Raw genomic sequence first — 50495 nt, 5'->3', positions numbered from 1 at the left:
ATAGTAATATCGGCTTTTTATTGAAAAATCACAGCTACATGATTTTTAGTTACAAAAAAACCGCGTATAAAACGCGGCTTTTAAATGCTTTTTAATTACAGACCAGCACGGTCTTTAATTACAGCAATAAGTGGTGAACCAGCATGGTTACCTTCAGCCCAAGCGATATCTGCGCCATCAGCTAATGAACTTTTTGAAAGGTTTTTAACAATGTATTCACCAGTACCTACTGCGTTGCTTGCAACTGCATGGCGTAATAAGTTATTACCATTACATTGTATTGCATCGTAGATATTACGAATTTTTACACGAGAACTTTTAAGTTTACTACGTAAACGGTTTTTATCGTCCGCTGCTATATACTCGCAAATAGATACAGCTAATTGATCTTCAGCGTTTGCAGGCGCTACATACGAAAATGAACCTACTGCAATAGCAGTAACAATAACTAGCTTTGGTAATTTAAACATGAAAAACCCTTTATGGTACTTTTTACCTATGTTGATTGGTTAATATTGTACCAACACACGTAGATTTTCGCAATAATGTTATTGAATTTTATATAAAGTTACGAATTTATAACTAGATTTATTTTTATTATCAGGCTGCATACTTAACTCTTCTTTAAGCTCCCATTTAGCTATTTTTTGATAATCTGGGAATTGTGTATCGCCTTCTACATCTAAATCTATAAACGTTAAATATAAGCGATCTGCACGCTCTAAAAACTGCTGATAAATATTTCCACCACCAATGATCATTACTTCTTCAGCGTCAGAAACTAAATTCAATGCAGCCTCTGGTGTTGCTACCGTTTCAATTCCATCAGCTTGATACCCAAGATTACGAGTAATAATAATATTACGTCGCCCAGGCAGAGGACGTCCGATAGATTCAAAAGTTTTACGACCCATAATTACAGGCTTACCTGTAGTCACTTTTTTAAAATGCTGAAGATCTGCAGGTAAATGCCATGGCATTTTATTATCTAGGCCAATTACACGGTTATTTGCCATTGCTGCAATCATTGAAATTATCATATTAAATACCTAGTACTTTATTTTTAAACAAAGAAAAAGGAGCATAAGCTCCTTTTTATAAATTCTATTTAATTAGCGCTCGTAGACAACTTCTACGTCGTAATCATCTTCATCCCAGTCGTCCCAATCATCATCATTGCCCTTACCTTTAGTGGCTTTTTCATGATAGGTATCCCACTTGAATTCAATCTCTTCATCTTCAACCTGTACAAACTTCTCTTTAGGCATGCTATCGAGCAGTGTCATTATGTTGTGAATTAAAGGTTGAGTATTGAGTTTATTAATCGCTGAAATGTGATAAATATTTTCAGTTTCGCCCAGTTCTTCTGCAATAGCTTCACATAACGCTTTTGCTTCGTCCTCTGGTAATAAATCTATTTTATTAAAAACTAACCAACGTGGCTTTTCAGCTAATTTAGGGCTGTATTGATGTAACTCGTTAATAATCGAGAATGCATTATCAACAGGGTTTGAACCATCTACCGGCATTACATCGATAATGTGTAATAACACACGACAACGCTCTAAATGCTTCAAGAAGCGGATGCCTAAGCCTGCACCATCAGATGCACCTTCAATTAAGCCTGGTATGTCAGCTATTACAAATGATTTATTCGCTTCTGGACGCACTACGCCCAAATTAGGAATAAGCGTTGTAAACGGGTAATCAGCTACTTTAGGCCTTGCTGCTGATACACTACGGATAAACGTAGATTTACCTGCGTTAGGAAGCCCTAGTAAGCCTACATCCGCTAATAGTAGCAACTCTAATTTTAAATTACGTACTTCGCCTTCAGTACCCAAGGTTTTTTGACGAGGTGCTCGGTTAGTACTTGATTTAAAACGTGCATTCCCCAAGCCGTGGAAACCACCTTTTGCAACCAAAATACGTTGACCATGTTGCGTTAAATCACCAAGTCCCTCTTGGGTATCAACATCCATGATACGTGTGCCTACAGGCACCATAACAAATAAGTCATCGGCTTTTCGGCCTGTACAGTTACGGCTACGACCGTTAGTACCACGTTCAGCTCTATGGAAACGCTCAAACTGATAATCAATGAGGGTATTTAAGTTTTCATCAGCTTGTAGATAAACACTACCACCGTCTCCACCGTCACCGCCGTCTGGTCCACCATCTGGAACATATTTTTCACGACGGAAAGACACGATGCCGCTGCCACCGTCTCCAGCTTCTGCGCGAATTTCTACTTCATCTACAAACTTCATGATTACTCACTTTAGGGATTGGCTTGTTAATTTAACTATTATATACCGAAGCCAAGCTGATTGCAGGCTTGGCTTGGGTATATATTTTTTTCTTAAAACAAAAAACCCCGCAAAGGCGGGGTTTTTTAACTACCTTACTGATTACTCAGTTACGATAGTTACGTATTTACGGTTTAAAGGACCTTTCTGTTCAAACTGAACTTTACCATCTGCTTTTGCGAAGATAGTGTGGTCTTTACCGATACCTACGTTTGTACCAGGGTGGAAACGAGTTCCACGCTGACGAACAATGATGCTACCCGCTAGAACTGATTCGCCACCAAAACGCTTAACACCTAAGCGTTTGCTTTCTGAATCGCGACCGTTACGAGTACTACCAGCTGCTTTTTTATGTGCCATTTCTAAGTACCTCTAATTAAGCGCTAATGCTAGTGATTTTAACTTCAGTGAACCATTGACGATGGCCCATTTGCTTACGAGAATGCTTACGGCGTCTAAATTTAACAACCTTAATCTTCTCACCGCGACCATGTGAAACAACCTCAGCTGTTATCTTGCCACCGTTTACGAACGGTACACCGATCTCGATTTTCTCACCATCAGCAACTAAAAGTACTGAATCAAATTCTACTGCCGCACCAGTTTCAACGTCTAATTTTTCAAGACGAATCGTTTGACCTTCAGTCACACGATGCTGTTTACCACCACTTTGGAAAACCGCGTACATAATTAACTCCGTCTGTGCACCCTCAAATCGGCGCAACTAAAATATTCTTCGATAGGGCGCGAAGTTTACGCTAACGCGAAATAACTAGCAAGCCTATTTTGTAATTAAAATGAATAAAAAGTAGCTGCTTTGAGAGCAATTCAATATTTACCCCATTTTATATTAATTAGCCCTTTTGCCAAGCGCTTTTTAACTCTTAGCCGAAATAAGTTAATGCGCTTAAATAGAGCTCTCGCTGTATAATATCTAAGCGCGACTCAGACTGCATATTGGTTATCTATTAATCAGTTATCTCAACCAATTAAGCTCTTATTCAGTACTTTAATAGTGTTTTTTCAATCAATCGTCACAAAATATCGAGCTAGTGCATTTTTTGTTGTACAATCTGCGCCGTTCACACATAAAAATTGGCTCGGAGATCAATGGATATAAAAGCTATCCAGGCGTTAATCGAAAGCGATATGAATGACGTCAATCAACTTATACATGCGCAAATGCGCTCAGATGTGGCGTTAGTTAATCAGCTTGGTTTATATATAGTTAGCAGTGGCGGCAAACGTGTTCGTCCAATGCTCGCAATTTTAGCAGCCAAGGCGCTCGGTTATCAGGGTAAAGATCACATAACACTTGCAACAATTGTTGAGTTTATCCATACAGCAACGCTATTGCATGATGATGTTGTAGATGAATCAAACTTACGACGTGGCACGCCTACAGCAAATGCTGAATTTGGTAATGCTGCTAGCGTATTAGTTGGTGACTTTATTTACACTCGCTCATTTCAGCTTATGGTTGGCCTTGGAAAAATGCAGATTATGCAAGTACTTGCCGATGCAACAAACATTATTGCTGAAGGTGAAGTATTGCAGCTGATGAACTGCAATGACCCAGATACGACTGAAGCCAGCTATATGCAGGTTATTTACTCTAAAACGGCTAAATTATTTGAAGCAGCGACAGGCCTTGCTGCCATTATTACTGAGCAAGACCAAGCGACACTTGATGCACTAAACCTATACGGTATGCATTTAGGCACCGCGTTTCAGTTAGTGGATGATGTACTCGATTACAATGCGGATGCTGAGCAGCTAGGTAAAAACATTGGCGATGATTTAGCTGAAGGCAAACCAACCCTTCCGCTTATTTATGCTATGCAACATGGTAGCGAGCAGCAAACGCAACTTATTCGTGATGCAATAGAGCACAGTAATGGTATGGAGCATTTAGAAGAAATTTTATCTGCACTAAAACAAACTAATGCGCTTGAGTTTACAATGCAAAAAGCAGAGCTTGAGGCCGAAAAAGCCATTGCCTGTTTAGATTTTTTAGCTGAGTCTGACTATAAGCAAGCACTTATAAGCCTTGCCCGTATTGCGGTTGACCGCGACCACTAGTTTTAACTAGTTACACAGTGTGACATTAATTCTGAGCAATAAAAAAGCCTGCAAATGCAGGCTTTTTTGTTGCTTAAACCGGCTATTACGCCATGAAATCAACACCTTCTTTGATGTCTTTTTTCAATGTTTCAAGCATGTCATTTTTTGCTTTTGTTTCAAATGCGCTTAGTTCGCCGTAAGAAAGAATTTCTTCTACGCCGTTTTTACCTAAACGTACTGGATGTGCAAAGTACTCTGCATCGCCATTTTCAACAGCAACGTAAGCGTAATCTACAACTTCTTCACCTTGTAGGCCTTTAACTAAAGACATACAAAAACGAGCTGCAGCAGCACCCATAGATAGCGTAGCTGAACCACCGCCTGCTTTAGCATTTACAACTTCAGTACCCGCATTTTGGATACGTGGAGTAAGTGCAGCAACTTCTTCATCAGTGAAAGAAACACCTTCAACTTGAGAAAGTAGAGGCAGAATCGTTGTGCCTGAGTGACCACCAATTACTGGTACTTTTACAGTTGCTACGTCTACGCCTTTAAGTTCAGCAACAAATGCTTCTGAACGAATAACGTCAAGCGTAGTAATACCGAATACGCGTTTAGCGTCGTAAGTACCTGCTTTTTTGAATACTTCAGCAACGATTGGAACTGTGCCATTTACTGGGTTAGTAATAATACCGACTAACGCTTTAGGACAGCTGGCAACAATGCCTTCTGCTAAAGTTTTGATAATACCAGCATTTACATTAAATAAATCAGCACGATCCATACCTGGTTTACGTGGCATACCCGCGGGGATAAGAACGATGTCAGAGCCTTCAAGCGCTTTGTTTAGTTCATCTGCGCCAAAGCCTGCTACTTTAACATCTGTTGGGATGTGAGAAAGGTCAACCGCAACACCTGGTACTACTGGTGCAACATCATAAAGTGATAATTCAGAGCCAGCTGGTAAGCCTGTTTTTAATAATAAAGACAACGCTTGGCCGATACCGCCTGCAGCACCTAATACAGCAACTTTCATTGGAATTCTCCGTCATTTGAGGTAGGAAATATTTGTGGCTCTTAAGATAATGAAATTAGCGACTAAAAACAAATTTATCCTGTCTATTTCAAGTATATTTTCGACCATAGTCGTAAACTTTTGTGATTTAACGCATCAAACTGGCAAGTTAACTAAACAACTGCTGCATAATTATTCATTATTGTGTAGAATTTGCAGCATAAATAACAAAAATGAATAAAGACTATGCAACCACAAGATAAACAAGAAGCACTGGTAAAAGCATTTAAATCGCTTTTAAAAGAAGAAAACTTTGGCTCTCAAGGCGAAATAGTTGATGCGTTAAAAGAGCAAGGCTTTGACAATATAAGCCAAAGTAAAGTATCACGCATGTTAAGTAAGTTTGGCGCTGTACGCACACGTAATGCCAAGCAAGAAATGGTTTACTGCTTACCTGCTGAAATGGGTGTACCTACGGCTAAAAGCCCATTACGCCAATTAGTAATCGACATTATGCACAACGAAATGATGATCATCATTCGTACCAGCCCAGGTGCAGCTCAGCTTATTGCACGTTTATTAGATTCATTAGGTAAAGCAGATGGCGTACTAGGAACTATTGCCGGCGATGACACTATTTTTATCGCCCCGGCTAAAATATCTGAAATAGACGTGACGCTTGAACGCGTTCGCATTTTATTTGATACGGTTTGATTATTAATCGTAATTAAATCTGTTTTAAAAATCCGACCGAAGGTGCAAAAAAAGCAGAACCCATATCGGCTTGAGTAAAATCAAGCCAGTGGTCGTAACAATCACCTTCGCCTAAACGGCTTTTAAGTATTTTTTCGAACGCGGTTCCTGTACATGCACATGTAATTGATAACATTCCCTGCTCATACACATCGCCATAAGGCATGCTTTGATTTAATAGTAGCGGTTGCCCGTCTTCATCTTTTAGCTCACTACGCGAAGCATGGCTGGTTTCGATCGCGGGGGTAATTAGTGTGTTATCAAGGCGCGTACGACCCATTATTTGCTCTTGCTCACTTAATGATAAATGCTGCCACACAGTTAAGTCATGCTTATAACGTTGTACATGAATATAACTTCCTTGATCTTCAAAGCTACCCGGTTTATTTATTAGTGCCGTCGCACGCTTTTTTCTACCATGAGCAGAATCGCCACCATAAATAAAGCCATTAAAGTCTCGTCCATCTAAAAAGCGAAAATTACGAACCTGCTCTACCAGCTCTACATCAGGAGCAAATAACTTTAATACTTGCAGGGCAAATAAATGGTTAACGTCTTCACGGTCAGAGCGAATTTGCACAAACAAATCACACGGTTGCACGCTCATTTGGTGATCGCTGTGATTTATATTAGGAAAGCTTTGTAATTCGCTTGGAATGTACTCAGGAAGGATATGTGGCCAATATTGCGCACCAATAGCGACCATACAAGAGAGCATTGATTCTGAAAACTGATCGCTAAATTCTTCTTCAATAGCGCTTACTTGCTTTAGTTTTACGCGTAACGATTCATCTTGACCATCAAACACATTAAAAAATAAGTGCAAACCGTGTAAGTTTGCTTCAGCACAAATCCCTGATTGCGCTTGCGCCATTGTTATTCCTTAGTTTTATAGATAAAAACACAGCGAATAACAAATTAATTATGATTCGAAAAAGTTCACCGTGTGAGGTTTTATTTTTATTATAACCTGCTCATTTTTTGCAAATGATTGGTCATATTGTGCAGCAACTTCAACTTCTTGCTCAGCAATAACGACAGTGTAAACATACGCTGAACCAATAAAGCGACTACTTAATATTGTAGCTCGTTCACAGTGTCTGTCACATAGATTATCACTTACCAATTCAATCTGGTGAGGACGAACATATATTTTCCCTACACTCGCTCTATGCTCATGTCCAATATATGATTTAACTAAGCCAAACGGTGTATTATATTCAGTTGTCGTTAATACTTCTGCCTCTAAGTATATGCCTTGACCCAGAAACTCTGCAACCTCCTTTGAGCTTGGGGCTGCAAAAAGCTGTTCTGGCGTGCCTTGTTGCGCAATTTTACCGCGATGCATAATGGCAAGTGTATCGGAAAAGGCAAATGCCTCTTCTTTTGAGTGCGTAACAAATACAGCAGAGACTTGTGTTGCCTTAATAATTCGACGTATATCGGCGATTAGCTCAAAGCGTACTTGTGTATCAATGTTTGAAAAAGGCTCATCAAGCAATAACAAACTAGGTTTATAAGCTAATGCGCGAGCAATCGCTACGCGTTGCTGCTGACCACCCGATAACTGATGAGGAAATCTATCGGCACAGCCAATTAAATGAACAAGCTTAAGCATTTCATCAACACGATGCTGCTTTTGGGCTTTACTCATTTTACTAAGCCCAAATGCGATATTATTTGCCACCGTCAAATGCGGAAACAATGCATAATCTTGAAACATCATGCCAATGTTGCGATGCTCAGGTGAGACAAATGATTGCTCATTACTCACTAATTTACCGTCTATAAAAATAGACCCTTGCTTGGCTTCAATTAATCCTGCAATGGCTTTTAATGTGGTTGTTTTACCGCAACCACTTGCACCGAGCAGACAAACAATTTCATCTTTGCCCACTGTTAAATCTAAATCATGAATAACCTTTGTACCGTTATAGTGATAGCTCACGCCTTGTAAAATTAAACTACTCATTTAACTACGTTGCTCCATAGAACGATTAATAAAATACAAAGGAATAAACCCGACAATAACAATAAATAATGCCGAAATTGAAGCAAGCTCTAACTGCTCGTCACTCACATACTGAAATACATGAGTTGCTAAGCTTTCAAAATTAAACGGTCTGAGCAATAACGCCGCAGGTAGCTCTTTCATGCACTCAATAAACACCAGTAATGCCGCCGTAAGTAGTCCACGGCGTAATAAAGGTAGATGTATTAAACGCAATGTTTGCCCTTGGCTTTTACCCATTGATTGACTTGCCATATCGAGTGATGGACTAATGCGTAAAAAACTCGATTCTATCGCTCCGTGTGCGATGGCATAAAACCTAACAATGTAAGCAATAATAATAGTAAGAATACTGCCTGTAAGCAGTAAACCTATATCTAAATTATATGGTTCGAGCGCTTCATTGATGGTGTTTTCTAATAATGTAAGTGGTAATAAAACAGCAATAGCGAGCACTGTACCAGGCAATGCATAGCCCGTACTGGCTAAACGCCCAGGAATAAGCGGATACGTTTGCTTTGCAACACGCTGATAAAAAACCACAAAAATACTCAACGTAATGGTTATTACACTCACTATCCCTGCTACTTTTAAACTTTGCCAAGCATAGCTAAAAAACTCAATGTTCCACGCTTTATCAAAGTAGGTAATTGCATAGTTTACGAGTACTGCAATGGGAATTAAAAAAGCGATAAGTAAAATAAAGCCACAAAATGCAGTTGCTAGCCAAGCCGACTTTCCTTTTAATACATAGAGAGATTCGCTATTTACACTTGATTGGCGCTCAAATACCGCTTGGTTACGGCGGCTAAAGCGTTCTGCCATTAATGCCAAAAATAAAAGTAAGAGCATTACACCCGATATTTTAGCGGCCGCTGTAAGCGAATAATAACCAAACCATGTGTCATATACGGCGGTCGTTAATGTGCTCACGGCAAAATAGCTGACGGTTGCAAAGTCAGCCATAGTTTCCATACTTATGAGTGCAAGAGCCGCAACAATTGCGCCGCGAGAGAGCACTAAACTTACTTTAAAAAAACTTTGTTTAGGAGATAGCCCCATTAATTGACTAGCTTGTACTAATTTGAATGACTGTTCGCGAAGGGCTGTTTTAAAAATTAAAAATAAATACGGGTAAAGTACCAAGGCAATCATAACGATAGCGCCAGGTAGTGTACGTATATCAAAAAACCAATAGTCACTAGGTGATTGCCAGCCAAACCAGTCTCTAAGTGCTATTTGCACAGGGCCCGCATAGTCTAATAAATCAGTGTATACATAGGCAATAATATAGGTAGGCATAGCAAGGGGCAGCATAAGTGCCCATTCAAACTGCTTTTTACCAGGAAAACTACAGTAAGCAGTAAGCCAACCGAGTGGCAGCGCAATAGCACAGCTAAGCACACAAACGCCTAAAACCAGCAACACAGTATTAGTAATGTAATCCCAAAGCACTGTATCCCAAAGATGAGAAAACACCTCAGAGTTACCTTGCAGAGATTCAAAAAGAAGAAAAAACAACGGGGCCGACAGAATCAAACCCGTCGACCACGCAAAGAGCTGCCATTTAGACAGCTTAAATTTATAAGTCATTAAAGATCGAACTTCACCTCATCAATCAGCTTAAGCGCTAACGGACGATATTTACTGATCTCATCGAGTGGCAAGCTGTCTTCCTTAAAGCTCCCCCAAGACGCAACCAAACTGGATAATTGCACACCTGGCTTAACTGGATACTCCATATTTAGTGAGGCATACATGTTTTGTGCTTTATTGTCGGTCATATACTCTATGAGTTTCAAGGCATTTTCAGGATTTTTAGCGAACTTAGTAATAACCGCACCCGATACATTTATGTGCGAGCCACGATTAATTTGGTTCGGGAAATTAATATTTACCGCTTCCGCCCAACCTTTTTGTTCTTTATCTTGCAACATTTTTCCAAGGTAATAACTATTACCTAACGCTAAATTGCACAAACCTTCTTTAACAGCTTTAACTTGAGCACGGTCGTTACCTTGGGGTTTGCGCGCTAAATTAGCTTTAACGCCTTCAAGCCATGTTTTAGTATCAGCCTTACCATGGTGAGCTATCATTGATGCAACAAGCCCCAAATTATAAGGATGCTTACCCGAACGAGTGCAAATTTGACCTTTATATTTAGGATCAGCCAACTCTTCATAAGTTAGGTTTGGTAACGCACCTACTCGCTCTTTTGATGAATAAACATTACGCACACGCTTTGTTAGCGCAACCCACTGGCCTTCGCCATCACGAAATGCTGCAGGCACATTATTATTTACGCTGTCACTTTTAATAGTTTGCGTTAACTTTAAATCTTCTAATTGAATAAGTGCACTAAAGTTAGAAGTTAGTACTAAGTCGGCTTTGCTATGTTTTCCCTCGCGCTTAACACGTTCAATTAATCCTTTTTTAGCAAAAACAACATTCGTTTGGATGCCGGTTTGTTTTGTAAAATCATCCAAAATTGGCTGTATTAAAAATGGTTGGCGAAAAGAGTAAATATTAACGACGTCGTTTGCAAAGGCTGGCGCCGATACTATTAATCCTAAAGTGATAGCGAGTGTCTTCATTATTCCACCTAAATAACAATTATTATCAAATAATTCTACCGTGAACAGTTAAAAAGTGCACACCTTAAATAGCCGTAAGTAGGTAAAAGGTGTCTAAAACAGAAATGTCATGTAAGACATCTCTCACGGATGTGACAGCTAATGAGTAAAAAGCAACATATAAAACAAGCATTAATTAAATAACCAATTGAAAATAAAGAATTAATAAACTTTAGCTATTGCATAAATACTAATTAAATATAGTTTCAGCCCTATTTAAGTTGCTCCATTCACCTATAATTTACTCATCAACCAAGCAGTGATGCTTATCGATTAAATACAAGCAAATTATTTATTCGACCAACCAATGATTAGGTTACCAAGGAAATACGGATTTTAGGACAGGCTCAGGATGAGTAACACAATGGAATGTTGTAAAAATGGATAGCATCAGGAAGGTGCGAAAGGGATAACAACAAGGGTTTAAGTTGTTCGACAGGATGTTTAAGGAATAGATGGACAGGCCTTTTAGGCAACACAATGGATTGATTAATACACGGATGCACTAGGAAGTGCAATGGAAGGATTTGGTAATAGTATTTACCTTACAGGATGTTCAGGAATTAAAGGAGACAGGCCCGGATAGCCTAGATTACATAGAACTAAAAAGTAATATTGTAATAACATGGATTAGTAAAAATTGGAGTTGATTAAGTTCAATTGCAGGATGCAGAAAATTAGAAGATTCCGCAAGCGCGCCTAGAGATAGAGCGCGCTTTTCTTTGCATAGGTCATTAAGTCAAACATATTAATAATAGAGGAAATAGCAATCTCATCAGCTTCAGAGCACAACTTATATGAAGGAACATAAATAGTTTATGGATATAAATTTTAAATCGAGTAAAAACGTCTCCACACTTAATAGCCCAGTAAATAGCACAGCAGAGTATATTTGTATTTTTACGGCACCTACCCCAAAAGAAAATCCTTATTCTGCTTTGTTTAATCCAGAAGGATTCGATTTTTCTAACATGTCTATGAGTGAGTTTAAAACGATACTCAACGTTATTATTCAATTAGAAAGTGATATCAGAACAACCCAAAGAGGTGAAACCGCCCGTGATGACGAATTTAGTTATCAATTAAATAAGCTAGCAAATGCAATAGGCCGCACAAATTTTAATGGTAAAGTTAATATTAATAAGTATTTTTTAAAAAGAGTAGAAGAAGCAAAAAAAATGGAAAGCAGTGACTTCCATTCATTTAGTCAAGTGCATACAAGTATGAATCAACTATATGAAACAGTTGTAAAGTTAACATCTGAAGAAAATTTTACAGCACTTCAAAATAAAGCGATAGCTTACTTAGAATACACGAGCAAACAATCGGCTTAAGTTAGCTCTGATCAGACTCAGGCCTGCCTTTATTACGTTTACCTAATAAATACGCATCGCGAAACTTTATAAAATGTTGCTCAAGCTTTGTTGATGCATCCATTTCGCCAGCAAGGGCTAACACCATAATAGCCACTTCAGCAGTGCCTAGTTGATGCGCATGAGGGGCTACACGTAATCGGTAATCAGATAGTTTATCAGCAGTAACAGAAAGCACTGGTAGGTTATCTAAATAGGGACTTTTACGAATCATTTTCTTTGCTTCTCGCCACGTACCATCTAAAAATATAAATAGCGGCTTTTTACCTAATTCAATACTCACTTCGGTAATAGCTCTGCCCTCTTCTACATCTTCAGCGGGAAACACGACCATTGGCTGATACTGCGAATCATTTATTAAAGCTAAAAGCGCTGGGTTAGGATCTGTTCTGTCCCATCTAAAAGCGTGGTTATCTGGCACTATTTCAGCAATTAAACGTCCGGTATTAGAAGGTTTAAAGCTTTCATTATGGTACATCAATAAACAGACCGCAGCCGTACAATCAGCCTGTTCAACACCTTTACAAATACAGTAGTGCTTAGCTATTAAGCATTGCTCACAGCGATCTAATTTACCGCCTCGAGCATTAAACTCTCGACGGGATTCACTTATTTGTTGAGCGCGTAATGCTAAAACTGAGTTTTTCACTGTATTTACCTTCAATTAATTAAGCGCGCATTGTAACGACTTCTTGTTATTTAATCTTATATTTATAGCCATACCAACCTGCATAAATCTTTGATCAATTTAACGAATTAAATTGCACTATAACTTCGTTAAATTTTTTTATTTAGAACAACTAGATATAAAAAATTTTGCCTAGTTCTAGCGTAATTTTCTTAACGTTAAATAGACCCCATATATAAGCAGATTGGTATCATTGAATTAATTTAACATCTCTCAAATTTAAAATCAGACATAAAAAAACCCAACCTAAGTTGGGTTTTTCAAACAAATGCTAAAGAGTTAAATTACTTCTTTTTAACTGCTTTTTTGTTTGGTAGATCAGTGATCGAACCTTCAAAAATTTCAGCTGCAAGGCCGATTGATTCGTTCAATGTTGGGTGAGCATGAATTGTAAGCGCTAAGTCTTCACCATCTGCACCCATTTCAATACCTAAACCGATTTCGCCAAGCATTTCGCCCGCGTTAATACCGATCATAGCACCACCGATTATACGGCCACTTTCTTTATCAAAGATAAGTTTAGTAGAACCTTCAGTACGAGCAGATGCAATTGCACGACCAGATGCTGCCCACGGGAATACCGCAGTTTCAACTTTTAAGCCTTGCTCTTTTGCTTCTTTCTCAGTAACACCTACCCAAGCGATTTCTGGGTCAGTATACGCTATTGAAGGAATACATTTAGGGTCGAAGAAATGCTTCTGACCAGAAATAACTTCTGCAGCAACATGACCTTCATGAACAGCTTTATGCGCAAGCATAGGCTGGCCAACTAAGTCACCAATTGCAAAAATATGGCTTACATTAGTACGTAATTGCTTATCAACATTAATAAAGCCACGCTCATCAACGTTTACGCCCGCTTTTTCAGCATCAAGTAAGTTACCGTTTGGAGTACGGCCAACTGCAACAAGTACTTTGTCGTAACGTACTGGTTCTGCTGGTGCGTTTTTACCTTCAAACGTTACGTATAAGCCGTCTTCTTTAGCTTCAACACCAACAACTTTAGTTGAAAGCATTACGTTGAATTTTTTGCTTACGTATTTTTGGTAAATTTTGATAATGTCTTTATCAGCTGCTGGTACTAATTGATCAGCAAATTCTACAACATCAATTGCAGAACCTAGCGCACGGTATACCGTACCCATTTCAAGACCGATAATACCACCACCAAGTACAAGTAGTTTTTCTGGTACATCTTTAAGCTCTAGCGCGCCAGTTGAATCAATTACACGGTCATCTTGTGGGATGAAAGGTAAGTTAACTGGTTTAGAACCTGCTGCAATAATCGCGTTATCAAACGTGATAGTTGTAGAGTCTTTCTCGCCTTCAACTACTAAAGTATTGCTGCCAGTGAATTTGCCGTAACCAGATACAACTTTCACTTTACGCATTTTAGCCATGCCCTCTAGTCCACCAGTTAACTGGCCAACTACAGAATCTTTCCAAGTACGAACTTGATCAAGATCGATCTTTGGTGCGCCAAAAGTAACACCATGAGATGACATTTCAGCTGCATCATCAATCACTTTAGCTACGTGTAAAAGTGCTTTTGAAGGAATACAACCAACATTAAGACATACGCCGCCTAATGTTTCACGAGATTCTACCAATGTAACTTCTAAGCCCAAGTCAGCAGCGCGGAATGCCGCAGAGTAACCACCAGGACCACCGCCTAGTACAACAACTTGAGTTTTTAATTCGTTGCTCATGCTATTACCTTAATTGTTTGAACGGGACACTGCCCTAAAGTTTAACTGCCATGTTTCTGCAAGGCAGAAAGTGAGAGCAGATCACAAATTTGTGCAAAGATTGTATCATTGCAAATGGTAAAAATCCCAGCTAAAAACAACTGGCTGGGATTTGATTCTATTCATTGTCCAGCGATTACATCACCAATTGGCGAATATCGCTCATGTAACTTGCAAGAGTCACAGTAAAGCGTGCAGCTAAGGCTCCGTCAATAACCCTATGGTCGTACGACATAGACAGCGGAACCATTAGTTTTGGTTCAAACTCTTTGCCATTCCATTTAGGTTTCATTTCAGATTTAGACACACCTAAAATAGCCACTTCTGGTGCATTAACAATCGGCGTAAATGCCGTACCGCCAATACCGCCAAGGCTAGAAATAGTAAAACAACCACCTTGCATATCAGACGATGTAAGCTTCCCGTCACGTGCTTTAACAGATACTTCCATTAATTCGCGTGATAGTTCAATAATGCCTTTTTTATCAACATCTTTAAACACTGGTACAACTAAACCGTTTGGCGTATCAACTGCAACACCAATGTTAATGTACTTTTTAAGAATTAAGCTTTCGCCGTCCTCAGAAAGCGATGAGTTGAATTTTGGAAATTCAGCAAGTGCTTTTGCAGCTGCTTTCATTACAAACACAAGCGGCGTAATTTTAACACCCAGCTTTTTCTTCTCGCTAAGCACATTTTGCTCTTTACGGAATACTTCAAGGCTTGTGATATCTGCTTCGTCAAACTGTGTAACATGTGGGATTTGCACCCAGTTACGGTGTAAATTTTTGCCTGATAGCTTTTGAATACGAGACAGCTTTTGCTCTTCAATTTCGCCAAACTTAGCAAAATCAACTTTAGGCCATGGAATAAGACCAAGCTCGTTACCACCAGCGCTACTACCTGCTGACAATTGACCAGACTCAACTTGCTTAACTAAGTTTTTAACGTAGTTTTGCACGTCTTCTTTAACTATACGAGCTTTGCGACCAGTGCCTTTAACATTAGCTAGGTTAATACCAAACTCACGCGCTAAACGGCGAACAACAGGTGATGCATGAGCATACGCGCTGTTTTCTGTGAAGCTTTCATTACTTGCTTTTGCAGGTGCTGCTTGAGCCGGTGCCGACTCAGTTTTAGCCGCAGCTGCAGGTGCTGATTTTTCAGCGGGTGCAGGTGCTGCTACTGGCGCGCTGCCTGCAACTTCAAATACAAAAATTAATGAGCCAGTCGATACTTTATCGCCAGCGGCTACTTTAATTTCTTTAACTGTACCTGCAAATGGAGCTGGTACTTCCATTGCAGCTTTGTCGCCTTCAACGTTTAAGATTGATTGATCTTCTTCAACCGTATCGCCAACTGCAACCATAATTTCAGTTACTTCAACTTCATCGCCACCAATATCAGGTACATTCACTTCTTTAGTACTTGGTGCTGCGTTTGCTGTTGAGCTAGCTGCTGGCGCTTCTACAGGAGCCGACTCTTTAGCCGGTGCTGCAGATTCACTTCCTGCTACTTCAAAAACAAACACTAATGAGCCTGTTTTAACTGTATCGCCAGCGGCGACTTTAATTTCTTTAACTATACCGGCAAATGGAGCTGGAACTTCCATTGCTGCCTTGTCGCCTTCAACGTTTAAGATAGATTGCTCTTCTTCAACGGTGTCGCCAACAGCAACCATGATTTCAGTTACTTCAACTTCGTCATCGCCAATATCTGGTACGGTTACTTCTTTAGTTGAAGAACCTGTAGAAGCAGCAGGTGCTGCCTCTTCAGATTTAGCTGGAGCAGCGGCTGATGCATTAGTCGAGCCAGTGCTTTCACTCTCGCCTTCAAACAAAAACACTAAAGAGCCCGTTGTAACGGTGTCGCCAACGTTTACTTTAATCTCTTTCACTGTACCCGCTTGCGAAGCAGGTATTTCCATTGATGCTTTGTCGCCTTCAACATTTAATAGTGATTGGTCCACATCTACTTTGTCGCCAACGCTTACTAATATTTCGGTTACTTCTACTTCGTCGTCACCAATATCAGGTACTTTAATTTCAATACTCATTGCAAACCTCTTATGCGTACAGTGGGTTAAGTTTGTTAGTGTCGATGTTGAACTTTTTAAGTGCTTCAACAACTACTGACTTCTCAACTTCACCGCGTTTAGCAAGTTCAGATAACGTAGCAACAACAACGTAGCTTGCGTTCACTTCAAAGTGACGACGTAGGTTTTCACGGCTATCAGAACGACCGTAACCATCTGTACCTAACACTTTGTAGTTGCTGCTTGGAATAAATGAACGCGCTTGTTCTGCGTAGTTTTTCATGTAATCCGTTGCTGCAACAGTCACAGAGTCGTTTAATACGCTTGTGATATATGCTGTTTTTTGCTCGCTTTCAGGGTTAAGCATGTTGAAACGTTCAACATCTTGACCTTCACGCGTTAATTCGTTGAAAGACGTTACAGAGAACACGTCAGACGCAATGCCATACTCTTCGCTTAGAATCGTAGCGGCTTTACGTACTTCAGTCATAATAGTACCTGAACTTAATAGCTGTACGTTGGCTTTTTTACCTGCGTAACTTTCAAGCTTATAAATACCTTTACGAATACCTTCTTCAGCGCCTTCTGGCATAGCTGGCTGATGGTAGTTTTCGTTCATAAGCGTTAGGTAGTAGTAAATATTTTCTTGATCATCACCGTACATACGACGAATACCGTCTTGTACAATAACTGCAACTTCAAACGCGTAAGTTGGGTCATAAGAAATACAGTTAGGAACCGTATTAGCAAGAATATGACTGTGACCATCTTCGTGTTGCAAGCCTTCACCATTTAGCGTTGTACGACCCGCTGTAGCACCTAATAAGAAACCACGTGCTTGTTGATCGCCCGCCATCCATGCCATGTCACCAACGCGTTGGAAACCAAACATAGAGTAGTAAATGTAGAATGGGATCATTGGCAAATCGTTAGTGCTGTATGAAGTTGCAGCAGCAACCCATGACGACATAGCACCTAACTCATTGATACCTTCTTGCAGTACTTGACCTGAAGTCGCTTCTTTATAGTAAGAAACAATATCGCGATCCTGCGGCGTATAGTTTTGGCCATGTGGGTTGTAAATACCAATTTGACGGAATAAACCTTCCATACCAAATGTACGCGCTTCATCGGCAATAATTGGTACGATGTTTTTACCAATACCCTTATCTTTTAATAAGATATTAAGTGCACGAACAAAGCCCATAGTGGTAGAGATATCACGTTTTTGCTCTTCAAGTAGCGGCTTGAATGCGTCTACTTCTGGCAATGCTAGTTTTTCACTAAAACGTGGAATACGCTTAGGTGTGTAACCTTTAAGCTCATCACGACGCGCATGTAGGTACTTGTACTCAGGTGAACCTTCTTCAAGCTCTAGGTATGGTAATTCTTTTAATTGATCTTCAGATACTAAGTCATCAAGGCCAAGGCGTGAACGTAAATGTGCAACATGCGACATGTCCATTTTTTTCACTTGGTGCGCAATGTTTTTACCTTCAGCTGCTTCACCCATACCGTAACCTTTTACAGTTTTAGCAAGAATTACAGTTGGACGACCTTTTGTTTCTTCTGCTTTTTTAAATGCAGCAAATAGTTTTGACGATTCATGACCACCACGCTTAAGCGCGAAAATTTCGTCATCTGTCATGTCCGCAACAAGTGCAGCTGTTTCTGGGTAACGACCAAAGAAGTTTTCACGTACGTACGCGCCATCTTTCGCTTTATATGTTTGGTAATCACCATCCACAGTTTCGTTCATTAACTGTAGTAATTTACCCGTTGTGTCTTTAGCTAGAAGAATATCCCAACCGCTGCCCCACACTAGTTTAATTACGTTCCAGCCAGCGCCTTTAAACAAGCCCTCTAGCTCTTGAATAATTTTACCGTTACCCATAACTGGGCCGTCTAAGCGCTGTAAGTTACAGTTAACTAAGTAACAAAGGTTATCTAGTTTTTCACGTGCAGCAAAAGAAATAGCACCGCGTGACTCTGGCTCATCCATTTCACCGTCACCTAAAAACGCGTATACACGCTGATTTTTAGTGTCTTTTAAGCCACGACCATCTAAGTATTTTAAGAAGCGTGCTTGGTAAATTGATGAAATAGGACCTAAGCCCATTGATACCGTAGGGAACTGCCAAAACTCAGGCATTAACTTAGGATGAGGGTACGATGGTAAACCTTCGCCATCAACTTCTTGACGGAAGTTATCTAGTTGTGCCGCCGATAAACGCCCTTCAACAAATGCACGTGCGTAAATACCTGGAGAAATATGACCTTGGTAATAAACTAAGTCACCACCGTCTACATCATTTGGTGCTTTAAAGAAGTGGTTAAAACACACTTCATAAAATGCAGCAGATGATTGGTAAGACGCCATATGGCCGCCTAAGTCGAGATCTTTTTTAGATGCACGTAGAACGATCATAATCGCGTTCCAACGGATAATTGAACGAATACGACGCTCAAGATTCACATCACCCGGGTAAGCAGGTTCTTGATCTACAGGAATAGTATTAACGTAGTTCGTGGTAATACCCGTTGGCATATCAACGCCGTCTAAACGGGCTTGCTCTAATACTTGCTCAAGTAAAAACTGAGCTCGTTCAACACCTTCTTCGCGCACAACTGATTCAAGAGCTTGTAACCACTCTTGTGTTTCTAGCGCGTCTACGTCAATTTTATTGACTTCAGACATATGGAGGTTTCCTTATGTTTAAAATACGAATATTGTTAATTTAATATCACAGCTACTTAATGTGTGTTCAAAGTAATTATGTACTAACTTAATTTTGTTTAGTGCGTCTTAAACTACGTTCAATTCGCGAATGTTCTTTGCCTGCTTCAAGCAATGCTTCTTCTATAAATGCTAAGTGCGCATTACTTGCTAAACGGGCTTGTTCTGGATTACCGTCAATTACGGCATCCATTAATAAACGCCTGTGTTGGGCTAATTGACTGCTAATATCTGACTTTTTTAATAGAACAGTTAAATTTTGCAGTACATTTTGCTCAAGCAGCGCTTTCATACCTCTAACTAAATGCAATAACACGACATTATGCGAAGCTTCAGCCACACTAAAGTGAAATGCATTAATTGCTTTTGCTTTTTGCTGTAAATCATCATTAACTAAGGCAATTTCATCAAAGCTTTGCTTTACTTTGCTAAAATCGTTGCTGGTCCCGCGCAGTGCTGCGTAATAAGCAGCAATCCCTTCTAATGCATGACGAAATTCAAGTAAATCAAACTGCGACTCAGGGTGTTTACTAATCAAATCAAAAAGTGGATCAGTAAGCCCTTCTTCGAGCTGATTTTTTACAAACGTGCCGCCACCTTGGCGACGCGTAACTAAACCTTTCGCTTCTAACTTTTGAATTGCCTCTCGTAGTGACGGGCGAGACACTTCAAATTGCTTTGCTAGTTCACGCTCTGGTGGCAACTTTTCACCTGGTGCTAACGAGCCTTCAAGAATCATGTTCTCAAGTTGCTGTAAAATAACATCAGATAATTTTGCTGCTTTAATCTTTAAAGACATGAATCAACGTCCGCGTTGTATAAATACCAATAGCCCACAAAACGGGGCTTTAAGTCGTATGATTTACCCAAAAGGTAAATTGGTCATACCAAAAATTTTCAATACGGTATCAAAAAGCCTAATAGCTGTCAATTTACAGTGTATTTATACGTTGGCAGTAGCGTAACGCATTTTGAACGAAGATTAAACAATGCGCAATTTACAAAAATTGTTATAACGTTAATAGGATGAAAACAATTGGTCTGACCAGATGGAATTAGAATATTAGCTCTATTTTATTGTGTTTAAAAATTGCAGGAAGAGATTAAAGCACCTTACATTGCATAAGGTGCTTTATTAAAAAGGTATTAACTTAAGACAGCCCACCAAATAATGTAAGTAGTGCTATAAGTACTAAGTAAAATAATACATTGCGCTTAACAAGCTTAATCATACAAGTGGCTTCGTAGGTACAGCCGTAATAACGCTTTTCAACTTGCTCTGCAGCCAGTGCAGTACATGTTACGACTTCTCGGTTTGGAGATTTAAAGTTAAGTACGTAACGTAGCCAACAGCTCGTGCCTTTATTAAAGTTACCTATTACTAAATAACCAAAGCTGGTAATACGTGCAGGTAACCAGTCGAGCCAAAACAATAGTTTATGTATAAGCTTAAAACGCTTAGCAAATATTACCTTATGATCTTCTCGTACTAAATCAGCTAAAGTACGTACTAATGCATATAAAACCGCACCTGGCGCGCCTAAAACAACAAACCAAAAAATAACCGCACAATAAAATCTAAAGTTTACCCATGCCAATGTTTGCCCAAAGGTTTCACCACCATCTTGATCATCAGTACGCTTTTGACCTATTTGCAACGCATATAAAGATGCTGCAGTACCATCGTCGCGCGTTAATGCATTTAAATACGATTTGTATAAAGCACGCTGCTTAGCACAACCAAAGCACACTAAAAGTACCGCGATGTTAATACCCAACTGCCACAATACAAAATCTGACAAACAATAAACTAGCGCTATAGCTATAACAGGGAGTGCAAGCCAAACTAAAAATCCCAGTGTTGAGCTAAATAAGCCCTTATCACCAAGTAATTTATTAGAGCGATTTAAATAACCATTTGCGTAATAACTTATTTGCCAATAATTAGACCGAGCACCTAGACGCTCAAGTATTAGTGCAATTATTATAGAAACCAAAATCATTGTAGTTACTCTCTTAGCTTGATTGCTCAAGCATATTTAAAAACAATTGCCAATTAAAGCTACTACCTGGGTCGGTTTTTCGCCCTGGAGCAATATCGCAGTGCCCCACAATACGTGAAGGCGTTATTTTTGGATAGCGTTGCATTATTGATTTGCTCAAAACAGCTAACGCATTATATTGCATTAAAGTATAAGGAGTGGTGTCAGTTCCTTCAAGCTCAATACCAATGCTAAAATTGTTACACGCCGCATGCCCTTCAAATTCAGATAAGCCAGCGTGCCATGCGCGCTTATTAAATGGCACGTATTGTAAAACATTCCCGGTGCGCTTAATAAAGCAATGGGCAGATACACGTAAATTCTTTAAGTCACTAAAACTCGGATGAGCATTACAGTTAATGCTACCCATAAATAACTCATCAACGAAAGGTGTACCAAACTGCCCTGCTGGCAATGATATATTGTGAATCACCAATAAAGAAATATCAGCCTCATCAGGGCGCTCATCAAAATGCGAACAAGGCCGCTGCACTACCGTACTTAAAACACCACTTAAATCTATTTTCATGATACGTTTGCTATATAAATATCAAGATATACATATCGCTGATGCTAAAGGATTTATTAAAACAATGATAGTAACAAGCGAGGTGTAAAACCTCACCTACAACATACACCAAACCGTAGGTACGAATTTACGTCTGCTCATGTAACGTAGCTTGGGTGTTTAAAAAGCGAGGTGTAAAACCTCACCTACAACATACATCAAACCGTAGGTGCGAATTTACGTCCGCTCATGTAACGTAGCTTGGGTGTTTAAAAAGCGAGGTGTAAAACCTCACCTACAACATACAGCAAACCGTAGGTACGAATTTACGTCCGCTCATGTAACGTAGCTTCTGAAATTAAAAGCGAGGTGTAAAACCTCACCTACGACATACATCAAACCGTAAGTGCAAATTCACTTCGCGCGCTTATCTTTATATCGGAACAAAGCCAATCGCTTCTCTTTCATCTACAAACATAGTAAAATTTTCTTAATTTATTAACGCTTATGAGCTTTGCTATGTCTATTTCGCACACCTTAATTAGTCAACTTGTTACTCTTGCACTCGACGAAGATTTAAATTACCAAACCGCGCAAGATGGCGATATTACCGCACAACTGATCCCACTAAACGAGCAAGCAAATGCCAAAGTAATAACGCGCGAAGACTGCGTTTTTTGCGGAAAAGACATCATCCTTGAAGTATTTAAACAAGTAGACCCGACTGTAAAAGTAGCCGTACTCGTAAATGATGGCGACGTAATTAAAGCAAACAGCACATTATTTACAGCCACTGGTTCAGCACGTTCAATATTAACTGCCGAGCGTACTGCACTTAACTTTGTGCAAACCTTATCAGGTACAGCGACTACTACAGCGCATTATGTAAAAGAGTTAAGCGGTACCACTACACAACTACTCGACACTCGCAAAACAATACCAGGGCTTCGCGCATTACAAAAATACGCAGTAAAATGTGGCGGTGGTGCAAATCATCGTATTGGCTTATTTGATGCGTTCTTAATTAAAGAAAACCATATAGCAGCCTGTGGCACAATTGATAAAGCAGTGGCTCAAGCAAAACTGAACCATCCTAATAAGTCAGTTGAAGTCGAAGTTGAATCACTTCATGAGCTAAATCAAGCTATTCACGCTGGCGCTGATATTATAATGCTTGATAACTTTAGCATTGAGCAAATTAAGCAGGCAGTTACATTAACGCATAAACGCGCCAAACTTGAGGTCTCTGGTAATATGACGCTAGAAACACTCAAAGCCTATTCTCAAGCGGGTGTTGACTTTATATCAAGTGGTGCGCTTACAAAAAATTTACAATCAATCGATTTATCAATGCGTTTTGAATAAAAAACACGCTAAAAAAGGTTTAAGCATAGCTAATTCATTGACATTTTAAATAATTGAGCATTTAATAGTAAAAAAGGACTACTCTTTAATATTTTGTTAAATAAAGTACCTTTAACATTAAATACGTATGCTAAATAACAATAAACAGTGCTAGACTCGCACTGTTGTATCAACTTATTTTATAAGTTCAGCCAAAATAGTTACTTGGCAATTTAGTTTAAAAACTAAATACACTAAATTATTTTATCAAGTGTCTAGTATTCATTGCTAACGTATAATTTGATTGATACAACGTAGTAACACACAATGAATTTATAGCTTTTGTGGTCAACACTCAAAAGTTAACGTGAAATAAAGTTTTTTTAAGTAAAACTGTAAACTAAATCAGCTAAATTAAGTTAGGCAATTTTGCCGCTTTTATGATTTAACCTACAAAAATCTATCCTTTAGGAGAGGAAACATGAAAACAATGACTCAAAAACAACAGGGTTTCACCCTAATTGAATTAATGATTGTAGTAGCAATCATCGGTATTCTTGCTGCAATTGCAATACCGCAATACCAAAACTACATTGCTCGCTCTCAGTTTTCAGAAGCGCATTCATTGCTAAGTGGCTCTAGAGTTGCGGTCCAAGAGCGTGTTTCACAAGGCGCTGCTTTTACTGGGGCTAGCCTTGGTTTAAAAACGGCTGGGACTTACGGTGCAATTGGTGCCCCTGCTGATTATGCTGCAAACGCAGCAACATACGCATTAACGTACACATTTTCAGGCGCAAATACAAATTTAAATACTAAAACCGTTACCTATACATATACTGCTGCAACTAGCGCATGGGCTTGTAGTACAACGGTCGCCGCAGAATTTGCAACTAACTGTACTGTGGCTGCAGGTGGTTAAATAATTGGTATTTAAAGTATCTATATTTGGGTAGCTTTAGCTACCCTTTTTATTTAATAGAGATTGGGCTATGGTCAAAAAAATAGAAAAAAAAGGCTTAGATACTTTCCAATGGATTGGTGTTAGTGCTCGAGGTAAAAAACTAGAAGGTGAGTTGAGTGGAGAAAGTATAGCGCTAGTTAAAGCACAACTTCGCAAGCAGGGAGTTACTCCCTCAAAAGTTAAGCGTAAACCAAAACCTTTATTTGGTGTACATACTCAAAAAATAACACCTAAAGATATCGCCTTGGTTACTCGCCAAATTGCCACTATGTTAATGGCTGGCGTACCCTTAATTCAATCTATTGAAATGATAGCTTCTGGCTCAACTAATAAAAGCATTACTAAGCTTATCTCAGCTGTAGGCGATGATGTAAAAGCAGGTCAACCCCTATCCTCAGCACTTAGAAAATATCCACGTTATTTTGATGACTTATATTGTGATTTAGTTGAATCTGGCGAGCAGTCAGGAGCACTTGATAAAATATTTGATCGCATAGCTATTTATAAAGAAAAATCAGAAGCGCTTAAATCAAAAATTAAAAAAGCAATGTTTTACCCTATTGCTGTCTTAGTCATTGCCCTTATAGTGACCTCAATTTTGCTTATTTTCGTAGTGCCACAATTTCAGGACATTTTTGCAGGGTTTGGGGCTGAACTCCCTGCATTTACGTTATTTGTAATTGGTATTTCAGATTTTATGCAAGAATCTTGGTGGATGGTTCTGATTGCGATAGTGGTTTTTGGCTGGACTTTTAAAGAGGCTAAATTAAGAAGCCTAAAGCTCAGGGATGCAACCGACAGAGCCATACTTAAGCTCCCTGTTATTGGCATGATTTTAAACAAAGCGGCTGTGGCACGTTACGCGCGAACACTTTCGACCACATTTGCTGCCGGTGTTCCATTAGTTGATGCACTTGATTCAGCAGCAGGTGCTTCGGGCAATGCAGTGTACCGTTATGCTATTTTAGATATTAAAGCAGAGGTTAGCTCAGGTAACCAAATGAACTGGGCAATGAGAAACTCAAAAATCTTCCCTGACATGGTAATCCAAATGGTTGCTATCGGTGAAGAATCTGGCTCGCTCGATGGTATGTTAGCTAAGGTCGCGACTATTTATGAGCAAGAAGTAGACGATGCTGTAGATGGCTTATCGAGCTTACTAGAGCCATTAATTATGGCTGTATTAGGTGTACTTGTTGGTGGTTTAATTGTTGCTATGTACCTCCCTATTTTCCAACTCGGTTCTGTTATTTAATTATTTGGTTTTTATATGCAAAGTATTGTAGAAGTAATGCAAAATGAGCTGTGGTTTTATCTAACCACCGTTGGCTTGGTTAGTTTATGTGTGGGCAGTTTTTTAAATGTAGTGATTTATCGCCTACCACTTATGATGCAAAAAGAATGGCAAAGTGAGTGTAGAATACTGTTAGAAGACGAGCTTAAAAATAGTAAAGCAATAAATAACGAGCAATTTAATTTAGTAAAGCCAAACTCAACCTGCCCAAAGTGCAAAACGGCTATTAAACCTTGGCAAAATATTCCTGTTATTAGCTGGTTATTTTTAAAAGGAAAATGTGCAAGTTGTAATAACCCTATATCAATACGCTATCCTGCAGTCGAAGCCATTACAGCAATATTAAGCTTATTTATTGCTTATACTATGGGCGCAAATGAACAAGCTTTACTGTATATATTGATTACTTGGGCATTAGTTGCACTAACCTTTATTGATATAGACCATATGCTATTACCCGATCAACTTACATTACCACTAGTATGGCTTGCTTTAATAGCGTCAATAATGGGCTATACCGTAGCGCCGAGCGATGCAATTATGGGGGCTGTTTTTGGTTATTTGAGCCTATGGAGTGTATTTTGGCTATTTAAGTTACTAACGGGTAAAGAAGGTATGGGCTATGGCGACTTTAAATTACTCGCTGTATTTGGTGCATTACTTGGTTGGCAATCACTACTTAGCATTATATTACTTTCAAGCATTGTTGGCGCTGTTATTGGCATTGTATTACTCAGTATTCAAGGAAAAGACAAAGCGACCCCGATTCCATTTGGTCCTTACCTTGCCATTGCAGGCTGGATCACTATGCTATGGGGCACTGAATTACAAAACATTTATTTTAATTTGATTGGTTATTAAAATGAGTGAGCAAACAATTAAACTCTCTAGCAATAAAAAAAACAATTGGGTTTTGGGTTTAACAGGTGGTATTGGCTGCGGAAAAACAGCAGTTAGTGACATGTTTGAGAAACTTGATATAACCATTGTTGATGCGGATATTATTGCTCGCCAAGTAGTTGAGCCCAAGAGCTGCGGTTTAAATGCAATAATAACGCACTTTGGCAATACGTTATTACTTAGCGATGACACGCTAAACAGAAGCGCCTTACGAGAGCGCATTTTTACTAACGATGCTGATAAACAATGGCTAAATAACTTGCTGCATCCTCTTATTCGCAAAAAAATAGTCGCTGATTTAAATGCCGCTAATAGTGCTTACGTGGTTTTAGTTGCCCCGTTATTATTTGAAAATGGTCTCGATAAGTACTGTAACCGAACCCTACTCATTGACGTGCCTAAAAATGTCCAAGTCGAGCGCACACTTAAGCGTGATAATGTGAGCCTTGAACAAGTAAATAGTATTATTGCAACACAAATGTCTCGTGAAAATAAACGTAAAAAAGCAGATGATATTTTAAATAATGATAGGGATTTAGCGTTAGTCAAATTATCACTTCGGTCTCTACATACTCGTTATATGCAATTAGCATTAAAAAATGCGAGTTAGATAACCCGAACTCTGGATAATAAATCTATCTTAAGCTGTTACTTTCAGCGCTAACTGCGTTGAAATATCTAGCTAGAGAAAACTAAATTTAAATATTATTATGGTTCAATATGTTAGTAAATCCCTTAATCAGAGTTCAGGTTAAGTAATTTAAAACAATAAGATAATTAATAAAACAATATTTAGTTAGCAAAACTAGTCCATCTGATGAAGAGTAATATAATCTCCTTGTTTTTTCTGATAAATTGCTAATCATTAACGAATTAAGCAGGTGCGCAATGAATATTAACTCACCGTTACTAAGAAAATTTATTACCCTTGGCCGTATTGATGCAGATACCGTTAAAGTAAAACAACGAGATTTTGCCTCAACCGCCGAGCTTATTGCCAAATGTGGAAACATCGATAGCAAAGACTTAGCTGAGCAATGTATTGATTTATTTCGCGTACCTTATTTCGATTTAAAAGACTTTGAACCTGCAAGGATCCCAGCAGAACTTGTAAAAGAAAAGTTGATCCGTAAACACCATATTTTACCCTTGGTGCAAAAAGGTAGAAAAGTATACATAGCCGCGTCTGATCCGACCGATTATGGTGCGTTTGAAAACTATGAATTTAGTACCGGCTTATCCTGTGAAATAGTAGTAGTTGACTACATTGAACTTGATAAAAAAATTGACCAATTGCTTGATGCAACTGGTAGCTTAAATTTAAGTGATGACGAATTTAAAGAATTTGCTGACTTAGATAGTGAAAACACTAAAGAAGCCACCCCAAAAGATGATGAAAAAGATGATGCACCTATCATTGTTTACATCAATAAAATCCTAATGGATGCCATTAAAAAAGGGGCCTCTGATTTACACTTTGAACCTTATGAGCATAAGTATCGCATCCGTTTTCGTATTGATGGTATTTTACATGAGGTAGCCAGCCCACCTAATACCTTAGCAACAAAACTTTCTGCACGAATAAAAGTAATGTCACGCCTAGATATTGCCGAAAAACGTAAACCACAAGATGGTCGTATAAAGCTAAAAATTACTGAACGTAAAAGTATCGATTTTCGTGTAAGTACAATGCCGACCCTGTGGGGGGAAAAAATAGTAATGCGTATTCTTGATTCATCAAGCGCAATGCTAGGTATTGATGTATTAGGCTACGAGCCGGAGCAGAAAAAACTCTATATGGATGCGCTTGCTCAGCCTCAAGGGATGATTTTAGTTACAGGACCAACGGGCTCGGGTAAAACAGTATCACTTTACACTGGTTTAAATATACTTAATCAACCAGAGCGTAATATTAGTACCGCAGAAGATCCTGTCGAAATTAATCTCGAAGGTATAAACCAAGTGCAAATTAATATTAAAGCCGATATGACCTTTGCAAATGCATTACGTGCATTTTTACGCCAAGATCCTGATGTCGTCATGGTAGGTGAAATACGTGACCTCGAAACAGCTGAAATATCAATAAAAGCGGCGCAAACAGGTCACTTAGTACTATCAACTCTGCATACTAATTCAGCACCTGAAACGATAACTCGGTTATTAAATATGGGCGTACCAGCTTATAACGTAGCAAGTTCAATTAGTTTGATTATAGCCCAGCGCTTGGCTCGACGTTTATGCCCTAAATGTAAAACACCGGAAATATTACCAAACGAAGAACTTACCCGCCAAGGTTTTAGCGAGCAACAAATTAGTGAAATGACCCTCTATGCACCAAAAGGATGTGATAGTTGCACTGATGGTTATAAAGGTCGTGTCGGTATTTATGAAGTAATGCAAATAACACCAGAGATAGCACAAATTATAATGCGTGGCGGTAATTCATTAGAAATAGCAGAAGTATCACTTAAAGCAGGATTTAATAACTTGCGATTATCAGGTCTTCGTAAAGCGGCTGATGGAATGACCTCTCTTGCTGAAATTAATCGAGTAACAAGTTTTTAAAGGTCCATAGTAAAAGCGACAAGGTTCTGAACACTAAATTCAGAGCCTTACTTATACCTAGAGACTCATATCTAAGTAATGTAAAATGCAAAAAAAGATTGTAGAGAGTAAATTATGCCTACTATTGTAAACTGCCCAACCTGTAAAGCTAAAGTTGAGTGGTCAGAACAGAGCCCACATCGGCCTTTTTGTTCTAAACGCTGCCAACTAATTGATCTTGGTGAGTGGTCGTTTGAAAATAATAAAATTTCAGCGCCAATTACATCAGCACAAGAGTTTAGCCAAGATATGATTGAAGATATTGAAGCTATGATGGCCAAAAATGAAGATGACTTTTTTAAATAATTTATCTCCATAATGCCCTAATACCAATCCGCAATAATACTTAATCAATTTGAGGGGTTAAATCAGACGTTAACTACGTTAAAAATTTCTGATATAGAACAACTAAATAACGAAATTTTTGCCTTGTTATCGACACGATTTTCTTCCCTCAAAATAGATCACTTAATTAAGCGAATTGGTATAAAAGCAAAAACCAGCATTACGCTGGTTTTTTAGTATTTACAAAAAAGTAAAATTAACTTTTTTGTTTACGGTGCTTTTTATTCATACGCTTTTGCATTTTAGCAAATTTCTCTTTTTGCTCAGCGTTAAGTACTTGCATTACTTGGTGCTGCGTTTTTAGTTTAATTAAACCAAATTGTTCACCCTTTTCATGGCGTTCATTTAATAACTCTTTAGCTGCATTTTCATCAAATGTTGCAGCCGAAAGTAACGCATCCATTTTTGCTTTATGCGCTTCACGCATCGCTTTACGAGCTTCTTTATCGTCGCTACGTAATGCTTTCATTTGTGTTTTTTGCGCTGCAAAAATAGCTTTTAGCTTAGTTTGCTGCTCATCTGTTAGGCTTAATTTTTCAACGCCGCGCTCAGAAAGTAAAAAACGAGCTTGAGAATGACCTTGTTTATGCCCGTCAGCTTTAGCCATAACACTACCGGCACCAAGTGTTGCTGTTGCCAGGCCAAAAACAAGTACTAATTTAGAAAGTGTATTTAATTTAGTCATAATCATTACCTTAATTATTTGGTTTAACTATTGGTTCAATTTGTGTGGTTGCGACTGCTTAATCAACTAAGTTAACTATACCTAACTCAATGCAAAGTAACGCAAAGCAGTGTAAAGGTTGTGTAAAGATTCACTTTTGCACAATTTAGTGGGTAAAATAACGCCATAAGCAACTCTAAGGGTTTGTAAATGAAACTATTAATGATTGACGACGATACCGGCCTTTGTGAGCTATTAAGTGAATATTTAACTGCCCAAGGTTTTGAAATACAAAGCGTACATGACGGTGAACAAGGTCTTAAGCTCGCGCAAGTAAACGATTATGCGTTAATACTACTTGATGTGATGCTACCAACTCTAGATGGCTTTGAAGTACTCAAGCAACTTAGACAAACAAAATTAACGCCGGTAATCATGCTTACAGCAAAAGGGGAAGATTTCGATCGTATTTTCGGATTAGAACTTGGCGCAGACGACTATATCCCTAAACCATTTAACCACCGTGAGTTACTTGCGCGTGTTAAAGCGATTACACGCCGTATAGAACATATTAATAGCTTTAACATTACTACCAGTAATAAGTTACAGGTTAATGGGATCACTGTTAATTTAGCCGCTCGAGAAGCATCTGTTAATGATCATGCACTTACATTAACAGGCACCGAATACGAAATACTAGCCCTTTTAAGCAAAAATGCAGGCGAAGTAGTCAGTAAAGAACTCATAAGTGAAGAGGTACTTGGCCGTCGCTTAGCTTCCTTCGATCGCTCTATTGATATGCATGTAAGCAATATCCGTAAAAAAATAGCTGAGCATATTTCAGGCGAGCGAATCAAAACAATGCGAGGAACAGGTTATGTCTTTATCCAAGGAGAATAAAGTAGGCTCTTTGTCTTGGCTTAAACATCCTGGGCATTACTTATTCTTTAAAATATTTATATGGTTTTGGCTAACTATAATAGGCACGATTACAGCACTGGTTTTCTTAAGCAACATTACGGCAATCAACGCCGTTAGTAACGAGCCATTACACGGTCCGATGGAAAAAAACTTACTCTATACAGCCAAAAGTATAGAACGCTCTGTTGTAAAACATAAGCGGACACTGAGTGATATGTTGTCTCACCCACGCTTATCTAAACGTAAGTTATTATATTTAAGTGCTGAGCAACAAGAAGACTCATTAACAAATAAAGAAGTCCCGAATGACGTTGATTTGAGCCTACTTAATTTTACTAAGACAATGTCACCGCAAATTATTTTTACTGAAAAGTATCAAGCATTTGGCCCTATTCAAATTACAGTACCCTCGGGCAACTTTTACTTGTATGAAATAGACATAAATCATCAGCCACCTTTGTTCCTTCGCTTAAAGCTTATGCCTGGATGGATGAAAGTTTCTATCGCCATCATCGCATCTCTAATTTTAAGCTTTTTATTTAGTCGTAACTTAATTGCCCCTATAAATAGCCTAAAAAAAGCAGCTGTTAAATTATCTGGTGGTGATTTAAGTGCTCGAGCGGCCATTTCAGTAAGCAGAAAAGATGAACTCGGTATACTCGGTCGTGATTTTAACAGCATGGCTAATCAATTAGAGCAATTAATTAGCTCGCAAAAACGCTTACTTGCAGATATATCACATGAGTTACGCTCACCTCTTACCCGCTTAAAAATGGCAACGGGCCTTGCTCAAATGCAAGCAAATGAAGCGAGTCAGTCCTATTTACTGCGCATAGAAAAAGAAGCGAATCAACTAGACAAAATGATTGCTGATGTACTGCAAGTGTCTCGTTTAGAGGCGAAAAGTCAGGCACTTTCACTTCAACAACAATCATTGCAAATTATAATTGACCATGTGCTTAACGACGCACAATTTGAAGCAAAACAAAACAACAAGCAATTACAGATTATGGGAAGTGCAGACATTAGTGTTAACTGTGATGAAACACTAATTGCCAGCGCACTTGAAAATTTACTACGCAATGCGATTAAATACGCCAATAGCACTATTAGCATTACTCTAAAGCATACTGATGCCATTTATATAGAAATATGTGATGATGGACCTGGAGTCCCTAATAACCAACTTAATAAGCTCTGTGAACCATTTTTTAGACAGTCAGATGCGCGAGACCGAGTTAGCGGCGGTACGGGGTTAGGCTTGGCAATTGCCAAGAATGCAATTACTGCACATGGTGGCAACTTAGTATTATCGAATAAAGAACAAGGCGGCTTATGTGCAAATATAACGTTGCCAATAATTAAAGAGTAAACAATGTTTTATAGTAGTGAGAACGAGCTTAAAAGTAACCAACCGGCCATTAGTAACTTTTATGATAATACACTGACAAAATCTTATTTAAATACACCTTATGGACAACTTTTTTACGCTTACGCTATCCCAAAAAATCCACACATTGCGATTGTTATTAGCTCAGGTCGTATAGAGGGCTTAGAAAAATATAAAGAGTTACTATGGGAACTTTATAATAATAATTATGCGGTGTTTATAATTGATCATCAAGGCCAAGGTCGTTCTTACAGGCATTTAAAAAACAAGCACAAAGGCTACGTAAAGCGCTTTGAAGATTATGCCGCCGACCTTCATTTATTTAATAAAGAAGTTGTAGATAATTATTGGCAAGGTAAAAAGGTATTAGTCAGTCACTCAATGGGGGGGGCTATTGCATTTGATTATCTTGCACATTTTGAACACGCTTTTAGTGGCGCGTTTTTATCTGCGCCAATGCTCGACATTTACACCAAAGGCACACCAAAACCTTTAGCTAAATTAGTCGCAAGTACTGCAACATTACTTGGCTTTCAATACAGCTATGCGCTCGGGCAAACAGATTATACGCCTGATGAGTTTGCTATAAATACCTTAACTAGTAGCCCAATACGTTACGAACTATTTAGGAAAGCCTATAAACAAGAGCCTAAATTACAACTTGGTGGTGTGACTTATGGTTGGCTACACACTACTTTTGCATTTATTTCATCCGTGAATAAATTAACGGTTAATATTCCACTTTATATTGCCAGTGCTCAAAATGATGAAATAGTTGATAACAGTGCGCAATATAAACTGGCAAACAGGCACGAAAATACAATACTTGAGAGCTTTGCCGACGCTAAACACGAACTATTTTTTGAGCGCGATGAAATACGCCAACCACTGCTTAAAAGCTTATATCAGTTTTGTGAATCTGTGACGATTTAATAGCTAATTGTGTTAAATTTTATTGTAATAGTGCAATTTAATTCGTTAAATTGCTCAAAGATTTATACAGGTTGGCATTACAAATCAATATGCTAAAAATCGCTTAATCCGAGTTTAAGTTAAGCACCGACAATGGATCGAGGTGGATCAGAATATCGACCTCAGATTCAAACTCTTTGGTTATCAATACTTCTACTTCATCAGCCACGTTATGCGCACGAATCAAACTTAAATTGTCATCAAGCTCTAAATGCATTTGAATAAATTTTATCTTACCGCCTTGGCGAGTACGAATGCCATGTACGCCATGTACATCAGCATGTGCTTTAGCTATTTCAAATATGCTTTGCTTTTCGTCATCTGGCAGCTCTTTATCCATTAAGTGATCGGCACTATCTCTGGCTATTTCCCAACTGTTATAAAGTAAGTAACCCGCTACCCCAATAGCAAAAACAGGATCGGCATACAATACGCCATAGTATGCTAATAAAATAGCAAGCAACACGGCGGCATTTAAAATCAAGTCGCCTTTGTAATGTACTGAATCAGCTTTTATTGCGATTGAATCGGTGTACTTAATCACTTTATTTTGTACAAATACAATAACCAAGGTACACGCAATAGCAAAAATGCTAACCCACACGCCTAATAAAGAATGACTGAGCTGTATTGGGTTAAATAATCGCTCAATACCATGAAATGCCAGTAAACAGCCTGAACCTGCAATAAAAGCGGCTTGCCCAAGCCCTGCTATAGCTTCAGCTTTGCCGTGACCAAATCGGTGATCATCATCAGCTGGGCGCAGCGCATAACCTAAAACTAAAAAGCTCATTGCAGTAGCCGTTATATCCATTAACGAATCGGTTAGTGAGCCAAGCATTGATGCTGAACCCGATGCAAGCCACGCCCACGTTTTTGCAGTAATCATTAAACTAACCATTATCATGGTAACAATACTAGAAGTTTTAACCCAAAATTCGTAACTGCGGTTGTGCACGTTTTTATCCGTTAATAGGTGTATTCAATACAGTGAGTATATCATTTTTTTAAAAGGTTTCGTGTATACTGAAAATCGTTAAACTACTGATCATTTAAAAGGCTTATTATGCTGGATATCGTTTTATACCAACCTGAAATTCCTCCTAACACTGGTAATATTATTCGTCTGTGCGCAAACACAGGCTATTCACTGCATTTAATTGAGCCCTTGGGTTTTGAATGGGATGATAAACGTGTAAAACGTGCGGGCCTTGATTACCATGAATTCAGCCATGTTCAACGTCACGCTTCATTTGAGGCATACCTAGAAAAATGTAAGCCTAAAAAAGTATATGCATGTACTACTAAAGGTAGCCAGTTTCATCATCAAGCAAGTTACGAAGCTGGCGATTGCCTTGTATTTGGCCCAGAAACCCGTGGCCTTCCTGATGATATGATCCAAGCCCTACCAAATGAACAACGTGTTCGTATTCCTATGCAAGCTAATAGTCGTAGTATGAACTTGTCAAACGCCGTGGCTGTATTTGTTTATGAATCTTGGCGTCAATTGGGTTTCCCTAACGCACAATAACTAATGCACTTACTAATATTGTAAGCCAAGATATGGCTCTTAGTTTAAATGAGCTCTAAATCAAAGCCCTTGGCTACACTATTAGCTAATGTATGCAGTTATCAGAAAATACATACAAACTTAAAATGTTGGACTACAAAATTACAGCCCAGGAATAAAAGCAACAACCTATCTTCGGCTGCGTATTATCTAACCTGAATTTACTTACAATAGGCCCATTATTGGCGTGTAAATTCACCTTGCTTTCACTGCAAATCCCTTGCTAGAGAAAAATAAATTAAAATATCATTATTGTTCAATATATTAGTAAATCCCTTAACCGGAATTCAGGTTATCTGTATGCATCTCATTTAAACCGCCCCAAAGTAAAGACTATCCTGTATCAAATTAACATTCATTTTTTACTATATAGTTCTCATAATCATAATTATTGAACTAAGCTCAATGTCATACAATTATTTAATTACATTGAAACTCTATGAAAAAAATATTTCTTTGCTCACTTATTTTATGCTCTACATCGAGTATTGCTGCTACATCAGCGACAGTTACCTTAGCATCTGATTACTTATTCAATGGTGTAAGTCAAACTCAAGAAGACCCGGCTTTACAAGCAAGTTTTGATTGGGCCGGAAACTCGGGGTTGTATGCCGGAATTTGGGGCTCTAATGTCGACTTTGGTGAAGGCACTGATATAGAAGCCGATGGCTACATTGGCTATTACACAAGCTTAACAGACTCGATTAATCTAGATATTGGTATTGCGCAATATACTTACCATGGTGAAGATTTTAGCTCCGATTATAACTACGCTGAAACTTACGCCAAATTCAATTATGGCAACACGAACCTTAACTTTTGGTACGCATGGGATTACTTTGCTACAGGGGCTGGGCATAGCATCATTATGCTGACGCACAACGTTCCGATTAATGACGTTTTTTCAATTGATATAGGCGCCGATTACTCTATGAGTTTCGACGATGACAAGTGGGAATGGGAGCCTGGTGATGATAATTATATGCATTGGCGTATAACTGCAAACTATACTTGGAATGAGTGGAATTTTACTGCTGGTTATGAAGACACAGATTTAGAAACGTACGGTGATGCAACTTTACTAGCAACCGTTTCAAGAACATTTAACTTCTAAGGGTTTATAAATGAAAACCACATTATTCTTTCTTTTACTTACTTTTTCTAATTTTATAGCTGCTGAAACAGTTTATTTAACATCCTTGGCTTGGCCTCCTTATTCAGATAAATCATTAGAACAACAAGGAGCATCAGTCGCAGTCGCAAAAGCAGCATTTAAGGCCGAAGGACATGAGCTTATCGTAGATTTTTATCCTTGGTCACGTGCCGTTAACTCTGCTTCACAAGCAAATTCTAAGTATGTCGGCTACTTTCCAGAATATATGCATGAAACATCGGATTTTGTTTTTTCTGATGCAACAGGGACTGGACCTCTGGGGCTGCTACAAAATAACGCTAAACCAATTGCCTATTCATCGGTGGGAGACCTTAAAGGTAAACGTATTGGTGTTGTACAAGACTATGTTAATACAAAAGAACTTGATGACATGATTGCCTCTGGCACAATTAAAGGAGACGCAGCTCCTTCTGATGTATTAAATATTAAAAAAGTAGCTGCGGGGCGAATTGATGCTGCAGTAATAGACGCAAACGTACTTAAGTACTTACTGGATACCGATAAATCGCTATCAGCACTAAAAAATAAGGTAGCAATGAACACAACATTATTAGAAGATAAAAAACTATACATTGCCTTTAGAAATGATACTGAAGGGCAAAAATGGCAGAAAATCTATAATCAGGGGCTTACAAAAATAGATGTAAACACCATTATGGCAAATTATCTTAAGTAATTTGGACTTTGAATAGTAAATATATCCCAAGCAACTATTTTCAACATTAACCTCGTTGAATTTAGTTGCAACGAGCCAGCTATTAACGCGTAAATTCGCTTTGCTCTCCTAAAATACCTGGACAGAAAAATAAATGAACTATCGTTCAAAACGTTATCAACAACTTTAACCAGAGTTCCGATTAAGTAAGGAGATATTTTGACTCGTTCAATTCTATTTAGGCTGGTTATTACTACATTAAGCGCTATGGTTTTTGTTTTACTTTGCTTTGGTGTTTATGATTACACCGCACAAAGCAATCAATTAAAGCTAAAGCTTGATACTGAAATCAATCTTGCAAAAGAGCGTATTGGACTGTCACTACCCAATGCGATGTGGAACTTCCAAGATGAATTAGCCAAAAAGCTAATAAATGCCGAAGTTGCATCCCAAAATATATCCAAAATAGTAGTATACGATACGAATGGAGAGGTATTCGTTGAAACAGATGGTGCAGAAACACCATCAATGACACAAACTGAGTTATTCTACGATGATGCAGGAACGCAAAATAAAGTAGGCAAAATTAATCTTTATATTGAGTTTAGTCATATTGAGGCTGTGCTACTTGAACTGGCTATTTTTTCGGTTATAGAAATATTACTACTCGTCACTATTTTAGCTGGAGTTTTAATCTATATTTTCAAAAAATTAGTTGCTCAACCATTATCTGAAGTGGCTGAAAAAATGGCAACCATTGCCAATGGCGATGGTGATTTAACACAAGAGATAATTGTTCGTCGCAACGACGAAATAGGCCAACTCGCGGCTTCATTCAACCAATTTGAACACAAAATTGCTGAGCTTATTAACGGTGTGAAACTATCAGTAGAGGATTCCTTTAACGTTGCTGGGAGTATTTCTAATGTTAGCTGCGAAGGTGTTCACTATTTAACAGAACAACAATCAGAAACAGACCAGATAGCAACTGCAATTACGCAAATGGCATCGTCTGCGGTAGAAATTGAAAATAATGCCAAATTAACGCTAAGCTCCGCCGAAACAGCAAATATAGATGCAAAAAAAGTTCATGATGCATTCCTAAGCTCTATAAATTCAATAGAGAACTTGGTGGGACAATTAGATGAAGCATCAACGGTAATTGCTAGTCTTGAAAATAGCGTGCAAGATATTGTATCTATGCTGGATGTTATTCAAGCGATAGCTGAACAAACCAATTTGCTAGCATTAAATGCCGCTATTGAAGCAGCCAGAGCTGGTGAGCAAGGCCGTGGATTTGCTGTTGTTGCTGATGAAGTACGCTCTTTAGCAAGTAGAACACAAACGAGTACAGCTGAAATTCATGAAACAATTAACAAATTACAACAAGGCTCACAATCTGCTGTTAATGTTATGGGCTTAAGTAAAAGTATGAGTCAAGAAAGCATGAGTGCTGCAAATGCAGCCAGTGAATTAATAGAAAATATATCTGAAGTAATAGAATCTATTACACATATGTCGAGTCACATCTCTAGTGCTGTATCAGAGCAGAGCACTGTTGCTGAAGATCTAAGTAAAAATATCAATGAAGTTGTCAGTGCTGGTCAAAACAGCATGGGGAAAATTGAACAAGTTCAAACATATTCAGAAGATATGAAAACACTCGCTCTTAAACTGAAAAAATCAGTAACTGTTTTTAAAACGTAAAGAAAATAAGCCTTTCAGATATTAGCTAAAAGGCTTATTTTTTATTCCGACTTTTGCTCTCGGCCTAATAGCGCCATAGCTGCATCTTTCATGTCTTTATTTTCATAAAGAACTTTATAAATTTGTTCAGTAATTGGCATTTCCACACCAGTGCGCTGCGCTAACAAATACACTTCTTTAGTATTTCTAAAGCCTTCAACAACTTGGCCAATTGACTTAATAGCAGCATCTACACTTTCGCCTTTACCCAGCGCTAAACCAAATCGACGATTACGTGATTGGTTATCTGTACAGGTTAGTATTAAATCACCAAGGCCAGCCATTCCCATAAAGGTTTCTGGCTTTGCGCCAAGAGCACAACCTAGACGAGTAAGTTCGGCAAGTCCTCTCGTTATGAGCGCTGTACGTGCATTTGCACCAAAGCCTACGCCATCCGAAATACCGGCACCAATTGCAATTACATTTTTAACCGCACCACCAAGTTGAATGCCAATAAAGTCATCATTGTTATACACTCGGAATGAGCGACCACAATGAAGTAAATCCGCAAGCTGCTGGGCAAATTCAGGCGACGTAGAAGACACAGAAATAGCCGTAGGTGAACCCATCGCCATTTCTTTTGCAAATGTAGGACCCGAAAGTACCGCAAGTGGAATATCATCTCCCAATTCTTGCAGTGCAACTTCTTGTAACAAGCGTCCAGTATTAGGCTCAAGCCCTTTGGTAGCCCATGCTACTTTCGCGCCTTTTTGTAATGCTGGTTTAATTTGCTGAAGTGTATCGCCAAAAGCATGGCTTGGCACAACAACAAGTACAATAGCGCTGCTAGCAACGGCACGTTGTAAGTTGGCTTCAAGAGTAAGAGTATCTGGAAAAGGGGCATCTGGTAAGTAACGTTGATTTTTCCGCTCAGCTGCAAGCGTGGCAACGTCGTCGCTATTTCTCCCCCAAAGTGTCACGTTGTGACCATTTCGGGCTAAACAAATAGCAAGGGCGGTGCCGTAAGACCCCGCCCCTAATACAGTAACAGCTGTAGTTGCTGTATTCATGAGTTATGCGTCTGCTGTAACCTGGTCAGCAGGCGCAGTACGTTGTTGCATGTACTGTGCAAATAACGCATCAAAATTTACTGGCGCAAGATTAAGCTGTGGGAATGTACCACGGTTAACAAGGTTTGATACAGCTTCACGTGCATATGGAAATAACACGTTAGGGCAAAATGCACCTAGCATATGTGCAAGTTGCACTTCTTCAACATCAGCAATAGTAAAAATACCCGCTTGTTGAATTTCACATAAAAACGCAGTTTCTTCACCAAGCGAAGCAGTTACTGTTAATGCCAAAACAACTTCAAATACACCCTCATCTAACTTATTAGAACGTGTATCTAAATCTAACTTAACTTCTGGCGTCCATTCTTTTTGAAAAATAGCCGGAGAGTTTGGTGTTTCAAACGACACATCTTTAGTGTAAATACGCTGAATAGTAAATTGTGCGCCGGCTTCTGCAGCTGCTACGTTTTGAGTTTCTTCGTTCATTGTTATTCCTAACTTGTTCGTTATTATAATTAAATTAAGCGTTTAGCTTAGCGTCAAGTTTACCTTGCGCTTCAATAGCCATCATGTCGTCGCAGCCACCGATATGTTCATCATTAATAAAAATTTGCGGTACTGTGCTTGCACCACCTGCTTTGGCAATCATTTCATCGCGTAGCTCAGGCTGTACACCAATATCATAATTTGTGTATTCAACGCCTTTGCTGTTTAAAAGCGAAAGAGCACGCTGACAAAATGGACAATACGCCTTGGTGTATAAAACAACATTACTCATAATAAATCCTCTATCGGCCTAGCTAAACTGATTAGCGACCTGTTGTAGTTGGTAAGCTAGCAGATTGCCACGCACCCATGCCACCGGCTAATAAGTAAACTCGTTCAAAACCAGCTTTACTCATAGCGGCTGCAGTACCTTGGGCAGTCATACCTGTAGTACATACAACTATAATGGGTTTAGTCTTGTACTTTTCAAGGCTTGAAAAGTCAGATTTTTTCGCATTCTCTGGGCTTAAGTGCTCAGCACCAGAAATACGCCCTGTATTAAACTCTTTTTGCGCACGTATATCGATTACTTGACCGTCATCACGGTTAATAAGTAACGTAAGCTGTTGAGGATTTATTTGACGAACAGCTGAAAACTTACTTTTTATCCAGCCACTAACAATAAGAAATACAATACCCACCCAAGCAAGGCTTAAAATTGGGTGATTGGTGATAAATTCAATATATTGATCCATTCGACTTCCACTATAAATTACATCCTAAAACGTAGTGTTTTAGATATTTTAGACTTTAGCCACGCAAGTATACCCAAACCAACTTAAAATGCGAGTTTAGACGTTGTTTAAAAGTACATAAAACGCCCCATATATACCTTATCTAAGTGTGTGTTTACGTTTCTCAGCAGAGTGAAAAAAATTAATATGCGGCTTTGCATGCTGACCCTAGTTACAAAACACGGTATGCTAAAGCCAAACAGGTGCTAACTTTCAGGAGTGACTATGACAGAACATAAAAAACCACTGGTATTAATGATTTTAGACGGTTGGGGGTATCGCGAAGATGAGCAAAGTAATGCTATTTTGGCGGCAAACACGCCAGTACTAGACAACTTATGGGCTACACGCCCTCATACATTAATTTCAGCTTCGGGCTTTGATGTTGGTCTTCCTGATGGGCAAATGGGCAACTCTGAAGTTGGCCATGTAAACTTAGGGGCTGGACGAGTAGTTTATCAAGACTTTACTCGTATCACCAAAGCCATTAATGATGGCGAATTTGATTCAACACCTGCACTTGTTGAAAATATAGATAAAGCTGTGAAAGCAGGTAAAGCCGTTCATATTATGGGCCTATTGAGCCCCGGCGGTGTGCACAGCCACGAAGATCATATCGTTGCAAGTATTGAACTTGCTGCTAAACGTGGTGCTAAAGAAGTCTATTTTCACGCCTTTTTAGATGGCCGTGACACACCACCACGTAGCGCTAAAGCGTCTATTGAACGTATTGAAGCATTATTTAGCGAGCTTAAATGCGGTCGTTTGGCTTCATTAATTGGTCGCTACTACGCCATGGACCGAGATAATCGCTGGAATCGTGTAGAGAAAGCCTATAACGTAATGACTCTTGCCGAGGGCGATTTTAATTACGATAACGGCGTAATAGCACTTGAAGCTGCATATGAGCGCGACGAAAACGACGAATTTGTAGCTGCCACCACAATTACCCCTGCAGGCGCGACACCAGCAACAATAAATGATGGTGATACTATTATATTTGCTAATTTTAGAGCAGATAGAGCCCGCGAAATTACACGTGCATTTGTTGAACCTGATTTTGATGGGTTTACTAAAAAAAGAACGCCTGAACTTAGTGCTTTTGTAATGATGACAGAATACGCAGCCGACATTAACGCACCAGTGGCATTTGGTCCTACGCCTTTAGTTAATGTTTTAGGTGAATGGTTTGAAAAAAATGGTAAAACTCAACTACGTATTTCTGAAACCGAAAAGTACGCACACGTTACGTTTTTCTTTAGTGGCGGGCGCGAAAGTGAATTTGAAGGCGAAACACGCGAACTAATTCCTTCGCCGCAAGTAGCAACGTACGATTTACAACCAGAAATGAATTCAGAAATGTTAACCGACAAGCTGGTAGCTGCAATAAAAAGCGGTAAATACGATGCTATTATTTGCAACTACCCTAACGGCGATATGGTTGGTCATTCTGGTGTATTTGAGGCTGCTGTTAAAGCCTGTGAAGCTGTAGATAGCTGCATTGGACGTGTTATTGATGCGCTAGAAGAGTTTGGTGGTGAAGCGTTAATAACAGCTGACCATGGTAATGCTGAGCAAATGGCTGATCTCAAAACAGGCCAAGCACATACCGCCCACACTAGCGAACCGGTGCATTTTATTTATGTTGGTCGCGATGCAGAGCCAATGCAAGGTAAAGCCTTAAGTGATGTAGCCCCAACAATGCTTCACTTAATGGGTATGGAGCAACCAAGAGAAATGACTGGTACGCCTATCATGATGTTGAAATAAAATGAATAAACGTATTAACCGGTTAATTAAGTGCGGCTTAATACTTACTTCGTTAGCGGCTGCACCTGCAGTCGCTAACGAAGACCGCACTAAAAAAGATTTATCCGAAGTACAAAACGCGCTTGAACAAAATCAAGCGCAATATAATGAACAACGAAAAAAAATAGCAAAACTACAAAAAAATCTCAAAAGTCATGAGCTCAACATAGCAAAAAATGCTAAAGCGCTTAATATGGCTGAGCAATCGGTTAAAAAAAACCAACAGCAGCAAAAACTGCAACAACAAAAAGCAGAACAACTTGATCAAAAACACGCCCTATTTCAGCGCATTTTAGCCGCGCAATTAAAAAGTGCCTATATGGCTGGCGGCGATGACTACTCTAAAATGATTTTGAACCAAGAAGACACAGCAAAATTTGAGCGCACTCTCAGTTATTACAATTACTTAAATAAAGCCAGGATAGAGCAAATTGAAGACCTAAAAGCCCTTCAAGAGGAAATAGCTTCTAATCAGATAGAGCTGGCTAAAACAAAACAAAGGTTAATCGCTTTACATGACGAGCAAAAAAGGCGTCAAACTGCTTTGCTTAACGCTCAAAGTGAACGCCAAGCAAATCTTAAAAACTTACAAGCTCAGCTCACAAGTACCAAAAGCTCTATTAATTACCTTAAAGAAAACCAACAAACTTTAATTACAACCATTGAAGAGCTTGAAAAAGAGAAAACGCAAAAGATCGAATTACTCGGCCTAAATAAAAGTAAGGGTAAACTAAATTGGCCGACCAGAGGTAAGTTAGAGCACACCTTTGGCCAGCGTAAGCATGGCGGTATTGATTGGAAAGGCGTGTTAATTGGTGCAAAAGAAGGCGTGAATGTTAATAGCGTGCACAATGGCCAAGTTGTATTTGCCGATTGGCTAAAAGGTTATGGCTGGGTGATCGTTGTTGATCATGGTGAAGGCTTTATGAGTTTATACGGCCATGCACAGACACTCCTCAGAGATGTTGGCGATATGGTTAGAGAAGGTGAAACTTTAGCTTTAGTTGGCCAAAGCGGCGGACAAGCAAGTTCTGGTCTATACTTTGAAATACGCCACAAAGGACGCGCAGTAAATCCTGTAAAATGGTGCAGACGTATTTAATTGAATAAACCGCTGCACCGCTCTGGAGCAGCTGATGAAAAACAAAACCCCAACGACATTCTACGAAAAAAAACAAAACACAGGTTTCATTTTAAGCCTGTGTTTACTTGTCTTTATTTTCTTTATCAATAGCGCCTCTGCCAGCTCAGTAAAACAATTGAAGAGGCAACAAATAGACGAAATTTTATTTAATATTCATGCTTATTATGTTGATGACTTAGAATTACAAAATAGCATGCATATAAAATACAACAATCATCAATTTGAACGCTTATATTCAAAGCTCGATCCTTATTCTAAATACCTCGACGAGCATGAACTCACTGCGTTATTTGACAACACAAACGGTCGTTACACAGGCCTTGGTATTGAAGTTAAAAATATTGACGAGCAAATGACTATTATCGATGTTGTTAATAACTCTCCGGCCAAAAATGCAGGGATTTTACCTAACGATATTATAATTAGTATTAATAACCATACTGTTGCAACACTTACAATTGACCAAGTAGCTGCTTTAATAAGGGACAGTAAGTTTGCAAGCATTCACTTAACAGTGCAACGTAATACAAATAAAACCCATATACCTTTTGATGTTACCCGCACCCAAATAGATTTAGAAAGTGTAACCAGTCAGCTTTTAGATACCGGCACTGGCTATTTAGCTATCAATAGCTTTTCCAATCACACACTACATGAGGTAGCAATACAAGTTGCAGCCATGCAAAATCACTATGGTTACCCACTCAAAGGACTGGTCATCGATTTACGCGACAATCCTGGTGGCACCTTAAAAAGTGCTGTGGCAGTATCAGACCTGTTTTTACAAAGCGGCACTATTGTAACCACTAAGGGGCGTTTTTTTGATGCAAATCAAGCCTTTTACGCCAAGCACGGTGATGTGTTAAAAGGTGCACCAATTGTGGTACTCATAAATGAAAACTCGGCTTCAGCAGCTGAAATTTTAGCGGCTGCTTTAAAAGATAATAATCGTGCAAAGATTGTAGGAAGCCAGTCATTCGGTAAAGGCTCTGTTCAATCTCTCATCCCATTAGGTGACGGTAATACAGCCTTAAAACTGACTACAGCAAAATACTTTACGCCTTCAGGTAAATCAATTGATGGTGTAGGAATAACGCCCGATGTGGCGATTAATCAAACAAACCTTTCACAAAACAATAAAGCCGTTATAATAAAAAACGAACAGACTAAAGGTACTCAGCAATTACTTTCAAGTAATTTGGCTGATTTACAATTAGTTAAAGCAAAACAGTTGCTCAGTATGCAATAACATTCGCTTTATTTAGAGCAACTTACTGAGCTTAATAAGATAATAAAAATTATAAATTTGAAAAATATTAACGCAAGCATTATAACGTGGCTTTTATTAGTCACTTGCTTTGTTTCTTTTGATGTTAAAGCGAAGCAAATAGCAATCGTAATTGACGATATAGGCTACCATCAAAGAGATTTAGAGTTCTTAACCTTACCGGGGCAATTGTCATATTCAATTTTGCCTCACACCCCCTATTCGCAAGCTTTTGCTTCGCTAGCGAGTCAGTCAAATAAAGAGCTATTACTTCATGTGCCCATGCAGGCGCTAAATGGGAAAAAACTAGGCCCCGGCGCGCTTACATTAAGTATGAGTAAAGAGCAGCTCCAGCAAACTCTAGGCACTGCCTTAGCTAGTCTGCCACAAGTTAAGGGCGTTAATAATCATATGGGCTCAGCACTAACACAACAAAGCCAAGCTATGAAATGGACAATGGAAGTGCTTAAAAAACGCCATTTATACTTTTTAGATAGTCGTACCACAGATTTAAGCCAAGCTCAAAATGCGGCAAACTTTTTAGGTGTTGCTAATATTAGCCGCCAAGTATTTTTAGACAACATTATCACCCCCGAGCAATTGCAGTTAAGGTTTGATGAATTAAAACAGCAAGCAACCGATCACAATTTTGCCATTGCTATCGCCCACCCTTATCCTGAAACTATTGATTTTTTACGTGAAGCGTTACCACAGTTAATAGATCAAGGCTTTGAACTTGTGCCGGTTTCGCAGCTGGTTGAGCGTAAATACATTCAGTTGGCGCAGGCTGAGGGCAAAGGGGTTAGTGCTCGATGATATGTACTTTAATAAGGAAATTATATGTATAGCAAACATGAAAAATAACTAATTTTTTTCCTTGCTGATTATTTTCTGAATCATGGTAAAGAAATACAAACAATTAAACTCCATAGCCAAAGCTTTTACTCTGAAGCTTCAATTAACAAGCTACGTAATTTTCATTTAATAAAATTTATTGTTGCTGAAGTTATAGAGATTTCACCTACCATGATTTCTGAAAGAGAAAAATTAAAAGCACCATCCAACTATTTTCAAACTTCAAAAGTATGGTGGTTTAGTAAACCTTGGGCTGTCGCGTTAACTACATTAATTATAATTTTACCAGCCATAAAAACATATATAGATATTCTCAGTTACTTATTTAAAGTAGAGCCGGTTATCAATTTTAGCACTAGGCAGGTGAAAGCTTACGGCCGTAAATAAAAAAGCCCCGCATTTTCATGCAGGGCTTTTTAAATTTTGCTGCTTGAGCTGTGTTTAGCTCATAGCGCTTTGTAACTTTTTCATCGCTGTTTTTTCAAGCTGACGAACACGTTCGGCTGATACACTGTACTTTTGTGCCAGCTCTTGAAGAGTCGCCTTATCATCAGACAACCAACGTGCGCTAACAATATCTTGCGAGCGTTCATCAAGTGTTTTAAGTGCGCTAAATAAACGCGTATGCGCCTGCTCTTTCCACTGTTGTTGTTCAACGTCGTCAGCCAGATCAGCTGCACCATCCGTTAAATATTGTACTGGAGAGTAAGTACTTGTTGGTGCGTTATCATCGTCGTCACCTGTCAAGTCGAAGCCCATGTCTTGGCCGCTCATACGCGATTCCATTTCACGAACTTCCTTTTCACTCACACCTAACTCGCTCGCAACAGTGCTAACTTCTGCTTGGTTAAACCAACCTAAACGCTTTTTATTTTTGCGAAGATTAAAAAACAATTTACGTTGTGCTTTAGTTGTCGCAACTTTAACTATGCGCCAATTTTTAAGCACAAACTCATGAATTTCTGCTTTAATCCAATGAACTGCAAACGATACTAAACGAACTCCCACTGTAGGGTCGAAACGCTTTACCGCTTTCATCAGGCCTATATTGCCCTCTTGGATTAAGTCTGCTTGTGGTAAACCATAGCCCGAGTAGCTTTTAGCAATATGTGCTACAAAGCGTAAATGCGACATAATGAGTTGCTTGGCAGCACTAAGATCGCCTTCTTCCTGAAGCCTTTTAGCAAGCTCTTGTTCTTGTTCAACCTTAAGCATAGGAATAGTGCTTACCGCTTGAAGGTAACCGTCCATGCTTGCGCTTTGTTGTCCGACTGTAAGTGCCATTGCGTATAAATCTTTACTCATTTTTCACCTCGGTGATAAACATTTGAAACCATCTTAGCACTCTTTAACCAAGAGTGCTAACCCCAATTTAAAACTTTTTTTAATCATAAATCAAGAGGTTTTTTTGCGTTATTTAAGTCTACTATAAGCGGCTGAATAAGTGATGAATTAAAGGGATGCAAGAGGTTCACCTCATCGCAGCACCTCATTTATAACTTATTACCTTGAGGAGAATAGTACACAAACATGACAGTTTTAATAAAGGAGGTACTACCCAACCCGATAGCATACGCATACCGAGCAGGGTTAGTTCACTTATATGGTACATAAGCATCGAACGACTAATAGATTCGAATTATACTTTGTCGGGTTCTATTTCTTTAATGTATCGATTTACAGAAAGATACGAACCAATAAAGCCCAAGCTTGTTGCAAGTAAAACTAACAGGCCAAACTCTTTTAATGTTAAACCAATTAACGAAAAACTTGTTTGGTAAACACCCGCTACACTACTAACAGCAGAAGATAGCCACCACATCATTAAAGCAACCGATATGAAGGCAAATAGCCCACCGATAACACCATACCAAATACCCGTCCATAAAAATGGTGCATGAATAAATGTATTAGTAGCCCCAACTAATTTCATTACTTGTATTTCTTCTTTTTTATCCATAATAGATAAACGAATAGTATTACCAATAATAAGCGTGACTGAAGTAAGTAACAGTAGCGTGATCGTTATTACACTCTCTTTTAACAAACTCAACAATGCATTTAAACGCTCTAACCATGCTATATCGAGCTTACCAAAATCAACCTCACGCTCAGCTTCCAGCTTAGTTAAAAGAGCTCTAGCTGCATTAGGCTGACGATCACGCTTAGTTGGCGTGACCAACACAACATCAGGAAGTGGGTTACTATCTAAGTACTCTAATGCTTGCCCAAACCCCGAGACACTTTTAAACTCTGTAAGTGCTTGCTGCTTTGAAATAAATGCCACGCTCTCAACTTCGGGATACAGTGCTAAACGTTTCACCAAAGTTTGTGTTTGTTGCTCGCTCATCGTCTCTTTTACAAACAAAGATATTTCGCTTGCTTCTTCAAACCCGCTACTGACTTGTTGAACATTTTTAACCACTAAATAAAGTGTTGCTGGTAGCGTTAAACTCAAACCTAGTACAGCAATTGTCATCATCGAAGCTAAAGGCGTACGCCACATTTCACCAAGGCTGTGTATTCCTTGACGAAAAATATTAATAATAAAAAAATAACCGCCAGCTAATATAGATTTTTTTTGCTTTTCGTTTTTATTTTGGCGCCCCTTAAATAGTAAGCTCATAAAACCTCCTGCGCTAAGGGGTCTTGAAGCATTCGCCCGTCTTTTAAAGTTAAGCTTCTATATCTCATACGCGCAACCAAGCCCAAATCATGAGTAGCAATAAGCACGGTTGTACCGTGTTTATTAAAATCTTCAAATAATCGTAAAATTTCCATCGAAAGTTCAGGGTCAAGGTTACCTGTAGGCTCATCGGCCAATAAAATTGGTGGTGAGTTAACTATCGCGCGAGCAATACCTACGCGCTGTTGTTCGCCGCCAGAAAGCATAGACGGGTGGCACTTCACTTTATCAATTAAGCCCACTTTATCGAGCGCCCCATGAACCCGCTTTGCAATTTGATTATGATGAGTACCCTCAATAATTAATGGCAATGCCACATTATCAAATACAGTATGGCGCTCTAATAAGCGATGATTCTGAAAAATAATACCAATGTCACGACGGGCATAGGGAATTTGACGCGAGTTAACCTTATTTAAATCAACACCGTTGATAAACACGTTACCCGCAGATGGGCGCTCCATTAAGCTAATTAACTTTAATAACGTACTTTTACCTGCACCACTGTGACCAGTTAAAAATGCAAGTTCGCCCGGCTTAATATGAAAATTAACTTTTTCAAGGGCCCGATGCCCTCCTGGGTAGGTTTTACTTACTTGCTGAAAATTTATCATTTTTTATTATGCCAACCTCATCATAAACACGAATGCAATTGGTATTCCTCGCAATTAAAAAGGGAGCAAGCTCCCTCTTAGTAAATTAAACGTCGTCCTCATCTTGGCTAAATAACGCATCAATAAAGTCATCACTCTTAAAAGTACGTAAATCATCGATACTTTCGCCAACACCAATATAACGAATTGGAATATTAAACTTATCAGCCACCGCAAAAATAACACCACCTTTTGCAGTTCCATCAAGTTTTGAAAGGGTAATACCAGTTAAGCCTACACACTGATTAAACAAATTCACTTGGCTAATCGCATTTTGCCCTGTGCCTGCGTCAATCGTTAACATCACTTCATGCGGCGCATCAGGGTCAATTTTTTTCATTACACGCGCTATTTTTTCAAGCTCTTGCATTAAATTATCTTTATTTTGCAAGCGCCCAGCTGTATCGGCGATTAATACATCCACTTTACGAGCTTTCGCGGCTTGAAATGCGTCAAAAACAACTGAAGCACTATCAGCGCCGGTGTGTTGTGCAATAACAGGAATACTATTGCGCTCACCCCATACTTGAAGTTGCTCAACAGCAGCCGCTCTAAACGTATCACCAGCAGCCAACATAACCGACTTACCTTCGTTTTGAAATTGCTTAGCCAGTTTACCAATAGTCGTGGTTTTACCTACACCATTCACACCCACCATCAGTATTACAAATGGTTTTTTATCAGTTGGTATCACTAAAGGCTGCTCTGCAGTTTTAAGCATAGTGGCCATTTCTTGTTTCATTAGCTCGTAAAGTGCATCGCCATCTTTTAACTGTTTACGATTAGCCCCATCTGTTAATCGATCGATTAACTTCATGGTTGTATCAACGCCCAAATCGGCAGTTAATAGCTGGGTTTCCAGCTCTTCAAATAAATCGTCATCAATTTTTTTGCCGCTAAATATAGACGCAAATCCAGATCCAATATTAACGCGAGTTTTTAATAAGCCTTTTTTAAGGCGAGAAAAAAACCTTCTTTTTGGGTTTATCTTCCTTCTCCGCTTTAAGTTTTTCAGCCTCAATACTCGCTTGCTCTAAACGCTCACTTTCAACTTTTTCAGCCGCAACACTCTCTTGTTCTAGACGTTCAGCTTCAGCTTTTTCAGCTGCAACACGTGCTTGCTCTAGACGATCGCTTTCAACTTTTTCAGCTGCAACACGCGCCAGCTCTAAACGCTCGGTTTCAACTTTTTCAGCTGCAACACGCGCTTGTTCTAGACGATCGCTTTCAGCTTGTTCAGCTGCAACACGCGCTTGCTCTAAACGATCGCTTTCAGCTTTTCAGCCTCAATACGTGCTTGCTCTAAACGCTCGGTTTCAGCTTTTCAGCCTC

47 protein-coding genes and 1 pseudogene are annotated in these 50495 nt (G+C 39.0%); 21 read left to right on the top strand and 27 right to left on the bottom strand.

The window, feature by feature from the left end; translation table 11 throughout:
- Positions 1-95: 95 nt before the first annotated feature.
- The 5 genes from P20495_RS08205 to rplU form a co-directional block, all read right to left on the bottom strand.
- A complete protein-coding gene (locus P20495_RS08205) occupies positions 96-470 on the bottom strand; it encodes a DUF3718 domain-containing protein (RefSeq protein ID WP_007378736.1) in 375 nt (124 codons plus the stop codon).
- 78 nt (positions 471-548) lie between these two features.
- Positions 549-1040: a type 3 dihydrofolate reductase gene (gene folA, locus P20495_RS08210; RefSeq protein WP_008136828.1), complete on the bottom strand. Its 492-nt coding sequence runs from the start codon at positions 1038-1040 to the stop codon at positions 549-551.
- A gap of 72 nt (positions 1041-1112) precedes the next feature.
- Complete coding sequence (gene cgtA / locus P20495_RS08215; protein WP_007378734.1) at positions 1113-2270, bottom strand: Obg family GTPase CgtA; 1158 nt, start codon at positions 2268-2270, stop codon at positions 1113-1115.
- Between the two features lie 141 nt (positions 2271-2411).
- Positions 2412-2669, bottom strand: coding sequence for a 50S ribosomal protein L27 (gene rpmA, locus P20495_RS08220; protein ID WP_002957747.1), 258 nt, complete (start codon positions 2667-2669; stop codon positions 2412-2414).
- Between the two features lie 16 nt (positions 2670-2685).
- Positions 2686-2997: a 50S ribosomal protein L21 gene (gene rplU, locus P20495_RS08225; RefSeq protein WP_002957748.1), complete on the bottom strand. Its 312-nt coding sequence runs from the start codon at positions 2995-2997 to the stop codon at positions 2686-2688.
- Positions 2998-3419: 422 nt separating this feature from the next.
- Between rplU and ispB the strand changes: the two genes are divergently transcribed.
- Positions 3420-4391, top strand: a complete 972-nt coding sequence (gene ispB, locus P20495_RS08230; protein ID WP_008136824.1) for an octaprenyl diphosphate synthase — start codon at positions 3420-3422, stop codon at positions 4389-4391.
- An 85-nt stretch (positions 4392-4476) separates the two neighbouring features.
- Here the strand turns inward: ispB and mdh are convergent, their stop codons facing one another.
- Complete coding sequence (mdh, locus tag P20495_RS08235) at positions 4477-5409, bottom strand: malate dehydrogenase (protein WP_007586102.1); 933 nt, start codon at positions 5407-5409, stop codon at positions 4477-4479.
- 225 nt (positions 5410-5634) lie between these two features.
- On the opposite strand from mdh, the gene argR reads away from it, so the two are divergent.
- The gene (argR, locus tag P20495_RS08240; RefSeq protein ID WP_006794541.1) at positions 5635-6102 is read left to right on the top strand and encodes a transcriptional regulator ArgR; all 468 of its coding nucleotides are present in this window, start codon (positions 5635-5637) and stop codon (positions 6100-6102) included.
- Between the two features lie 13 nt (positions 6103-6115).
- On the opposite strand, the gene P20495_RS08245 is transcribed toward argR, so the two are convergent.
- The 4 genes from P20495_RS08245 to P20495_RS08260 are packed head-to-tail and all read right to left on the bottom strand — an operon-like array spanning position 6116 to position 10749.
- Positions 6116-7015 (bottom strand): Dyp-type peroxidase, encoded by a 900-nt coding sequence (locus P20495_RS08245; protein WP_007378732.1) that lies wholly within the window; start codon positions 7013-7015, stop codon positions 6116-6118.
- Positions 7016-7063: 48 nt separating this feature from the next.
- On the bottom strand, positions 7064-8113 hold the full coding sequence (locus P20495_RS08250; protein ID WP_008136821.1) for an ABC transporter ATP-binding protein: 1050 nt from the start codon (positions 8111-8113) through the stop codon (positions 7064-7066).
- Positions 8114-9745, bottom strand: a complete 1632-nt coding sequence (locus P20495_RS08255; protein ID WP_033015949.1) for an iron ABC transporter permease — start codon at positions 9743-9745, stop codon at positions 8114-8116.
- A complete protein-coding gene (locus P20495_RS08260) occupies positions 9745-10749 on the bottom strand; it encodes an extracellular solute-binding protein (protein WP_033015947.1) in 1005 nt (334 codons plus the stop codon). The genes P20495_RS08255 and P20495_RS08260 overlap by 1 nt, the downstream gene beginning before the upstream one ends.
- Before the next feature lie 854 nt (positions 10750-11603).
- Here P20495_RS08260 and P20495_RS08265 point away from each other — a divergent pair.
- Positions 11604-12119 carry a hypothetical protein gene (locus tag P20495_RS08265; protein WP_008136817.1) on the top strand — a complete coding sequence of 172 codons (516 nt, stop codon included), beginning with the start codon at positions 11604-11606 and terminating at the stop codon, positions 12117-12119.
- Position 12120: 1 nt separating this feature from the next.
- Here the strand turns inward: P20495_RS08265 and P20495_RS08270 are convergent, their stop codons facing one another.
- The 7 genes from P20495_RS08270 to ampD form a co-directional block, all read right to left on the bottom strand.
- Positions 12121-12807, bottom strand: a complete 687-nt coding sequence (locus tag P20495_RS08270) for a tRNA-uridine aminocarboxypropyltransferase (protein WP_007378727.1) — start codon at positions 12805-12807, stop codon at positions 12121-12123.
- 323 nt (positions 12808-13130) lie between these two features.
- On the bottom strand, positions 13131-14555 hold the full coding sequence (lpdA, locus tag P20495_RS08275; RefSeq protein ID WP_008136814.1) for a dihydrolipoyl dehydrogenase: 1425 nt from the start codon (positions 14553-14555) through the stop codon (positions 13131-13133).
- A 175-nt stretch (positions 14556-14730) separates the two neighbouring features.
- Entirely contained in the window at positions 14731-16650 is a 1920-nt protein-coding gene (gene aceF / locus P20495_RS08280) for a pyruvate dehydrogenase complex dihydrolipoyllysine-residue acetyltransferase (RefSeq protein WP_008136811.1), read from the bottom strand.
- 10 nt (positions 16651-16660) lie between these two features.
- On the bottom strand, positions 16661-19327 hold the full coding sequence (gene aceE / locus P20495_RS08285) for a pyruvate dehydrogenase (acetyl-transferring), homodimeric type (protein WP_008136810.1): 2667 nt from the start codon (positions 19325-19327) through the stop codon (positions 16661-16663).
- Between the two features lie 88 nt (positions 19328-19415).
- Positions 19416-20165 carry a pyruvate dehydrogenase complex transcriptional repressor PdhR gene (gene pdhR, locus P20495_RS08290; RefSeq protein ID WP_002957764.1) on the bottom strand — a complete coding sequence of 250 codons (750 nt, stop codon included), beginning with the start codon at positions 20163-20165 and terminating at the stop codon, positions 19416-19418.
- Positions 20166-20517: 352 nt separating this feature from the next.
- Positions 20518-21369, bottom strand: coding sequence for a beta-lactamase regulator AmpE (gene ampE, locus P20495_RS08295; protein WP_008136809.1), 852 nt, complete (start codon positions 21367-21369; stop codon positions 20518-20520).
- A gap of 13 nt (positions 21370-21382) precedes the next feature.
- Positions 21383-21937, bottom strand: a complete 555-nt coding sequence (gene ampD, locus P20495_RS08300; protein WP_008136808.1) for a 1,6-anhydro-N-acetylmuramyl-L-alanine amidase AmpD — start codon at positions 21935-21937, stop codon at positions 21383-21385.
- 498 nt (positions 21938-22435) lie between these two features.
- On the opposite strand from ampD, the gene nadC reads away from it, so the two are divergent.
- The 7 genes from nadC to yacG all read left to right on the top strand — a co-directional run bounded on the left by nadC (position 22436) and on the right by yacG (position 29325).
- Positions 22436-23281 carry a carboxylating nicotinate-nucleotide diphosphorylase gene (gene nadC / locus P20495_RS08305; protein WP_033015955.1) on the top strand — a complete coding sequence of 282 codons (846 nt, stop codon included), beginning with the start codon at positions 22436-22438 and terminating at the stop codon, positions 23279-23281.
- A 460-nt stretch (positions 23282-23741) separates the two neighbouring features.
- Positions 23742-24179 (top strand): pilin, encoded by a 438-nt coding sequence (locus P20495_RS08310; RefSeq protein ID WP_008136806.1) that lies wholly within the window; start codon positions 23742-23744, stop codon positions 24177-24179.
- Between the two features lie 70 nt (positions 24180-24249).
- A complete protein-coding gene (locus tag P20495_RS08315) occupies positions 24250-25476 on the top strand; it encodes a type II secretion system F family protein (RefSeq protein WP_008136805.1) in 1227 nt (408 codons plus the stop codon).
- A 15-nt stretch (positions 25477-25491) separates the two neighbouring features.
- Positions 25492-26376 carry an A24 family peptidase gene (locus P20495_RS08320; RefSeq protein ID WP_008136804.1) on the top strand — a complete coding sequence of 295 codons (885 nt, stop codon included), beginning with the start codon at positions 25492-25494 and terminating at the stop codon, positions 26374-26376.
- 1 nt (position 26377) lies between these two features.
- Entirely contained in the window at positions 26378-27025 is a 648-nt protein-coding gene (gene coaE, locus P20495_RS08325; RefSeq protein WP_008136803.1) for a dephospho-CoA kinase, read from the top strand.
- Positions 27026-27303: 278 nt separating this feature from the next.
- Positions 27304-28980 (top strand): type IV-A pilus assembly ATPase PilB, encoded by a 1677-nt coding sequence (gene pilB, locus P20495_RS08330; RefSeq protein ID WP_008136802.1) that lies wholly within the window; start codon positions 27304-27306, stop codon positions 28978-28980.
- Between the two features lie 114 nt (positions 28981-29094).
- Positions 29095-29325, top strand: a complete 231-nt coding sequence (gene yacG, locus P20495_RS08335; RefSeq protein WP_007376049.1) for a DNA gyrase inhibitor YacG — start codon at positions 29095-29097, stop codon at positions 29323-29325.
- Between the two features lie 235 nt (positions 29326-29560).
- Here yacG and P20495_RS08340 read toward each other — a convergent pair whose 3' ends face one another.
- Positions 29561-30049, bottom strand: coding sequence for a periplasmic heavy metal sensor (locus P20495_RS08340; RefSeq protein WP_008136801.1), 489 nt, complete (start codon positions 30047-30049; stop codon positions 29561-29563).
- Between the two features lie 189 nt (positions 30050-30238).
- On the opposite strand from P20495_RS08340, the gene P20495_RS08345 reads away from it, so the two are divergent.
- From P20495_RS08345 to P20495_RS08355, 3 genes are read left to right on the top strand one after another with little or no spacing between them, the layout of a single operon-like run.
- Positions 30239-30928, top strand: a complete 690-nt coding sequence (locus tag P20495_RS08345; RefSeq protein WP_008136799.1) for a response regulator — start codon at positions 30239-30241, stop codon at positions 30926-30928.
- Positions 30906-32321 carry an ATP-binding protein gene (locus P20495_RS08350; RefSeq protein WP_007376046.1) on the top strand — a complete coding sequence of 472 codons (1416 nt, stop codon included), beginning with the start codon at positions 30906-30908 and terminating at the stop codon, positions 32319-32321. Before P20495_RS08345 ends, P20495_RS08350 begins: the two co-directional genes overlap by 23 nt.
- A 3-nt stretch (positions 32322-32324) precedes the next feature.
- Positions 32325-33272, top strand: a complete 948-nt coding sequence (locus P20495_RS08355) for an alpha/beta fold hydrolase (protein WP_008136796.1) — start codon at positions 32325-32327, stop codon at positions 33270-33272.
- A 103-nt stretch (positions 33273-33375) separates the two neighbouring features.
- On the opposite strand, the gene P20495_RS08360 is transcribed toward P20495_RS08355, so the two are convergent.
- Positions 33376-34218: a cation diffusion facilitator family transporter gene (locus P20495_RS08360; RefSeq protein ID WP_081824583.1), complete on the bottom strand. Its 843-nt coding sequence runs from the start codon at positions 34216-34218 to the stop codon at positions 33376-33378.
- A gap of 159 nt (positions 34219-34377) precedes the next feature.
- Between P20495_RS08360 and trmL the strand changes: the two genes are divergently transcribed.
- The 4 genes from trmL (at position 34378) to P20495_RS08380 (ending at position 38417) form a co-directional block, all read left to right on the top strand.
- Positions 34378-34842: a tRNA (uridine(34)/cytosine(34)/5-carboxymethylaminomethyluridine(34)-2'-O)-methyltransferase TrmL gene (gene trmL, locus P20495_RS08365; protein WP_007376043.1), complete on the top strand. Its 465-nt coding sequence runs from the start codon at positions 34378-34380 to the stop codon at positions 34840-34842.
- A 478-nt stretch (positions 34843-35320) separates the two neighbouring features.
- Complete coding sequence (locus P20495_RS08370; RefSeq protein WP_008136793.1) at positions 35321-35995, top strand: TorF family putative porin; 675 nt, start codon at positions 35321-35323, stop codon at positions 35993-35995.
- 10 nt (positions 35996-36005) lie between these two features.
- Positions 36006-36731, top strand: coding sequence for an ABC transporter substrate-binding protein (locus P20495_RS08375; RefSeq protein WP_007376041.1), 726 nt, complete (start codon positions 36006-36008; stop codon positions 36729-36731).
- Positions 36732-36929: 198 nt separating this feature from the next.
- Entirely contained in the window at positions 36930-38417 is a 1488-nt protein-coding gene (locus P20495_RS08380) for a methyl-accepting chemotaxis protein (RefSeq protein WP_008136791.1), read from the top strand.
- A gap of 41 nt (positions 38418-38458) precedes the next feature.
- Here the strand turns inward: P20495_RS08380 and gpsA are convergent, their stop codons facing one another.
- The 4 genes from gpsA to P20495_RS08400 are packed head-to-tail and all read right to left on the bottom strand — an operon-like array spanning position 38459 to position 40710.
- Complete coding sequence (gene gpsA / locus P20495_RS08385; RefSeq protein ID WP_007376039.1) at positions 38459-39466, bottom strand: NAD(P)H-dependent glycerol-3-phosphate dehydrogenase; 1008 nt, start codon at positions 39464-39466, stop codon at positions 38459-38461.
- A gap of 3 nt (positions 39467-39469) precedes the next feature.
- Positions 39470-39955 carry a protein-export chaperone SecB gene (gene secB / locus P20495_RS08390; RefSeq protein ID WP_007376038.1) on the bottom strand — a complete coding sequence of 162 codons (486 nt, stop codon included), beginning with the start codon at positions 39953-39955 and terminating at the stop codon, positions 39470-39472.
- Between the two features lie 34 nt (positions 39956-39989).
- Entirely contained in the window at positions 39990-40247 is a 258-nt protein-coding gene (grxC, locus tag P20495_RS08395) for a glutaredoxin 3 (protein WP_002957783.1), read from the bottom strand.
- A gap of 31 nt (positions 40248-40278) precedes the next feature.
- Positions 40279-40710, bottom strand: coding sequence for a rhodanese-like domain-containing protein (locus P20495_RS08400; protein ID WP_008136789.1), 432 nt, complete (start codon positions 40708-40710; stop codon positions 40279-40281).
- Positions 40711-40974: 264 nt separating this feature from the next.
- On the opposite strand from P20495_RS08400, the gene gpmM reads away from it, so the two are divergent.
- The 4 genes from gpmM to P20495_RS08420 all read left to right on the top strand — a co-directional run bounded on the left by gpmM (position 40975) and on the right by P20495_RS08420 (position 45785).
- A complete protein-coding gene (gene gpmM / locus P20495_RS08405) occupies positions 40975-42519 on the top strand; it encodes a 2,3-bisphosphoglycerate-independent phosphoglycerate mutase (RefSeq protein WP_008136787.1) in 1545 nt (514 codons plus the stop codon).
- 1 nt (position 42520) lies between these two features.
- Entirely contained in the window at positions 42521-43660 is a 1140-nt protein-coding gene (locus P20495_RS08410) for a murein hydrolase activator EnvC (protein WP_008136785.1), read from the top strand.
- A gap of 34 nt (positions 43661-43694) precedes the next feature.
- The gene (locus tag P20495_RS08415) at positions 43695-44951 is read left to right on the top strand and encodes a S41 family peptidase (protein ID WP_007376034.1); all 1257 of its coding nucleotides are present in this window, start codon (positions 43695-43697) and stop codon (positions 44949-44951) included.
- 66 nt (positions 44952-45017) lie between these two features.
- Positions 45018-45785 carry a divergent polysaccharide deacetylase family protein gene (locus tag P20495_RS08420; protein ID WP_373462520.1) on the top strand — a complete coding sequence of 256 codons (768 nt, stop codon included), beginning with the start codon at positions 45018-45020 and terminating at the stop codon, positions 45783-45785.
- Positions 45786-46265: 480 nt separating this feature from the next.
- Here the strand turns inward: P20495_RS08420 and rpoH are convergent, their stop codons facing one another.
- The 4 genes and pseudogenes from rpoH to ftsY all read right to left on the bottom strand — a co-directional run.
- On the bottom strand, positions 46266-47129 hold the full coding sequence (gene rpoH / locus P20495_RS08430) for an RNA polymerase sigma factor RpoH (RefSeq protein WP_007376032.1): 864 nt from the start codon (positions 47127-47129) through the stop codon (positions 46266-46268).
- Between the two features lie 334 nt (positions 47130-47463).
- The gene (gene ftsX / locus P20495_RS08435) at positions 47464-48450 is read right to left on the bottom strand and encodes a permease-like cell division protein FtsX (protein WP_007376031.1); all 987 of its coding nucleotides are present in this window, start codon (positions 48448-48450) and stop codon (positions 47464-47466) included.
- Positions 48447-49124, bottom strand: a complete 678-nt coding sequence (ftsE, locus tag P20495_RS08440; protein WP_007376030.1) for a cell division ATP-binding protein FtsE — start codon at positions 49122-49124, stop codon at positions 48447-48449. The genes ftsX and ftsE overlap by 4 nt, the downstream gene beginning before the upstream one ends.
- A gap of 85 nt (positions 49125-49209) precedes the next feature.
- Positions 49210-50487: pseudogene (ftsY, locus tag P20495_RS21620) on the bottom strand (signal recognition particle-docking protein FtsY); the annotation flags it as partial.
- Positions 50488-50495 lie beyond the last annotated feature (8 nt).

The sequence above is a fragment of the Pseudoalteromonas sp. BSi20495 genome (assembly GCF_000241185.1).
GTDB classification, from domain to species: Bacteria; Pseudomonadota; Gammaproteobacteria; order Enterobacterales; family Alteromonadaceae; genus Pseudoalteromonas; species Pseudoalteromonas fuliginea.
Note: the sequence above shows the minus strand (reverse complement) of the source record. Positions and strands in the feature narration are given on the sequence as shown.

What these genes read in the sequence shown, in the direction of transcription:
- ftsX (WP_007376031.1), bottom strand. Translation starts at nt 48,450, where the DNA reads ATGAGCTTACTATTTAAGGGGCGCCAAAATAAAAACGAAAAGCAAAAA.
- mdh (WP_007586102.1), bottom strand. Translation starts at nt 5,409, where the DNA reads ATGAAAGTTGCTGTATTAGGTGCTGCAGGCGGTATCGGCCAAGCGTTG.
- P20495_RS08370 (WP_008136793.1), top strand. Translation starts at nt 35,321, where the DNA reads ATGAAAAAAATATTTCTTTGCTCACTTATTTTATGCTCTACATCGAGT.
- lpdA (WP_008136814.1), bottom strand. Translation starts at nt 14,555, where the DNA reads ATGAGCAACGAATTAAAAACTCAAGTTGTTGTACTAGGCGGTGGTCCT.
- ampD (WP_008136808.1), bottom strand. Translation starts at nt 21,937, where the DNA reads ATGAAAATAGATTTAAGTGGTGTTTTAAGTACGGTAGTGCAGCGGCCT.
- P20495_RS08250 (WP_008136821.1), bottom strand. Translation starts at nt 8,113, where the DNA reads ATGAGTAGTTTAATTTTACAAGGCGTGAGCTATCACTATAACGGTACA.
- P20495_RS08360 (WP_081824583.1), bottom strand. Translation starts at nt 34,218, where the DNA reads ATGATAATGGTTAGTTTAATGATTACTGCAAAAACGTGGGCGTGGCTT.
- trmL (WP_007376043.1), top strand. Translation starts at nt 34,378, where the DNA reads ATGCTGGATATCGTTTTATACCAACCTGAAATTCCTCCTAACACTGGT.
- pilB (WP_008136802.1), top strand. Translation starts at nt 27,304, where the DNA reads ATGAATATTAACTCACCGTTACTAAGAAAATTTATTACCCTTGGCCGT.
- secB (WP_007376038.1), bottom strand. Translation starts at nt 39,955, where the DNA reads ATGAACGAAGAAACTCAAAACGTAGCAGCTGCAGAAGCCGGCGCACAA.
- P20495_RS08400 (WP_008136789.1), bottom strand. Translation starts at nt 40,710, where the DNA reads ATGGATCAATATATTGAATTTATCACCAATCACCCAATTTTAAGCCTT.
- P20495_RS08245 (WP_007378732.1), bottom strand. Translation starts at nt 7,015, where the DNA reads ATGGCGCAAGCGCAATCAGGGATTTGTGCTGAAGCAAACTTACACGGT.
- yacG (WP_007376049.1), top strand. Translation starts at nt 29,095, where the DNA reads ATGCCTACTATTGTAAACTGCCCAACCTGTAAAGCTAAAGTTGAGTGG.
- ftsE (WP_007376030.1), bottom strand. Translation starts at nt 49,124, where the DNA reads ATGATAAATTTTCAGCAAGTAAGTAAAACCTACCCAGGAGGGCATCGG.
- P20495_RS08350 (WP_007376046.1), top strand. Translation starts at nt 30,906, where the DNA reads ATGTCTTTATCCAAGGAGAATAAAGTAGGCTCTTTGTCTTGGCTTAAA.
- pdhR (WP_002957764.1), bottom strand. Translation starts at nt 20,165, where the DNA reads ATGTCTTTAAAGATTAAAGCAGCAAAATTATCTGATGTTATTTTACAG.
- P20495_RS08340 (WP_008136801.1), bottom strand. Translation starts at nt 30,049, where the DNA reads ATGACTAAATTAAATACACTTTCTAAATTAGTACTTGTTTTTGGCCTG.
- P20495_RS08310 (WP_008136806.1), top strand. Translation starts at nt 23,742, where the DNA reads ATGAAAACAATGACTCAAAAACAACAGGGTTTCACCCTAATTGAATTA.
- P20495_RS08255 (WP_033015949.1), bottom strand. Translation starts at nt 9,745, where the DNA reads ATGACTTATAAATTTAAGCTGTCTAAATGGCAGCTCTTTGCGTGGTCG.
- P20495_RS08410 (WP_008136785.1), top strand. Translation starts at nt 42,521, where the DNA reads ATGAATAAACGTATTAACCGGTTAATTAAGTGCGGCTTAATACTTACT.
- ampE (WP_008136809.1), bottom strand. Translation starts at nt 21,369, where the DNA reads ATGATTTTGGTTTCTATAATAATTGCACTAATACTTGAGCGTCTAGGT.
- ispB (WP_008136824.1), top strand. Translation starts at nt 3,420, where the DNA reads ATGGATATAAAAGCTATCCAGGCGTTAATCGAAAGCGATATGAATGAC.
- P20495_RS08320 (WP_008136804.1), top strand. Translation starts at nt 25,492, where the DNA reads ATGCAAAGTATTGTAGAAGTAATGCAAAATGAGCTGTGGTTTTATCTA.
- nadC (WP_033015955.1), top strand. Translation starts at nt 22,436, where the DNA reads ATGTCTATTTCGCACACCTTAATTAGTCAACTTGTTACTCTTGCACTC.
- P20495_RS08375 (WP_007376041.1), top strand. Translation starts at nt 36,006, where the DNA reads ATGAAAACCACATTATTCTTTCTTTTACTTACTTTTTCTAATTTTATA.
- rpmA (WP_002957747.1), bottom strand. Translation starts at nt 2,669, where the DNA reads ATGGCACATAAAAAAGCAGCTGGTAGTACTCGTAACGGTCGCGATTCA.
- P20495_RS08265 (WP_008136817.1), top strand. Translation starts at nt 11,604, where the DNA reads ATGGATATAAATTTTAAATCGAGTAAAAACGTCTCCACACTTAATAGC.
- P20495_RS08345 (WP_008136799.1), top strand. Translation starts at nt 30,239, where the DNA reads ATGAAACTATTAATGATTGACGACGATACCGGCCTTTGTGAGCTATTA.
- cgtA (WP_007378734.1), bottom strand. Translation starts at nt 2,270, where the DNA reads ATGAAGTTTGTAGATGAAGTAGAAATTCGCGCAGAAGCTGGAGACGGT.
- rpoH (WP_007376032.1), bottom strand. Translation starts at nt 47,129, where the DNA reads ATGAGTAAAGATTTATACGCAATGGCACTTACAGTCGGACAACAAAGC.
- gpmM (WP_008136787.1), top strand. Translation starts at nt 40,975, where the DNA reads ATGACAGAACATAAAAAACCACTGGTATTAATGATTTTAGACGGTTGG.
- argR (WP_006794541.1), top strand. Translation starts at nt 5,635, where the DNA reads ATGCAACCACAAGATAAACAAGAAGCACTGGTAAAAGCATTTAAATCG.
- grxC (WP_002957783.1), bottom strand. Translation starts at nt 40,247, where the DNA reads ATGAGTAATGTTGTTTTATACACCAAGGCGTATTGTCCATTTTGTCAG.
- P20495_RS08315 (WP_008136805.1), top strand. Translation starts at nt 24,250, where the DNA reads ATGGTCAAAAAAATAGAAAAAAAAGGCTTAGATACTTTCCAATGGATT.
- P20495_RS08205 (WP_007378736.1), bottom strand. Translation starts at nt 470, where the DNA reads ATGTTTAAATTACCAAAGCTAGTTATTGTTACTGCTATTGCAGTAGGT.
- P20495_RS08355 (WP_008136796.1), top strand. Translation starts at nt 32,325, where the DNA reads ATGTTTTATAGTAGTGAGAACGAGCTTAAAAGTAACCAACCGGCCATT.
- aceF (WP_008136811.1), bottom strand. Translation starts at nt 16,650, where the DNA reads ATGAGTATTGAAATTAAAGTACCTGATATTGGTGACGACGAAGTAGAA.
- aceE (WP_008136810.1), bottom strand. Translation starts at nt 19,327, where the DNA reads ATGTCTGAAGTCAATAAAATTGACGTAGACGCGCTAGAAACACAAGAG.
- P20495_RS08415 (WP_007376034.1), top strand. Translation starts at nt 43,695, where the DNA reads ATGAAAAACAAAACCCCAACGACATTCTACGAAAAAAAACAAAACACA.
- gpsA (WP_007376039.1), bottom strand. Translation starts at nt 39,466, where the DNA reads ATGAATACAGCAACTACAGCTGTTACTGTATTAGGGGCGGGGTCTTAC.
- coaE (WP_008136803.1), top strand. Translation starts at nt 26,378, where the DNA reads ATGAGTGAGCAAACAATTAAACTCTCTAGCAATAAAAAAAACAATTGG.
- folA (WP_008136828.1), bottom strand. Translation starts at nt 1,040, where the DNA reads ATGATAATTTCAATGATTGCAGCAATGGCAAATAACCGTGTAATTGGC.
- rplU (WP_002957748.1), bottom strand. Translation starts at nt 2,997, where the DNA reads ATGTACGCGGTTTTCCAAAGTGGTGGTAAACAGCATCGTGTGACTGAA.